The sequence below is a fragment of the Oikeobacillus pervagus genome, assembly GCF_030813365.1.
Taxonomy (GTDB): domain Bacteria; phylum Bacillota; class Bacilli; order Bacillales; family DSM-23947; genus Oikeobacillus; species Oikeobacillus pervagus.
The window spans coordinates 1-41,045 of sequence record NZ_JAUSUC010000029.1; the positions used below are offsets into that span (position 1 = coordinate 1).

Annotated in this window: 34 protein-coding genes; 24 read left to right on the plus strand and 10 right to left on the minus strand. The window is 37.1% G+C overall.

The features are described from left to right. Positions 1–190: 190 nt before the first annotated feature. Positions 191–1,759 carry a sensor domain-containing diguanylate cyclase gene (locus tag J2S13_RS11265; RefSeq protein ID WP_307257860.1) on the minus strand — a complete coding sequence of 523 codons (1,569 nt, stop codon included), beginning with the start codon at positions 1,757–1,759 and terminating at the stop codon, positions 191–193. A gap of 24 nt (positions 1,760–1,783) precedes the next feature. Further along, positions 1,784–4,288 carry an EAL domain-containing protein gene (locus J2S13_RS11270; protein WP_307257861.1) on the minus strand — a complete coding sequence of 835 codons (2,505 nt, stop codon included), beginning with the start codon at positions 4,286–4,288 and terminating at the stop codon, positions 1,784–1,786. A gap of 340 nt (positions 4,289–4,628) precedes the next feature. Here J2S13_RS11270 and ypzF point away from each other — a divergent pair, with 340 nt between their 5' ends. After that, on the plus strand, positions 4,629–4,766 hold the full coding sequence (ypzF, locus tag J2S13_RS11275) for a protein YpzF (protein WP_307257862.1): 138 nt from the start codon (positions 4,629–4,631) through the stop codon (positions 4,764–4,766). Positions 4,767–4,907: 141 nt separating this feature from the next. Here the strand turns inward: ypzF and J2S13_RS11280 are convergent, their stop codons facing one another. Further along, positions 4,908–5,591, minus strand: a complete 684-nt coding sequence (locus J2S13_RS11280) for a Dph6-related ATP pyrophosphatase (RefSeq protein ID WP_307257863.1) — start codon at positions 5,589–5,591, stop codon at positions 4,908–4,910. Positions 5,592–5,780: 189 nt separating this feature from the next. Here J2S13_RS11280 and J2S13_RS11285 point away from each other — a divergent pair, with 189 nt between their 5' ends. After that, positions 5,781–6,359: an LOG family protein gene (locus J2S13_RS11285; RefSeq protein ID WP_307257864.1), complete on the plus strand. Its 579-nt coding sequence runs from the start codon at positions 5,781–5,783 to the stop codon at positions 6,357–6,359. A 172-nt stretch (positions 6,360–6,531) separates the two neighbouring features. On the opposite strand, the gene J2S13_RS11290 is transcribed toward J2S13_RS11285, so the two are convergent. Next, positions 6,532–8,088: an ABC-F family ATP-binding cassette domain-containing protein gene (locus J2S13_RS11290; protein ID WP_307257865.1), complete on the minus strand. Its 1,557-nt coding sequence runs from the start codon at positions 8,086–8,088 to the stop codon at positions 6,532–6,534. 420 nt (positions 8,089–8,508) lie between these two features. Between J2S13_RS11290 and lepB the strand changes: the two genes are divergently transcribed. Both lepB and J2S13_RS11300 read left to right on the plus strand, forming a co-directional pair. Beyond that, complete coding sequence (gene lepB, locus J2S13_RS11295; RefSeq protein WP_307257866.1) at positions 8,509–9,036, plus strand: signal peptidase I; 528 nt, start codon at positions 8,509–8,511, stop codon at positions 9,034–9,036. A gap of 22 nt (positions 9,037–9,058) precedes the next feature. Next, positions 9,059–9,682, plus strand: coding sequence for an NAD(P)-binding protein (locus J2S13_RS11300; RefSeq protein ID WP_307257867.1), 624 nt, complete (start codon positions 9,059–9,061; stop codon positions 9,680–9,682). 68 nt (positions 9,683–9,750) lie between these two features. On the opposite strand, the gene J2S13_RS11305 is transcribed toward J2S13_RS11300, so the two are convergent. After that, on the minus strand, positions 9,751–10,425 hold the full coding sequence (locus J2S13_RS11305; protein ID WP_307257868.1) for a peroxiredoxin: 675 nt from the start codon (positions 10,423–10,425) through the stop codon (positions 9,751–9,753). Positions 10,426–10,544: 119 nt separating this feature from the next. On the opposite strand from J2S13_RS11305, the gene J2S13_RS11310 reads away from it, so the two are divergent. Continuing rightward, the gene (locus J2S13_RS11310) at positions 10,545–11,171 is read left to right on the plus strand and encodes a YgaN family protein (RefSeq protein ID WP_307257869.1); all 627 of its coding nucleotides are present in this window, start codon (positions 10,545–10,547) and stop codon (positions 11,169–11,171) included. A gap of 663 nt (positions 11,172–11,834) precedes the next feature. Here the strand turns inward: J2S13_RS11310 and J2S13_RS11315 are convergent. Together J2S13_RS11315 and J2S13_RS11320 are read right to left on the minus strand one after the other, a co-directional pair. Continuing rightward, the gene (locus J2S13_RS11315; protein ID WP_307257870.1) at positions 11,835–12,419 is read right to left on the minus strand and encodes a DedA family protein; all 585 of its coding nucleotides are present in this window, start codon (positions 12,417–12,419) and stop codon (positions 11,835–11,837) included. 153 nt (positions 12,420–12,572) lie between these two features. Then, positions 12,573–14,756, minus strand: coding sequence for a GDYXXLXY domain-containing protein (locus J2S13_RS11320; protein WP_307257871.1), 2,184 nt, complete (start codon positions 14,754–14,756; stop codon positions 12,573–12,575). A gap of 125 nt (positions 14,757–14,881) precedes the next feature. On the opposite strand from J2S13_RS11320, the gene J2S13_RS11325 reads away from it, so the two are divergent. The 5 genes from J2S13_RS11325 (at position 14,882) to metA (ending at position 20,947) form a co-directional block, all read left to right on the plus strand. Beyond that, positions 14,882–15,202 (plus strand): PadR family transcriptional regulator, encoded by a 321-nt coding sequence (locus tag J2S13_RS11325; RefSeq protein WP_307257872.1) that lies wholly within the window; start codon positions 14,882–14,884, stop codon positions 15,200–15,202. Beyond that, the gene (locus J2S13_RS11330; RefSeq protein ID WP_307257873.1) at positions 15,202–16,068 is read left to right on the plus strand and encodes a permease prefix domain 1-containing protein; all 867 of its coding nucleotides are present in this window, start codon (positions 15,202–15,204) and stop codon (positions 16,066–16,068) included. The genes J2S13_RS11325 and J2S13_RS11330 overlap by 1 nt, the downstream gene beginning before the upstream one ends. A gap of 17 nt (positions 16,069–16,085) precedes the next feature. Further along, on the plus strand, positions 16,086–17,102 hold the full coding sequence (locus tag J2S13_RS11335; protein ID WP_307257874.1) for a TolB-like translocation protein: 1,017 nt from the start codon (positions 16,086–16,088) through the stop codon (positions 17,100–17,102). A 350-nt stretch (positions 17,103–17,452) separates the two neighbouring features. Beyond that, complete coding sequence (locus J2S13_RS11340; protein WP_307257875.1) at positions 17,453–19,618, plus strand: DNA topoisomerase III; 2,166 nt, start codon at positions 17,453–17,455, stop codon at positions 19,616–19,618. Positions 19,619–20,038: 420 nt separating this feature from the next. Continuing rightward, positions 20,039–20,947 (plus strand): homoserine O-acetyltransferase MetA, encoded by a 909-nt coding sequence (metA, locus tag J2S13_RS11345; protein ID WP_307257876.1) that lies wholly within the window; start codon positions 20,039–20,041, stop codon positions 20,945–20,947. A 56-nt stretch (positions 20,948–21,003) separates the two neighbouring features. Here metA and J2S13_RS11350 read toward each other — a convergent pair whose 3' ends face one another. Beyond that, positions 21,004–21,786 carry a carbon-nitrogen family hydrolase gene (locus J2S13_RS11350; protein ID WP_307257877.1) on the minus strand — a complete coding sequence of 261 codons (783 nt, stop codon included), beginning with the start codon at positions 21,784–21,786 and terminating at the stop codon, positions 21,004–21,006. Between the two features lie 216 nt (positions 21,787–22,002). Between J2S13_RS11350 and J2S13_RS11355 the strand changes: the two genes are divergently transcribed. From J2S13_RS11355 to J2S13_RS11405, 11 genes are all read left to right on the plus strand, one after another. After that, positions 22,003–23,175, plus strand: a complete 1,173-nt coding sequence (locus J2S13_RS11355; protein WP_307257878.1) for a pyridoxal phosphate-dependent aminotransferase — start codon at positions 22,003–22,005, stop codon at positions 23,173–23,175. A gap of 174 nt (positions 23,176–23,349) precedes the next feature. Next, entirely contained in the window at positions 23,350–25,230 is a 1,881-nt protein-coding gene (locus J2S13_RS11360; protein WP_307257879.1) for a sigma-54-dependent Fis family transcriptional regulator, read from the plus strand. 345 nt (positions 25,231–25,575) lie between these two features. Continuing rightward, entirely contained in the window at positions 25,576–27,057 is a 1,482-nt protein-coding gene (locus J2S13_RS11365) for an aldehyde dehydrogenase family protein (protein ID WP_307257880.1), read from the plus strand. Between the two features lie 142 nt (positions 27,058–27,199). Further along, complete coding sequence (gene qhpC / locus J2S13_RS11370) at positions 27,200–27,520, plus strand: quinohemoprotein amine dehydrogenase subunit gamma (RefSeq protein WP_307257881.1); 321 nt, start codon at positions 27,200–27,202, stop codon at positions 27,518–27,520. Positions 27,521–27,534: 14 nt separating this feature from the next. Continuing rightward, positions 27,535–29,157 carry a quinohemoprotein amine dehydrogenase subunit alpha gene (gene peaA, locus J2S13_RS11375; RefSeq protein WP_307257882.1) on the plus strand — a complete coding sequence of 541 codons (1,623 nt, stop codon included), beginning with the start codon at positions 27,535–27,537 and terminating at the stop codon, positions 29,155–29,157. 161 nt (positions 29,158–29,318) lie between these two features. Beyond that, on the plus strand, positions 29,319–30,632 hold the full coding sequence (locus J2S13_RS11380) for a radical SAM/SPASM domain-containing protein (protein WP_307257883.1): 1,314 nt from the start codon (positions 29,319–29,321) through the stop codon (positions 30,630–30,632). After that, positions 30,632–31,702, plus strand: a complete 1,071-nt coding sequence (locus tag J2S13_RS11385) for a YncE family protein (RefSeq protein ID WP_307257885.1) — start codon at positions 30,632–30,634, stop codon at positions 31,700–31,702. The genes J2S13_RS11380 and J2S13_RS11385 overlap by 1 nt, the downstream gene beginning before the upstream one ends. Positions 31,703–31,874: 172 nt before the next feature. Next, the gene (locus J2S13_RS11390) at positions 31,875–32,807 is read left to right on the plus strand and encodes a hypothetical protein (protein ID WP_307257886.1); all 933 of its coding nucleotides are present in this window, start codon (positions 31,875–31,877) and stop codon (positions 32,805–32,807) included. A gap of 8 nt (positions 32,808–32,815) precedes the next feature. Next, a complete protein-coding gene (locus J2S13_RS11395; protein WP_307257887.1) occupies positions 32,816–33,817 on the plus strand; it encodes a peptidase U32 family protein in 1,002 nt (333 codons plus the stop codon). Between the two features lie 11 nt (positions 33,818–33,828). Then, the gene (locus J2S13_RS11400; protein WP_307257888.1) at positions 33,829–35,502 is read left to right on the plus strand and encodes an ABC transporter ATP-binding protein; all 1,674 of its coding nucleotides are present in this window, start codon (positions 33,829–33,831) and stop codon (positions 35,500–35,502) included. Beyond that, the gene (locus tag J2S13_RS11405) at positions 35,480–36,208 is read left to right on the plus strand and encodes a S8 family serine peptidase (RefSeq protein WP_307257889.1); all 729 of its coding nucleotides are present in this window, start codon (positions 35,480–35,482) and stop codon (positions 36,206–36,208) included. Before J2S13_RS11400 ends, J2S13_RS11405 begins: the two co-directional genes overlap by 23 nt. A 128-nt stretch (positions 36,209–36,336) precedes the next feature. Here the strand turns inward: J2S13_RS11405 and J2S13_RS11410 are convergent, their stop codons facing one another. Then, complete coding sequence (locus tag J2S13_RS11410; RefSeq protein ID WP_307257890.1) at positions 36,337–37,134, minus strand: AAC(3) family N-acetyltransferase; 798 nt, start codon at positions 37,132–37,134, stop codon at positions 36,337–36,339. A 169-nt stretch (positions 37,135–37,303) separates the two neighbouring features. Between J2S13_RS11410 and J2S13_RS11415 the strand changes: the two genes are divergently transcribed. From J2S13_RS11415 to pabC, 3 genes are read left to right on the plus strand one after another with little or no spacing between them, the layout of a single operon-like run. Then, the gene (locus J2S13_RS11415) at positions 37,304–38,698 is read left to right on the plus strand and encodes an anthranilate synthase component I family protein (protein ID WP_307257891.1); all 1,395 of its coding nucleotides are present in this window, start codon (positions 37,304–37,306) and stop codon (positions 38,696–38,698) included. After that, positions 38,695–39,297: an aminodeoxychorismate/anthranilate synthase component II gene (gene pabA / locus J2S13_RS11420; RefSeq protein ID WP_307257892.1), complete on the plus strand. Its 603-nt coding sequence runs from the start codon at positions 38,695–38,697 to the stop codon at positions 39,295–39,297. The genes J2S13_RS11415 and pabA overlap by 4 nt, the downstream gene beginning before the upstream one ends. Then, on the plus strand, positions 39,297–40,139 hold the full coding sequence (gene pabC / locus J2S13_RS11425) for an aminodeoxychorismate lyase (protein WP_307257893.1): 843 nt from the start codon (positions 39,297–39,299) through the stop codon (positions 40,137–40,139). Before pabA ends, pabC begins: the two co-directional genes overlap by 1 nt. 44 nt (positions 40,140–40,183) lie before the next feature. Here pabC and J2S13_RS11430 read toward each other — a convergent pair whose 3' ends face one another. Continuing rightward, positions 40,184–40,411 carry a hypothetical protein gene (locus J2S13_RS11430; protein WP_307257894.1) on the minus strand — a complete coding sequence of 76 codons (228 nt, stop codon included), beginning with the start codon at positions 40,409–40,411 and terminating at the stop codon, positions 40,184–40,186. Positions 40,412–41,045 lie beyond the last annotated feature (634 nt).

Here is a 41,045-nt window from a genome sequence, read left to right on the forward strand (position 1 = left end):
AACATTAATTCAAAGTCAACTCGAACAGTGGATCGATGGCCTTCCTAGTTATATCAAGGCTTATTTGCCGATATCACTCTGCGAAAGTTGAGTTATAAGCTATATCATGAAAAACATCTGCAGAAAATGATCTTTTTTGTCATCTTTTAATAGAAGGAGGACGATTACAAGCTGAATGATCGCAATCTTCCTATTCAACCACGACGATGCGGTTTCTTCCTTGTCGCTTCGCTTGGTATAATGCTTTGTCTGCAGCTTTAAATAAATCGGTAAAACAATCACCATCTGCTGGATATGCTGCGACTCCAGCTGATAAGGTGACAATTTTTCCAGTAGGGCTTGGGGTGATAGCCATTTTTCGCCGCACTCTTTCGGCTACGTTCAAAGCAGTATGCTTATTTGTTTCGGGAAGTAAAATGACAAATTCCTCCCCACCGTAGCGGCAACAAATATCTTGTTTACGCACTTCGGATTCCATCGTTTTTGCTAGAAATTTTAATACTTGATCCCCTGTATCATGACCGTATGTATCATTCACTTTTTTAAAAGAATCCAAATCGATAAAAATGATGGCGAATTTATTATGATTGCCAATCCAATCACTGATTAACATTCTAATTGTTCTCTGATTTGCAAGCTGTGTTAAAGGATCCGTATAAGCTTCCTTTGATAAGTGATTAATTTGTTGCTTTAAAGAATTAACACCGAGAGCAGTTGCTTTATACAACATTTCGGCTTCTTTATACCAAGGTGAAATATTCGGCATTGGTTGCTTAAAATCTCCAACACAAAGGTTTTCTGAGTATGCGGCAAGCTCTTTTAAAGGTGTAATAATCGTTTTAGCTAACCATAGTGCAAGAAAAAGAAATAATAAGAAAAATGGACTAGTGTAAAGTAACATATACTTGATTAAATGGGTGGAAGGATTCACCGTAGATTCTGTTGGTGTTTGAGAAATAATCCCCCAACCACTACTTTTAACGGGTGAGTAACCAGCAAGCATGTCCATATTTTGGGTGTTTAATACTCGCCTAGCCCCTTGTTTTCCTTTTAATACTTGTTGAACAGCCTCATTTTTTATAACAGATTCACCTATTCTCTTTAGGTTCGGGTGATAAATAATGTTCCCACTAGGGCAAACAACGAATAGATAGGAGTCATCTTGGTAAAAGTGATCCTTTAAAATGCTATCAAGTGCATCATTTTCTTCTAGTAAAATGGAACCACCAAGAAAGCCAAGATATTCTCCATTTCTCCCCCAAACTGGCGTTGAAACAAGGATGGTCAACTTTCCGGATATTCCCTTATGTGGGTCGGAAACGATTAAACTTCGCTCTTGTAATGCTTGTTTGCTCCCAGCAGTTTTGATTGTTTGATTCTTTAAATTTAATGATTGTGGGGAAGAAGTAATAATCCTCCCGTTCGGATCAGCAAAAAGGACGGAATTGAATTGTTTGCTACTATAATAGATTTCATCAATCTCATGCTGTAATTCTTCAGGATCATGACGATTTGTTACCATTTCAGCTGAATAAGCACTTAATGTAGATTTTGATTGATTAAAAAATTGTTCGGTCGTTTTGGCCACTTTTTCAGCATAGCCTTGATTGATTTCTAATGTGTTTGTAATCAATGTTTGTTGTGTTAGCTTGTATACAACAATAATACATAATCCTAAAGTCAGGAACATGGAAAGTAGGATTAATGATGTGATCCAAAAACGAATGGAGTACTTTTCCATAGTTTGTTTCGCTCTCATGATATAATAGACTTCCTTTCGAGGCTAAATGCTACAAACCTTCTTGATGGAGTCCGAACTTTTTATTAATTGCGCTAACTCCTCCGCAGGTAATGGCTTACTAATGAGAAATCCTTGAATTCCATTGCATTGAAACTGATGCAAAAATTCCATCTGGTCTTTTGTTTCAACCCCTTCAGCAATTAACTCTAATCTTAAGTGATGAGCCATGGAAATGATCGTTTCGACAATGGCTTCATTCTGAGAATCTATTTGTAAATTACGGATAAACGATTGATCAATCTTTAGTTGGTCAATCGGAAATTGATGCAAATAGCTTAATGAGCTATAGCCTGTTCCAAAGTCATCGATAGCAATTCGAACCCCTAGATTTTTTAATTTCTTCAACATGATAATGGTACGGTCCACATTCATTGTCATGCTTTCAGTTATTTCAAGTTCAAGGAATTTTGGATCCAATCCGGATGTTTTTAATGCATTAGCTACAGTGTCGATTAAATCGTCCTGAAAAAATTGTCGTAATGATAAGTTAACCGATACACGGATCAAAGGGAGGCCTTCGTTATGCCATTCTTTCATTTGTTGGCAAGCTTGTTCAAGAACCCATTTTCCAATTGGAACAATTAAGCCAGATTCTTCAGCAATTGGGATGAATTTTTCCGGTGAGATCATCCCTTTTTCAGAATGACCCCAGCGAATTAAGGCTTCTACACCAAAGATTTTCCCCGTATGACTATTCACTTGTGGCTGATAATATAGGACAAGTTCGTTTCGTTCAATTGCATGTCGTAAGTCATTCTCAAGAATAATATTTTCATATAATTCTTTTTTCATATCGGGATGAAAAACCATATAGGATTGACCATTTCGTTTCGCCTCGTGCATGGCAATATTGGCTTGTTTTAATAATTGTTCCTCATTCGCAATTTCCTTTTTGTACATAGCAATTCCAACTGAAGCATCTATATGAAATTTATATCCTTTTGCAATCATGGGATCTTGCAAACGCTTCGTTATTTTCTTCACTATTCTTACAACATACGGGATATCTGTGGCATCTGTTTGTAAAATGGCAAACTCATCTCCACCCATTCGGATGGCTAGCAAATGATGTTGTTCACAAAATACTTGCAATCTTTTGGCTACAGTTTGAAGGAACATATCTCCAATTTCATTCCCTAATGAATCGTTTACATTTTTAAAGCGATTTAAATTAAATAACATTATGGAGATATCGGGAGTATCCTCTATATCTTTCATTAATTTGATTAATCTTTCCTTTAAAAAATATCGATTCGGTAATCCGGTAAGTTCATCATGATAGGCTAAATAATTGATTTTTTTTTGAGCTTGAATTAAATCAGTCAGATCCGTAAATGAATAAATGGTGTTGAACACTTGCTGATCTTTATCGAGAATAGGTGCAGAATTAACGGATAAAGTATGTTGTTTGTTGTCGTTTCCCGTCACTGTAATGAAAACGTCATGATTTTCTCGGGTATATGAATGTACTTGAGTGATCGTATTTGATAATTTTGCCTTGCAACTTTTTTTCTTAATGATTTCGGAAAGAAGTTCACCTTTCTTTATATTTAATAACGATTTGGCTGCTCTATTCGCATAAATAAATCGTCCACTTGCATCTGTAATTGTAATTCCAGTCGGTACCATATTTACAATCGTATTCAGTCGTTCTTCACTTTCTTTAAGGGCATCTTTCGTTTCCTTTTGTTTTAAATAAGGCTCCTCGATCGTACTTACATAGATGCCTTTCATAATAAAATAATAGCTAATCACTTTGTAAATATGGCCAAGCAAATTATCGAAATCATAGACACTTTTGTATAATGTGAAAATGAGCTCGGTTATAAATGAAAATCCTAAAGCAATGATGAGAGTAAGATAGGAAGGATTTTTGTTTTTTTGGTAAAAACGATAAAGTTGTACCATGCTGCATAAAAACAAAAAACTAATCAGGTATTCAAACGTTATTTTAAGAGCAGTCGAACCTTTTCCGTCAATGACTAATACAGGTAGTTTTTCAGAATAAAACATAATACAAAAACTGGTGATGGAAACATATAAAGCAGAAACTGCAAAGATGATAGGACGAGTCTTTTGATTCACTTCACCATCCTTTTTAGAAAAAATCAGGAGTAAGCCCAATGCTAACGTTAATCTTGAAATAATCCAAAACCAAGTGGCTTTTGCTACTGAACTTTCTGTAATAAAGAAAGGCATCCCGTTATAGGATAAGATGTGGAAGCTGTCAAATATTGAAATAATCAAAAAAATCCCGGCGATTATTAAGCGATGTCGAGATAAAGTGTGAGGAAAGATCATCCACCCTTGAATGGCAATCGAAAATGCGACGGCAATGCTAAATAATTCAAGTAATGTATGATAAGACAAGAAATTTTTGGGCTCAAAAATAGTATAGATGGAATCGTGAAATAGGCGGACCCCAAATAAAAGCAAGATCCCAAAAACCAATAAAATAATGGCTTTTGATTCCTTTTTATTGAACATGTTCAAAACCCCAATACAATCATTTTAATAGATTAAAATTCTTATTCCGTTTATCCCACTCTTAATGGGAGTAAAATCTCCACTGAATGGAGTTTTACATAATGGTGTTAATTCATAACCGAGTGATTCCATGCTAGTAAAAGACATAAAGGATAAAACAAGAAAATGATGGGAATTTTTTTATGTTAAAGATAGTGCAAAAGTAGCGTTTTGTCAATATGAGTCTAAAGCTGTCAAATATCTTTCACTATTTTAATTTAGAAAAATTCGTGGCTTTTTTATCAGTTTTTGGGGAAACATAAGATGGAGAAAATGTTCTCTATATAAAGGAGGGACGATGATGGGACGTACAAAAGAGGGGAATGCGAATGCACAGAGAAACGATAATGTCAAGAAGAAAGACGGATTTCCGAAAGTCAGTACATTTGCTGAAATGCAAGCACAGAAAATGAGAGAATTGAAACAAGAGAAGGAATAGAAGAGGAGAGGTTCTAAATGCAAAGAGTATGGTCCCAAGCTATGTAAAATTCCAAACGAAAATTGGGACCGCACTCTTAGCATACATCACCTTACCCCATCTTAATAAACAGTAAAAAACCCCATTAAATAAAGTTTCACATTAGGCTTTTTCTTTTAAGGAAAAATCAGCTATTTCCAGGCGCTTTGAAGTGTCATTTGATTGAACTTCTCCAAAAGATAGGTCTATTTTCTTTTCGAAAAGCGGCCCATTATAAACAAAAGTATGATACTCTCCGTTTTCTCCCATAGGACATACATCCATTTGACGAATTTCTTGAACAAATTTTTGATCGAGCTCTCTTCCAAGCCAATCTTCGTTTAAGCAATCTGACCTTACTTTAACGATGACCGCATTGTATTGGGATTGAACGAAGGTTTGGAGAGATTGTAAGGATGCCTTTTCTGAGCCGATCCAAATGGGATAGAGAGCTTCTAGTCCTGCCGCTTTTGCGACATTTTCCCCCCATTCACGATGTCCATCTAAGTAGAGATCGCCGAAAGCGACAGATGTTAATTGATAGGTGCTTTTCAATTCTTTCAGTGATTCAATAAAGTTTTCTGTATAATGCTCGAGTGCACAATCAATCCAATGGACTGGAAGGTGAAGGGCTTCGCTTTGCAATTGAATTAATTCCTTCTTTTCTCCGTGTGCGAAGGTTCTTCCGCTATTTTTAGGAACGGTTGTGACAAGGCAAGCCACTTCAAAGCTTTCTTTAACGAGTCTATCAAGTGTGATACAACTATCTTTTCCGCCACTCCAGGACAATGCAATTCTTTTTTTCATGATTTCACCTTTTTCAACAATATTTGTCTTTTAATCATGGCAAAACTATGAGAAATTGACAACTATAAGATTTCAGATGCATTCGCCATCATTATGGAAAATAAAGGATTTTAGCTTATTAGTGTTGAAAGGAAGCAAGATCAAATACAATATAGGATGAGGAGCTTTTTTTTAAAAGGGGGGAATTGCATGAAATCGATTTGTATTTTTGCTGGCTCAAGTCTTGGGAATAAAAATGAATATAAAGCAGCAGCTATTCAAACCGGAAAGATCATGGCAGACCAAGGAATTCGCTTAATTTATGGGGGATCAAAAAAAGGGCTAATGGGGGAAGTGGCAAATGAAGTATTAATGAACGGGGGAGAGGTCATCGGGGTTATGCCGAGGGGATTATCAAATGGGGAGAACGTCCATGGGCAGTTAACAGAGTTAATAGCGGTGGATAGTATGCATGAAAGAAAGGCTAAGATGCACAATCTAGCAGATGGTTTTATCGCCTTACCAGGTGGACTTGGAACGTTCGAGGAATTATTTGAAGTATTATGTTGGTCACAAATTGGTATCCACCAAAAACCGGTAGGATTATTAAATAGTTGTGGTTATTATGATCCGGTGCTTAATATTATTCAACATAGTATTCTAGAGGGATTCGTTAATAAAATTCATCAGAAAATTATGAACACTTCTTCTGATCCTGAAGAACTGATCAAGATGATGAGCATGTACTCTCCGCCCAATATGGAGTTGAAATGGAAAACAGGAGAGTAAAAAAGAGCCGGGTACTCTCATATGATGAGAAGATGCCGGCATTTAAATCGTTATTACTAAAAACTTTATTGCAATAAGAATGGACGCATATAAAGATAGATTTGGGATTAGGGACAATCGACTATTTCCATCTTGCTGTGATGATTTTTAACCCAAGAAAAATCAAGCTAAATTAGAAAACTTTCGTTGTCCATGATTCACAATTCCATACATCTGTCACAAGGTCTTGATAAAAATCTGGTTCATGGCAAATAAGAAGAATCGAGCCTTTATAAGCTTGCAGTGCTCGTTTTAGTTCTTCTTTTGCCTCTATATCCAGATGGTTCGTTGGTTCATCTAATACGAGGAGATTTGTTTCCATATTGATTAGTTTACAAAGGCGCACTTTTGCCTTTTCTCCCCCACTTAATACTTCTACTTTACTTTCAATATGTTTCGTCGTCAGACCACATTTTGCGAGTGTAGCGCGAACTTCGTATTGAGTGAAGGAAGGGAACTCATTCCAAACTTCATCAATGCATGTGTTGTAATTTCTTTGTTTCATTTCCTGTTCAAAATAGCCAGTATGAAGATAATCCCCTCTTTGGACACTGCCGGAAATTGGTTGAATTTCCCCTAGAATACTTTTTAATAAAGTAGTTTTTCCAATCCCATTCGCTCCTACAAGCGCAATCTTTTGTCCACGTTCCATACGTAAGTTCAAGGATTTAGAGAGTGGCTCATTATAACCGATAACTAAATCCTGCGTTTCAAAAATAATTTTTCCACTCGTTCTTGCTTCTTTGAAATGGAACTCTGGTTTCGGCTTCTCAGCAGCTAATTCAATGATGTCCATTTTATCCAGTTTCTTTTGACGTGACATCGCCATATTTCTAGTGGACACTCTTGCCTTATTTCTCGCAACAAAATCCTTTAATTCGGCTATTTCTTGTTGTTGCTTTTTAAAGGCCGCCTCTAATTGCTGCTTTTTCATTTCATACACTTTCAGAAAATTATTATAGTCACCTACATAACGGTTTAATTCTTGATTTTCCATATGATAAATTAAATTAATGACACTATTTAAAAATGGAATGTCATGAGATATTAAAATAAAGGCATTTTCGTAAGCTTGTAAGTACCGTTTTAACCATTCAATATGCTGTTCATCAAGGTAATTGGTCGGTTCATCTAGTAGAAGAATATCTGGTTTTTCAAGAAGCAACTTAGCAAGTAGAATCTTTGTTCTTTGCCCCCCGCTTAAATCATGCACATCCCGGTCTAATCCAATATCATCTAGGCCAAGACCGCGGGCAATTTCCTCTATTTTTGCATCAATCAAATAGAAATCATTGTTGGTTAATAGATCCTGCATCGTTCCGGTTTCTTCTAAAAGCTGTTCAAGTTCTTCAGGGGATGCGTCTCCCATTTTCCCAAAAAGTTCATTCATTTCTGCTTCAATATCAAATAAATACTGGAAGGCGCCCTTGAGAACATCACGAATGGTCATTCCTTTCTCAAGGACGGCATGCTGGTCTAAATAACCTACACGTACTTTTTTAGACCATTCCACTTTCCCTTCATCAGGTTGAAGTTTGCCGGTAATAATGTTCATAAATGTTGACTTTCCCTCACCATTTGCTCCGATAAGTCCAATATGCTCTCCCTTTAACAGTCGGAAAGATACATCATTAAAAATTGCCCGATCTCCAAAACCGTGGCTTAAGTTTTTAACAGATAATATGCTCATGTTGTTCTCCTTTTTCTACATCATTGGTCTTTCTATTATAAAAGCTTATAAAGAAAACGAACAGAATTAAATTTTTCTGAATCTAGCTACGGCTCCTAGGGACTCGAGGTCAAGTGTCAATCTCCTCCAGAGGGGAAAAGGCGCCCTCTTTCGGAGCTAGTCACTTGCTTGTCGTCCCAGTGCAGTCGCCTTCGCTTTTATACTGTCTAGCTACGGCTCCTAGGGGCTCGAGGTCAAGTGTCAATCTCCTCCAGAGGGGAAAAGCGCCCTCTTTCGGAGCTAGTCACTTGCTTGTCGCCCCAGTGCAGTCGCCTTCGCTTTTATTCTAGAAAAAATTATCATATGGTAGTAGACATCAAATGGGGAATCATGGATAATTATACTCAAACATCTTGATATTTATGGAAAGGGGTATAATTAATGTCAAATAGTCGTAATGAGATATTTTCTTGGGTGAAGTCAATCGGGATTGCTCTTCTCATTGTTATGATTGTACGGCATTTCATTTTTGTTCCTCAAGTTGTAAAAGGGGAGTCAATGATGCCCACCTTACAAGATGGCAACAAAGTGATTGTGAGCAAAATAAGTGAAATTGAACGATTTGATCAGATTGTTTTTCATGCACCAGATAAAGAAGCAAATTACGTCAAAAGGGTTATCGGACTTCCAGGAGATCAGATTGAAATGGTGGATGATACATTATACATTAATGGAAAAGCATACAAGGAACCGTATTTGCAAGAATATAAAAAAGATCTATTACCTTATCAAAAATTTACTGGCAATTTTGATGCTGTAACGGTTCCAAATGGTCATTTATTCGTCATGGGAGATAATCGGCTAAAAAGTAAAGATAGCCGACATTTTGGGGCCATTACAGAATCGGCTGTCATCGGAAAAGTGACACTTCGTTTCTGGCCCCTAAATGAAGTGAACGTAACGAAATAGTAAACTTGAGGAAGTTGAATATATGTATCCATATTATCCGATTATGATCAATTTGCAGGAGAAGAAAGTGGTCGTCGTTGGCGGTGGCAAAGTGGCGGAACGAAAGGTGTTACATTTAATTGAATCTCATGCAGATGTGACTGTTGTTAGTCCAAATATGACAAAAACTTTAAGGGTGATGTCGGAACAACATCAGATAACTTGGTTACGAAAGTATTTTGAAGAAGATGACTTACGTGATGCTGTCCTCGTATTTGCGGCGACAAATGACAGCGAAATCAATGAAAAAGTTAGAAAAAGTGCACAGCCTCAACAATTCGTGAATGTCGTAGATCAACCGAAGAAATCGGATTTTCACGTACCGTCCATGGTACGAAAGGGACGACTAAATATTGCGATTTCAACGACGGGGGCAAGTCCTATTCTAGCCAAGATTATAAAAAAAGATCTTGAATCTAAGTATGGCGAGGAATATGAAGAGTATCTCGATTTTTTATATGAAGCACGACAACAAATTATTCTTGAAGTAAAGGATTCTGCGATGAAGAGACAGTTATTGTCCGCCATTGCCAGTCCGGAATTCCTCGAAAGTGATCAACGGAATGAAAGACTTCGACAACTTTTAAATCATGAATTAGAGAAATAATTTTTGGGAAAAGGGCTAGGTGCAGGGATCATATGCATAGCCCTTTTTTATTTCTCTATTACGGGAAATTATTTTCCAATATCTTTATAACAAAACCACCAATCAAAACATTCAATCTCCCCAGCTTGAGCCTGTTGGATGCGATCATTCATTTGCTGTTCAGTAGCTGCTGGCGGGATGATCCCCTTTTTGCCGATGAGGCTATTTTTTGGCCAGTCGGCCGGTAATGCTACTTGATGAATATCTGATGTTTGTAAGGCATAGAGGGTTCTATAGATTTCGTTTAAGTTTCTTCCAATTTCAGCAGGATAGAAGAAGATCGCCCGAATGATTCCTTGATCATCCACAATATAAACCCCACGGACAGTAGTCGTTTGTTTTTCATTCTGGATCATTCCTAACTTTTGGGCAACCCTACCTAGAGGATCCGCAATGATTGGAAAGGTGATCTGTACTCCTAAATGTTGTTGAATCCATTCCGTCCATTTTAGATGGGATTGGACTTGGTCAACCGATAGGCCTATTAATTCTGTTTGAAGTTTTTGGAAATCGGGATATAATTGTTGAAAGGCAACAAATTCGGTTGTACAGACAGGTGTAAAATCTCCTGGATGGCTAAATAAAATAAACCATTTTCCTGCATAATCAACAGGGAGAGTTTTATTTCCAAAGGTTGTTTGAACTGTCATTTCAGGAAAAGAATTGCCAATAGATGGTTTTAGTTCAAATTGCTTAGAATTCATTTTCCTTAACCTCCTGTAAATGATAACAGGATATCGTATGTTAGGCAATTGTGGGGGGTGACAACAGAATGAAAGGAAAGTTTATAAAATAAAATCTTTGGTTGAAGGGGGAATTTTTGATGGTCAAACGATTGGTTTTGTTTGTCATAATAATGCTTTGTTTATCAGCTTGTATCGGCAATTCAGGGCAAAAAGTTGGAGAGAAGCCGGCAAAAGAAACGAAGATTACAATTGAACCAATGAAACTGACAGAAAAAGAACAGCAAATGATTAGCCAGACAGGGGTCGAATTTATTGAATATTTCAAATTGAATGGAGGACTCAAAAAGGATGATGATTTAGTTTTTGCAGTTGATATGTATAAAAAGGGAGAGAAGGAGGAAGTGCTTAGTTCAGATCATGTTTTCCAACACCGATATAAAGATGAAATTACCTCTTTTGGGGTTTCTGTTTCTTCTAATTCAGATTCCAATTCAGAAATAATGACAATTTTATTAGGATTACCAGGAGGCCTTACTTCTTCTTCGATTGATTCTAAAATGATGGGTAGTACTTACGGGAGGAATTTAGCGAAAAAGATACAATTAAAGAAGAATAAGCCTGTTTTTTTGGCCTATTGGAAGGGAACAACGGAAGATTACATAACAGGGCCTGATAAAAATGATGATGGTAAGTTCCCAGCTAGGTTAAAAGATTCCGATCTAGCCATCGTATATAAAGTGACTTTAGTTGACCGCACAGAATAGAAGCAAAGGGTGAGTTCACCTTCTTTTATCCAATCTTAAAGGGGCCGATAAGTTCAACTAACATTCAGGAGGATGAATTCCCCTACTGTTAGTTGAACTTTTTCCCCTTAATGCAATTTGTGCTTCAGTTAGAACCCCATACGAGAATGCATCAACATCATTTTTATCATTTAAACTCATTGACAATTTCATTCAGCTGCTGTGACATTTTACTTATTTCATTCGAACGATTTGGCTAGATTACTTCGCTTCTTCATTTGTTAATTGCGAATTATTCTTTGTATAAAAACCCATGGTACTTTTCTCACGTGTTTATCATTAGTATAGTAAATAAATATGATTAATAATATGGGATTTGGTAAAAAGGTCCCATTCTCACTAAATTAGGAAGTGGAAAATGTGATGAAGTCTGCATCTCAGTCAAGTTTATTTCTAGTTTTGAAAGAATCAAAGAGATTTTGTTGCAATAGACTGGCTATCCATTTCTTTGGAAAGGAGGCCTAAATTAAAAGGAAATCATTTGCTTCTAATACAGGATTAGTAGAGGTAAAATTAGGGGAAAGTGGATAACTAAATAACAAGAAATGTGTCAACATGAGTAGCAAAAAGTGCCAAGTTCCCCTTTATAAACGACATATTGGGGAAACTTGGCACATATTATTTTCACCGTCTTTTTTTCCAATAAACATACCCAAAAATACAAATGGCTATAAAGAGAATAATCAGGTAGTAGCTGAATTTCGACAAATACAACTGTACATTTTCCCAATTATGACCGAGTACTTTTCCTAAATGAACAAAGGTAATGCTCCAAACAACAGCTCCAATATAAGCAAAAATGGCAAATTTCCTGTATGGATAACGATTAATGGCTGCGATATAAGCGGCGATATGTCTGATTCCAGGGATAAAATAGCACACTAATAATAAGTAAGGTCCCCATTTAGCAAAATATTTTTGCGTCAAGCTAATTCTTTTTTCCGTGATATGAAATTTTGGTCCGAATTTCTCCAAAAAAGGGAGTCCTAATTTAATACCGATCATAAAGCTGATCGTAATTCCAGCCATCGAACCAAAAATGGCGCAGAGGATCGTTGGCAAGTACGACATATTTTCCTGAGAAACTTGATATCCTGCAAAAGTGAGAAGCATTTCATCAGGAATTGGGAGCCCGACAATTCCCCCAATTAGAGCGACCGTAATGCCAATATAACCAAATGTCGATATTAAATAGACAAATTGTTCCATTCATTTCACCGTCAAAAAATATTTGAGATGTTTCTATGTCAGCAAGTGAGTGAAAAAATTTCATGCCTAATTCATAGTCTTCCCACAAACATCGATACAATCTCATCACGTACCATCATATCACAGAAAGGAAGAGCAGATGAACTCGAGCGATTAATCCACTAATGTCACTAAAATAGCATCACCGTTTTTGGCAATTTTCACTAGGGCAAATTTTTTCCCTTCCCATTTTTCCCCCGTGTTTTCTTCTATAAAGAAATGTTCAATTCCCATTGTAAGTGTTCCATAGTATCCTTTTCCATTCATAAAAAGCGATTCCTTTGGCTTTGTCTTTGTATGTGAAAAGTTTTTCGCCTCATACACAGGTATTTTTTCTCCCTGATAGGTAACGGTTTTAGTTGTTGGTTTAAGTTGAATGGTTACACGTCCTTTATAATCATTTTTTACCTGTTCGCGGTAATCATTAGCAATCGAATACCCTAATTGAACATAATCCCCTTGTAGCATGGAACGTGGATCAACAGGTTGTAAGGATAATGCGACAAGTTCCCCTTGTTGTAATTGACTTTCCTTTTGATAAGCCGTACCACCGATGAAAGCGAACTGTATGATCGCTAAGACTAGGATTCCTTTCCAATGCCAAGCGATTTTATTGGATGGAAGTGAACTCTTTTTCCCCCATAAATAGAAGATCGCAAAAAACAAGGCGCTCAACAGGAGGAATCCAATAGATTTATGGAGCAATGACCAAATGTATTCATAGTATTTCCAAGTAATATACGCAATAAAGGCTCCCCATGTAAGCCAATTCATCGAACGTGATGGAGTAACGGGACGATATAAATGGAAACAAAGATACATGATCGCCATTAAGTTGAATAAAATGCTCAAAGCTAAAGATTGCTCGTCAAAATCATAGGTTAGATAGAAAAGAAAGGCGAGTGACAGGGCATAAGACATTTTTCCGATTGGCTGTGATTTAGAAATAAGGTATATGCCACTATTCATAGTGAAAAGAACAAAAATAAAGATTTTTGCTACGATATAGGAAAAAGAATATTCCGCCACAACCATCATGAAAAAGGACAAAATAGCTCCATTTGCTGCTAGGTAAAAAATGATTCCTTCATATTTTTTATTATAAAATGCTGTGATCCCGATGAATAGGGCGGAGATCAAAGCGTAAGCCCATAATTCGGACCGCCAAAAGGCAAAAATGAATAAAAAGGCAGCACCCGTAATTTGTAACGTCGTTTTTGGAACTATGAAGCTATTTTTGTGTATGGTGCCAGCCCCTACTATTAAAGCAGCTCCGATACCTAATGTGAGCCAGACGGAGGAGTCCTCCCAGCCAAACAGCAAAGTAAAGAAGGAGACCAGTGTAGCAATTGCGATGATCGTTCCTAGAAAACTTAATACCATCGTGAAAAATTGATAAGAATAACGAGTCCATTTCTGATTAGATTTCTCGCTTTCTTTCAGTTTTTTTACACCGTAAGTACTGAAAACGAATAAAAGAATAAGTAGAAGTGAACTTGAAATAAAAAAGTAATCACCGAATAATTCCACATAGATTTCGAAAGAGTTAAAAATAATATAGGCACCGAAAGCGAGTAAATCAACAGCAAAAATAAACGGATGTTTATGCTTGATTGTAAATTGCTTTCTTAAGAAATACACCATAAAAGCCACATACAACACATGGAAGGTAAAATAGAGCAGCATAGCTCCGTCGAAATTCTTCATAACTGAAAGGATGGAGTGCTTAATTAATCGGCTCACAATCGTCCATTGAATGATAATTACCGCAAGAAAAGATAATTTTTGTAAGGAGCATTTGTTAAGAAAAATATACAAGATGGAATGAAGAATAATAAGGGCTAAATAAATCAATAATTCTTCCCAAATGGTGTACTGGATCCAAAAGCCAGTCGGGTAGATTTTTAACCAGAGGGCTAATTCAAATAGAATAAAAGACATCCAATACATCGGTTGGTAACGAGTGATAAGGGCTAAAGCAAAAGTCGGAATAAGCCAAACGAGAAAAAGTACATAAGAATCAGCATGTGAATTGTACATTTGCCCGATTAAAGCAACACTAACCCCAAAAGCAATAGCCGAAAAGATGAGCCACCATCTGCTCAAATAAGAGAACAAGTGGTGATTTCGATAAAATAATGCGGCCACATAACCTAATAGCACGAGACCTATAGCTAAGGATGTCTTTTCAATAGGAGTAAATCCTTGCCAATTTGATGCAAAAAAATAAATGATTCCCGCAATAAGGAAAATCAATCCCAATATATAAGTAATATCACTGCGTCTCTGAAGGGGCATCTTAATCAACTCCTTTTACTATTAATATAGTATATAACACGAGACAATAGGAGTATTTTTTTGACAACCCACCCTTGTAATACGATGTACATCGCATTACAATACTAAGGAAAGGGAGTGATTTCGTGAACAAAGAATTGATGAAAGGGAGCATCGATATTCTCCTTCTTTCTCTTATTTCGAAAAAAGATATGTATGGTTTTGAAATGGTCCAAAAATTGAAACAGACAAGTGATCATAATTATGTAATGAGTGAAGGGACTTTATATCCCGCCCTGAAAAGATTGGAAAAAAACGGATGGGCGACGTCTTATTGGGGGGAGGAAAGTGGTGGCCGAAGAAAATATTATCGAATAACAGAAGGGGGAAGAACAGAATTAGAAAGAAAATTGCAAGATTGGCAGAAAGTGAATCAACTTATCTATAAATGTTCGGAGGGATCATAATGGATCTAATTGATCGTTACATAAGAGATGTGTTAAAAAATGTGGAAGGAAGTATGGATGAAAAAAAAGATATGGCGGAAGAAATGAAAATACATCTAGAATTAGCAAAGGAAGAATATATAAAACAAGGTATAGAGGAGAAGGATGCGATCCTCAAGGCGTTGAAGGACTTTGGACGAGAAGAGGCCATTGGCGATGAAATGCAAATGGTCGTTGCTCCTTATACGAAAGAGCTTTTATTTTCGATCGCTTTTCTTTCAACTTTATTTGCAATAGGTGCATTTTTGCATGGGGTGGTAGTTCTTTCAGAGTTTCATCCAATGTGGCTTATGTCCATGGTTACTTTAAGTGGTTTCACCTTTTATATTGCCTTTTTTCCATCTTTTGTTTCAAAAAGAGTCGTCTTAACGAATGTTTTATTAGTGGCTTATTTTCCGCTCATTTTCATAGGGCTACTCATCATAGATACGACGGATAAATGGTATAAAGGCCTGCTAGACATTATCACTCTAGTCAATTCCATTTTCATTATTCTGTTTATTTTCCTTTCTACAATCCGTTCGTCGGGAAAAACGACAGGAACACCGGTGAGGAGGAATCAAATCATAGCCTTTCATATTGTCAACATCATCGCAGGGATATTGGTCATTCCACAAGCGTTTCTAACGGGATTTGGCATGCTCGTATTTGGAGGTTTTTCTTGGAGAGTTTTCACCTCCATTGGATATTGTATTCTTTGGGCGATCCTTTACTGGTTACAAATCCGCTTTTTATCGAAGGGAAGCAAGCTCGCCTTTTTCTGTCATCTTTTAACATGGGGAGTATCCATCCTCAGCCTTTCTCGTTGGCTAATTATTTTCTTTTAAAAGGAGCTTAGGAACGAATGACAAAGAAAAAACAATTCATCATTATCACAGAAATATTAGTGTTTATAGCTATTAGCCTTATTTGGTTTGGAATCTCAAAAAGTAAACAAACAGACGAGGCTGCTCATCTAGGTAAACAGTTCGATCTTTCGAATGGCGATCAATCGATTGTGTATGTTGTGACACAAAAAGATCAGTCTTTTTTAAAAATAGTGGATGTTAAGGGTGAAAAAACAAAGGAAATTTATGTTGAGGATCAGGCTGAGATGGTTTCACCCATTTTTTCAAACGATGGCAAAAGCGTCTATGCTGTGTTGCAGTCGAAGAATGATGAAAAGCAAGAAAGTAGAATCATTGAAGTGACGATTGAAAACGGAACGGTGCAGGAGCGATATAAAACGAAAGGAATGATTACGGAAATCGTACTATCCCCAAAAGGAGGTCAACTCTTCTTTTTAGGAGCAGATGTGTTTAAAAATTATTCACCTATCGCTTCAAAGCGACCACATGATTTTAAAATTTATGAACTATCTTTAGAAAACAATAAGGCTAAAGCATTAACCAAGAAGAATGAGTACGATATGTCCTCTTTATTCATTTCCGAAGATGGAAATACGTTGTATGTCTCCATGGTGGAGGAAATGGATAAGAAAGATTCTTTTGAGATCCATGATAAAATTTATCGTTACCCTTTAAATAATGAAGGTGAACTACAAAAATATAAAGGAATCCATTCCGATCGAGATATTTATTCATTCGCAATCTCTCCTAAAGGAAAGCAGTGGGTGTACACATCCGTTGCAAATCCAGATACAAAAGGGAACTTTGAATATGAGCTATTCTTATCTAATGGAGCGGAAGAAAAACAATTAACACGAATTGGCCGTTATGCTGGAAACCCAGTTTTTACCTCCTCAGGGGATGAAATATATTTTATCGTCGACGAACAATTCGGCACTCAGGAGGCAGATTACTCTTTATATAAAATGAATGTTTCAGAAGGTGAGTGGAAGAAGGTAGAACTCCCTATATAATGGGGAGGTTTTGTATTACATAGGGCAATACCATTCCTAGATCAAGTAAGAATCACCACTCTTTCTCATCTATTAAAGTGTGCACATAAACAGTTGTATTTGTACCGAAATGGTGTACGATGATACGATATGTATATGTTTTTTCTAATTGTTTAAGAAAAACTATAAAATTTAGACTCGTGGAAAAGTGTTATCCACGTTTAGCGAATTTCACCGTTTTCTCTCTATGATAAGTCAACATCAGCTCGAGAATGCCCCCGCTGTGTTTCCTTTATCTTAGTCGAAAACTACGAAATCCGTACGCTGATAAGCAAGGCGCTTACGCATTTAATATAGAAAGGGTTGTTAACATGAGCAAAACGTTAGTATTAGCGGAAAAGCCCTCTGTTGCCCGTGATATCGCAAGGGTTCTACATTGCGGGAAGAAAGGAAATGGCTTTTTGGAAGGGAATCGCTACATCGTGACGTGGGCGTTAGGACATTTAGTGACGTTAGCGGATCCAGAGGTCTATGATCATAAATATAAACAATGGAATTTACATGATTTACCGATTATGCCGAATTCCTTGAAGCTTGTTGTCATAAAAAAGACAGGGAAACAATTTCAAACGGTGAAAACGCAATTAAACCGTAAAGATGTGAAAGATGTGATTATTGCGACAGATGCGGGTCGTGAAGGAGAACTTGTGGCTAGATGGATTCTAGAAAAAGCAAACGTGAAGAAGCCTGTAAACCGATTATGGATTTCATCTGTTACAGATAAAGCGATAAAGGATGGCTTTAAGCGTTTAAGAGACGGGAAAGAGTATGAAAATCTTTACGCATCTGCTGTAGCAAGAGCGGAATCAGATTGGATTGTCGGAATTAATGCGACTCGTGCACTTACGAGTAAATACAATGCCTCTCTTTCATGTGGGCGTGTACAGACACCGACACTCGCAATCATTGCGAAGCGTGAAGAGGAAATCAAACAGTTTAAACCTAAAACCTTTTTTGGAATTAAAGCGATGACCGACAAGTTGAATTTTACTTGGGAAGATGCAAAAACAAAAGATATTAAGACGTTTAATGAGGAGAAAGTAACTTCCATTTTGAAGAAAATAAAGGGTTATCAAGCGGAAATTACCGAAGTGAAAAAGTCTCAGAAGAAAAGCTATCCACCACAGTTATATGATTTGACGGAATTGCAAAGAGAAGCACATAAACGATTTGGTTATTCAGCGAAGGAAACATTATCGATTATGCAGCGGTTATATGAGCAACATAAGCTTGTTACGTATCCAAGAACAGATTCGCGGTTTTTATCTAGTGATATGGTTGGTACATTAAAGGAACGGGTAGAGGCGTGTTCTGTAAAACCGTATACTGTCCATACAACAAAACTACTAAGAACAGCTCTTAAAGCGAATAAATCATTTGTAGATGATGGAAAGGTTTCTGATCATCATGCAATAATTCCAACTGAGCAATCACCGTTTCTTGATAAGCTTTCGGATAAAGAACGGAAAATTTATGATTTAATTGTGAAACGCTTTTTGGCCGTTCTTTTTCCACCATTTGAATACGAACAAACGACTGTTACAGCAAAAATTGGGGGAGAAACTTTTACGGCAAAAGGGAAAATGATTACACATCAAGGCTGGAAAGAAGTGTATAGCTATGACGAAGAAGACGCAGACGAGCAGGCCTTGCCAAAATTGAAAAAAGGTGATCACTTCGATGTGACATCTGTTATGAAAACACAAGGAGAAACAAAACCACCGGCACGTTTTAATGAAGGAACGCTTCTTTCAGCGATGGAAAATCCAGCAAAGTATATGGCTGGTGAAAGTAAAGATTTAATTAAGACTATCGGCAAGACCGGTGGACTAGGAACTGTAGCAACAAGAGCAGACATTATTGAAAAACTGTTTAGTAGCTTCCTACTTGAAAAGAAAGGAAAAGACATCTTTATTACATCTAAGGGAAAACAGTTATTAGATCTCGTTCCAGAAGATTTAAAATCACCAGCATTAACAGCGGAATGGGAGCAAAAGCTAGACGCTATTGCAAAAGGAAAATTGAAAAAACAATCCTTTATGAACGAAATCCGCGGGTATGCGAAAACGGTCATTTCTGATATTAAAAAAAGTGAAAAGAAGTTTAAACATGATAATATTACAGGATCTAAATGTCCTGATTGTGGAAAATTGCTTCTAGAAGTGAACGGTAAGAAGGGGAAAATGCTCGTTTGCCAAGATCGTGAATGTGGATACCGGAAAAACGTAGCCAAATTGACAAATGCTCGATGTCCAAATTGCCATAAAAGATTAGAATTACGTGGTGAAGGAGAAGGGCAAATCTTCGTTTGTAAATGTGGTCATAAAGAAAAATTATCGAGCTTCCAAGAACGGCGGAAAAAAGAAACCTATAATAAAGCTTCAAAACATGAAGTAAATAAATATTTAAAGAAACAGAACAAAAATGAACCGATTAATAATGCGCTAGCAGAAGCATTATCAAAGTTAAAGTTCTAAAAATAAAATTATAGTGAAGTAGCGCAATAAACCTGAGGAAATACACAAGTAAAGTGGGAAATACTCAAATAACTAGAAAGGGCTGTTAATTAGCGCAAATCCTTGCGGGAAATGGTCAAAAAAGGATGGGAAATATGCAAACCTGTGAATTTCCCCCAGTTGCGCTATCTTTACCCACATAGCCTTTTTAAAGTACTCTATTCTGGTTTTTAATAAGGGGGAATGTTTCAAAGTAAGAATTTGGAACATTCTTTTTTTATAACAGGTCAACGAGTGGACTCTTTATTATATTAATAAAATGTCCCATTTCTCTATATTTTCATTCTATTCTCACAAAATGTCTAAACGCTTCTTTGCATGATTGATAAGATTCGCTTATAATAGACTTCATTGAAAATTCTAAATAAGGGGGTAAGCCGGTTGCCGATTAATATTCCTAAGCAATTGCCTGCACGTGAAGTTTTAGAGAAAGAAAATATTTTCGTCATGGACGATGAAAGAGCAAAAAGTCAAAATATTCGTCCATTAAATATTATTATTTTGAACCTAATGCCTGAAAAAGAAAAAACAGAAGCCCAGCTTTTGCGACTTTTAGGGAATACACCATTACAGGTGAATATTTCCTTTTTGCACACAGCCACTTACGAATCTAAGAATGTTAGTAAATCTCATTTAGAACAATTTTATACGACATTTTCAGATATTAAGAATCGTCGTTATGATGGAATGATTATTACCGGGGCACCGGTGGAACTGTTACCTTTTGAACAAGTAAACTATTGGAATGAATTAAAAGAAATAATGGACTGGTCCAAAACGAATGTCACTTCTTGTTTGCATATTTGTTGGGGAGCCCAAGCTGCATTATTTTACCATTATGGGATCGATAAGTTTGAATTGCCAAGAAAATGCTCAGGGATTTTTCATCATACATTGCATGACTCAAAAGTGAAGTTAGTTCGTGGATTTGATGATGAATTCTTTGCTCCACATTCACGCTATACGGATGTAGAACAACAACAAATTGTAGAAAACGAGAATCTTAAACTATTAGCTTCATCTGAAGAAGCGGGGCCATTTCTGATGATTTCTAAAGATGAAAAACATATTATGATCACAGGTCACTTAGAATATGAAGTTCAAACCTTAGCGGAAGAATATGAACGTGATACAGAAAAAGGATTAGATGCATATATACCTAAGCATTATTTTCCAAATGATGATCCAAGCAGGAAACCATCTAATAAATGGCGTTCACATGCACATCTTTTATTTTCCAATTGGCTAAACTATTACGTTTACCAAGAAACACCGTATGAGTGGGAATAATTTGGGAACCATAAAAAACCTCCTAGACGATGATGATCAGGAGGTTTTTAAAAAAATTAATAAAATTCGCTTCTGCGATCTTCAAAAATCGGAATCATAGAACGGACTTCTTTCACTTTGTCTAAATCAATTTCTCCAATAAGGAGTTCTTCGGCTACATCTGCCTCAGCAATGACTTCTCCCCATGGGTCAATAATAAGAGAATGTCCAGCGAAAACATTGTTTGGATCTTGCCCGCTTCGATTACATGCAACTACATAACATTGATTTTCAATCGCTCGTGCGATGAGAAGCGTCCGCCAATGGGCTAAACGAGGAAGCGGCCATTCGGCAGGGACGAAAATTATTTTCGCGCCGGAAAGAACATGTTTGCGAATCCATTCTGGAAATCGAATATCATAACAAATAACCCCGCAAACGGTCTCACCATATAATTCGAATAAGCCATCATGATCCCCAGCTTGCAAGAAATGATGTTCATCCATTAATTTGAAAAGATGTAGTTTACTATATTGCTTAAGCTCACGACCATTCCGATCGACAGCTATTAATGTATTATAAACGCCATCTTTCTCTTTTTTGGCAATGGACCCCGCAATGATATCTATACCAAATTGCTTTGCCATTTTTTTCAGAAATGACAATGATTCATTGGCATCTTGATCTGCTGTTTGATCTAAATTTTCCAAATCATATCCTGTTGACCATAATTCAGGAAGGACGACAAGATTACATTGTTCTTTCGCAGCCTTCTCAATCCATTCCGAAGCTTTTAAAAAATTTCCTTGTAGATTTCCAAAGGCAATATCCATCTGTGCACAAGCAATTTTAACCTTCAAAATAAACACTCCTTGATTAAACGTATTGACACAGTTATAGCATGGAATGGGAATTTTGTGAATTTTTTAAAAAGGAAAAGCGAGGATTCCTTATTAAAAATTAGCAAAAGCTATACAATGTCCTCTGAAATGCAAAAATCAAAGGCAATGCCCCCTTGCATATCATTTGATTTTTCTGTAAAATACAAAGATTCAATTAATTAGGGGGTCCAACAGGTGAAACAGTTTGAAACATCTAAGTTATTAAAGTCTTTGCCGAAGCAGTTTTTTGCTTCTCTTGTTAAGAACGTAAATCGATATATAATGGACGGCTATGATGTTATTAATTTAGGACAAGGAAATCCCGATCAGCCCACACCTGATCATATTATCCGTGTATTACAAGAGGCAGCAAAAAATCCAATCCACCATAAATATTCTCCGTTTCGCGGGTTCCCTTTTTTAAAAGAGGCATGTGCTAAGTTTTATGAAAGAGAATATGGGGTAAAGATTGATCATGAGAAAGAAGTTGCGATTTTATTTGGAGGAAAAGCAGGATTAGTAGAGCTTCCCCAATGTTTGTTAAATGCAGGGGACATCGTTCTTGTGCCAGACCCAGGGTATCCTGATTATTGGTCAGGGGTGGCATTGGCGGGTGCAGAAATGTATACTATGCCATTAAAAGCGGAAAATAGCTTTTTGCCAGATTTTGAAGAGATTCCAAAAGAAATGGAAGAAAAAGCAAAGTTAATGTTCATTAATTACCCGAATAATCCAACAGGTGCAACGGCTAATTTATCATTTTTCGAAAAAACGGTTGATTTCGCAAATAAACATAACATATGTGTGATTCACGATTTTGCTTATGGGGCGATTGGATTTGAAGGAAAAAAACCGGTAAGTTATTTAGAAGCAGTTGGTGCAAAAGAAGTAGGTGTTGAAATCTACACCTTATCGAAAACATACAATATGGCAGGGTGGCGTGTCGGCTTTGCGGTCGGAAATCCAAGTGTGATTGAGGCGATTGAACTGCTCCAAGACCATTTATATGTTAGTTTATTCGGTGCAGTGCAGGAAGCGGCGGCTGCAGCGCTCTTGGAATCACAACAATGTGTTGAGCAATTAGTTGACATGTATGAATCCCGACGGAATGTTTTGATTAAAGGATTGCAGAAAATAGGCTGGGATGTGACAGCCCCACACGGTTCTTTTTTCGCTTGGTTAAAGGTCCCTGAAGGCTATACTTCTGAACAATTCAGTGATCTCCTTTTGGAAAAAGCACAAGTGGCTGTTGCTCCTGGAAACGGGTTTGGAAAGTATGGAGAAGGGTATGTACGAGTCGGATTGCTAACTAATGAGGAGCGGTTGCAAGAAGCGGTTCAAAGAATTGCTAAATTAAGTATGTTTTAAAACTTGGGATTCAAGTAGAAGATAAACGATGAGAAAACTTCGCTAATCTTAGCGAGTTTTTTCATTGTGGAGGAAAGGTTTGTACACTTATAATTGACGGAATATTATGAATATATTACGATTCTAACAATAGAATGTTAGTTATACATTTTTTCACTAGGAGGGTGATGATAATTGGGTAACCATCCAATTCATTTAATGAATAAGGATAGATCTAAAACAATTATTGAATCCTGGGAAAGGAGTAAGAAATATAAAGTTTCTCCAAACCTTAGCCATGTACCACTTACATTATCAGCCGATGCTATTCAAAACATTCAAGAGAAAAATTCATTATATCATTCTTTTGAAACCGTTTACAATAGGATGGAAAAAGAGTTGGATGATAAGTATGCCCTTGGACTTGCAGATCATGAAGGAAGAATGATTGGGGTAAGAATGAAAGGGAAATTATACGACCAACTAGGAAGTATCAACTTTTATCCAGGTGGGGACTGGCATGAGACAAATGCTGGAACGAATGCAATTGGCACGGCTCTAGTTACGGAGAAAACGGTTACGATTAAGTCGTCCGATCATTATTGTTCCGCATGGCAGTCATTTTCATGTGCAGGTGCCCCAATTCGTCATCCTTTAAAAGGGAATATTCTAGGTGTACTTGACTTAACTTGTAGCAGTGAGTATTTCCATAACAATAGTTCGCTTCTAACAATAGCAATGGTTGAAGGAATACAGGCAGAAATACTGTTCAACATTCATCATAAACATCAAGTGCTTAGGCGAAAGTTTGTACAAAATGTCCAAAGAATTGAACACGATTGGCTGTTATTGATCGACCTTGAAGGAGAAATAATTGAACAGAACCATTTAAAGCAACCATTTGATTATGTATGGAAGTCCTCTTTTGATTGGATAAATTATGTACTGAAATGGAAAGGGAGGGAAAATAATCGATGGCATGAGTGTCCACTCCCTTTCTTGCATGGTCATCCTCAAGGAAAAGTTCAACCAGTTTCTGAAAATCATCAAGTGATCGGATTCATTGTTCAACTCCCCAAAAAAACAACGATCCAAAAAAGAGAGAGTCTTTTCTCCTCTAGAGAAAAAAGTCAATATTTTGATGGGGTAATCGGGAAGGGAAAGGAATTTCAATCTTTACTTCAAAAGGTGGAAAAAATTGCCTCAAGTAATATTCCCGTATTACTAACCGGGGAAAGTGGGACTGGAAAGGAAGTCATTAGCCGTCATATTCATCGTTTAAGCACGAAAAAGAAGCAACCTTTTATTGCCTTTAATTGTTCCTCCCTAAATCATGAATTAGCAGCAAGTGAACTTTTTGGCTATGCCCCAGGATCGTTTACAGGTGGTTTAAAGGAAGGAAAAAAGGGACTTTTTGAAACGGCTGATGGTGGAGTGTTATTTTTGGATGAAATTGGTGATCTACCACTATCAATTCAACCGATGTTGTTAAGGGTTTTGCAGGAAAAGGAAGTGGTGAGAATTGGAGAATATAAGCCGAGGAAAATTAATGTCCGACTGATCACTGCCACAAATAAAGATTTAATGAAAATGATAGAAGAAGGGAGCTTTCGTGAGGATTTATATTATCGTTTGAGTGTAGTGAATTTAGTCATTCCCCCACTAAGAGATCGAAAAGATGACATCGAATTATTAATCAAATATTTTTTACAGCTGAACGAATCAAATGTAGATATGGCTTTCAGTCAAGAAGCAATAGAAATATTGAAACAATATCATTGGCCAGGAAATATTAGAGAACTGAAGAATGTAGTTGATTATGCCGTTTTGTTTGTTGAAAAAGGTCAAAATAGAATCGATGTAGATCATTTACCAGACTACTTGCAAAAAATACCTCCCCAATTGCCAACTAATCAAGTAGAAGAAACTGTTCATCACGAGACGAAAAATGAACGGGAATTAATTATCAAAATGTTAAAAAAGACCAATTATAATCTGACAAAAGCAGCGAAAATGATCGGTTTTTCGCGGGGGACATTATACAATCGTCTAAAAAAATATGATATTTCTTATTAACGGTTTTTAGGCAAAGTGTTCAGATGAATTGAACAATTTGTGTAATGTTTTGTACAAATTGATGAACAGAAATCGGAAAAAGGCTGTTTCCATTTGTCACAAAATTGGCACAATTATTGCATTAATAAAAGTGAAACCATTTTGAGGAGGGGAAAAAAGAGAAAATTGGGTAGGAACGATGATTATTTCTTTTATCAATTCACCTAGTAGTGTGGATGATATGAGAAAGGGAACTTAGATTTAAGGTAAAAAAATGCATCATTTATTCTCAATTCAACACGAATGACAACCCGAATGGAATGAATTTGTTCAATCTATCAATCTATTAAAGGGAGTGTTGTAAAAATGGAAAAAACATTAACTGTTTTACCGCGTGTGGCAGAATTTTTAAAGGGAACGAAAAAACTATTTATCAATGGGGAAAGTGTAGAAAGTTTAGAACAGAGGACATTTACGACAGTGAATCCTGCTACTGGAGAAGTATTAGCGAAAGTTTATGAAAGTAGAGAAGGAGATATTGATCGAGCTGTAAAAGCTGCACGTGAGGCATTTGAACACGGGTCTTGGTCGAAGATGAGCGCTGCTGAGAGAAGTCGCCTTATCTACTTATTAGCTGATAAAATGGAAGAGCATAAGGATGAGTTAGCACAACTGGATACATTAGATAGTGGGAAACCAATTCGCGAATCCTCTGCAGCAGATGTTCCTCTTGCAATTGAGCATTTTCGTTATTATGCAGGCTGGGCTACAAAGATTATGGGGCAAACGATTCCTGTCGCTGGAAACTTCCTGAACTATACACGACATGAGCCGGTTGGGGTTGTCGGTCAAATCATTCCTTGGAATTTCCCTTTATTAATGGCTACTTGGAAACTTGGTGCTGCCCTTGCGACTGGTTGTACCGTTGTGTTAAAGCCTGCGGAACAGACACCGTTATCAGCACTATATTTAGCAGAGCTTGCCCAGGAAGTAGGTTTTCCAAAAGGAGTTATTAACGTTGTACCTGGATTTGGTGACACTGCTGGTGCTCCACTTGTCAATCACCCTGAAGTAGATAAAATTGCGTTCACTGGTTCCACTGCAGTTGGAAAAACGATTATGAGGGAAGCCTCCAATACGTTAAAACGAATTTCTCTTGAATTAGGTGGGAAATCACCGAATATTGTTCTACCTGATGCAGATTTTAAGAAAGCGGTTCCAGGCGCAATGTTTGGGATTATGTTTAACCAAGGACAAGTATGTTGTGCGGGTTCGCGACTATTTGTTCAAAAGAAACAATACGATAATTTCCTTGCCGATATGGTATCCCATGCAGAGAACATCAAGCAAGGTCAAGGGATTGACCCGAATACAGAAATGGGTCCTCTCGTTTCGGATGAACAACAAAAGCGTGTCTTAACTTACATCGAAAAAGGCCAAGAAGAAGGAGCCGAAATGCTCACAGGAGGGGGGAACCCTTTTGAAAGCGGCTATTTTGTAAAACCAACTATTTTCGCTGATGTAAATGATTCAATGTCAATTGCTAGAGAAGAAATTTTCGGCCCTGTTGTGGCAGCGCTTCCATATGAAGATTTAGATGATCTAGTTGAAAGAGCAAATAAAACCAATTATGGTTTGGCTGCGGGAGTGTGGACAGAGAATTTGAAAAGTGCGCACTATTTAGCACATCGTTTGAAAGCAGGAACAGTTTGGGTGAATTGTTATAATGCGTTGGATGCTGCAAGTCCGTTTGGTGGTTACAAGCAGTCTGGATTAGGCCGTGAAATGGGTTCATACGCTCTTAATCAATATACAGAAGTGAAAAGTGTTTGGATCGACATGAAATAATTATGGCGGTCATCATTCATTCAGTTGAATGATCATAGATGAATGTTCCCCCATCTAGGTAAAGAATGCAAATGAGGCTTGGATGGGGGAGTTACTTAGATGAACTTCGGCTTTTTTAGAAAAATAGAAAGGAGATGTCCTCATGAAACATATAAAATCTCTTAATTGGAAAGGGAAAATGATTGAAAAAACGGTCGATCTTGAAAAGGAACCAGAAGTTCAAGGTTTAGCTCTACTTCCAATGGGCTGTACAAGTTTGTTTGACCCAGGATGGGAAACAGATTTTTCTGGAATGAGTTTAGATGGTGTATGTCAGCCACATTATCGTGATATTTATGGCTGTTACGGGGATTGCTGGTGGGCAGCTCAAGTGCCTGATGGATTGACTAATTACGGAAGCTGGGCAGATGAATGTCCAGTTGCAGCAAATGATTGGAGAAAATTAAAATACGTGAAACCATAAAAAGGAGTAGTGCCATGGTAAAAAAGAAAAGGTTTATTCTTCCACTATTAGCCATATGTACAGTTGTCATTAGTGCCTGTGCGGCACAGACTTCGAAAAAAGATGAGCAGGAAAAAGAGAAGTCAATGGTTACGATCAGTGAGCAAGTGGAGAAAAGTTGTATTAGTTGTCATGCGGTCGATGAAAAAGGAAAGTTAGAAAGAATCGGATATATAAGGAAAACACCAGAAGGCTGGTCCCAAACCATAGCTCGCATGGAAAGACTTCACGGATTAAGTGTTACTGAAGAAGAACGAGAACAATTAATTATGGACCTTAGCCGAGAAAGAGGATTAGCACCGGAAGAAACGGAAAAGCTTCAATATTGGCTTGCGAATAAACCTTCTTATTTAGAAGCGAATCCAGAAAATGAACACGTCGCAAACGCTTGTATTTCCTGTCATGCATCGGGGCGATTTGAAGCGCAAAGAAGGACAGAACAAGAGTGGAAAAATTTAAAAGACTTCCATTTAGTCATGTACCCATCTATTTATTTAAACCACCGTCATACAGATTGGCCTAAAGAAGCGGATAAAGCGATTGCTTATTTGGCTAAGAAATATGGTGAAGATTCAAAGGTGTGGAATGAATGGAAAAATGAAGAGTACAACGTAAATGGAAAATGGAAAGTTGTTGGATTCCAAGGAACAAAAGGCTTTTATATAGGTGAAAGTGAGTTTAAGAAAGAGGACAAGGGCTATTCTGAGAAGAAAAACATCCGTTTCTTAAATGGAGATGTAAGAGAGGAATTTAACGGGAATGTAAGAATGTATACCGGCTATATGCTTCGATCTCAGTATTTACAAGGTGAAAACAAGGTAAAAGGTACGTATAGTGTAACAAGTGATAATCAGATAAAAGGAGATTGGTCCTTAAAAGATGACCTAGGAATAACAGCTGAGGAAACGTATTACAAAGTTCAAACCGAAAAGCCAGAAGTTGTTCATTTGGAACCCTTATCATGGAAAAAGGGAGAAGTGAACGAAATTACAATGTATGGAATGAATTTAAGTCAATTGAAAAAAGAAGATTTATCGTTACCTAAAGGAGTTGAACTCGTTAGCATCACTGACCAATCAGATGAACAGTTAAGAGCGGTTATCAAAGTAGATGAAAAAGCCAAGATTGGTAAAGTAACCTTTAAAGGAGAAAATGCAATCATTCACGGGGATGCCGTAATATTTGATCAAACTGATTATATTAAAATTGAACCTGGATATGGTGTTTCTCGTATTGGTGATGAGGGTCCGATGAATAAAATGAGCACCCAATATGTCGCTTATGTATACAGCAACGGGAAAGATGGCAAAAAGGGCACGAAAGATGATCTTAATCTTGGTCCTGTCCAAGCCGACTGGTCACTTGGTACGTATCCAGAAAAAAATGCAACTCGTGATGATCGACCTTATATCGGAAATATAGACAAAAACGGATTATATACACCGAATATTGAAGGAGTGAACAAAGATCGCGCCTTCGTTCAAGAGAATGTCGGCAGTGCCACTGTAATCGCAAAGGTTGAAATCGATGGAAAATCATTCATCGCAAAATCTCACCATATTGCCACAGTGCCTGATTATGACAACAACATTCACTAAAAAAGGAGGGGATCTATATCACTAACGTAGCCTTAACCAACTATATTCAATTTAATGTTCAAGGAGAAGAATATTTATTTCATGGACTAACGGGAAACATCATCCAACTTGACGGGGAATCAGCACAATTTGTTCAATTTTTGCGAGAAAAAGGAGAACAAATGGGTGATACGACAATTATTGAAGAAGAAGCATTGAAAAATGAAACATTATTACAGAATAAATTTACTGAAATTTCAAACGAATTTAGAAAAATGGAAATTCTCTCTTATGAAACGGATTATTCAAAGCGTTTCTCATCAACACCGGGTGCGCCGGAAGAAACGGAAAAGATGCCAGTAAAAACATTAGTCTTTCATCTTGTAAATGAATGTAATCTACGTTGTACGTACTGTTATGCTGGCGATGGGGAATATGGGGTACCACAGAAATATATGACGATGGAGACAGCCGATCACGCAATCCAATTTTTAATGGAAAATAGCTTTGGAGAGGATACAGTAAATATCGTTTTATTTGGAGGTGAGCCACTATTAAACTGGAAGACTTTGAAACATGTAGTTGAAAAAGCAACAGAAGAGGGAAGAAAATGGGGAAAACAAGTTGGTTTTTCTTTAACAACAAATGGAACGAAAATGAATACAGAACAGATGACATTTCTTCATCATCATAATGTGATGGTTTCCGTTAGTATGGACGGGACGAAAGAAGCACATGATCGATATCGACCGATGGCAGGTGGTCAGGGATCATATGACCGAGTAAGTAAAAATGTGGAAAAGTTGATGGACATTCATACATCGGCTCCAATAGGAACGCGAGTAACGGTCGTTAAAGACTTTGAAAAATTGGAGAAATCTTTAAAACATTTACTGTCCAAAGGGTTTTATGAAGTAGGATTTGCTCCTGTTACAGAAACGAATATGCAGCTTGCTTTAAATGAAGATGATTTATTCGAACTGTTGCGTCAATTTGAAGAATTATCAGAGTTATTTGTGGAGCATGCTTTGAAAAATGAATATATCGGCTTTTCGAATCTTACAAATCTATTAAAAGAATTGCACACTGGAACGAATAAAGCCTATGGTTGCGGTGCCGGGCTAGGATTCTTTGCCGTTAGTCCAGACGGAGGGTTGTTCCTTTGTCACAGATTTAATGAAAATGAAGAATTTAGAATGGGAGATATCTATTTTGGTATAGACCAGAAAAAGCGCAAGCAAATGTTGGAAGATTTGCATGTGGACAACAAGTCTACTTGTAAATCCTGTTCCTTAAAACATATTTGCTCTGGTGGTTGCTATTATGAGGCGATGGAAAGACAAGGAGACTACCGAAAGCCAAATGCCCATTACTGTAACTGGATGCATGAATGGATCACGATTGGATTAAAGGCTTATGTGAAAATTTTACGACATAATCCTACTTTCCTAGATAAAATTAGCGGAACGACAAAAGAGAGGTGTATTAGTAACTGATGAGAACAAAACGGGTTCTTTGGTTGTTATTTATTATTCCCCTAGTGTTTGCTATCTGGCAGCCTAAAGCCTCAGCAACGGAAAACTATACAGAACGCGTGTTTATTTCCGGCTACGGTCAAGTAATTGCTGTCGACCCTTCTAAACCAGAAGTGATTGCTGGAATAAAAGTGAATGGGCCGGTCCGGGATATGAGCTTTACCGCAGATGGAAAAAAGGGGTTAATTCTTGCCAATGGGCGAACGAGCCTATATGTGATCGATACAGTGAATAATAAAGTGATAGATGAAATTAACTTACAGGGAAGAACGGATAAAGGATTATTAGACCGCCGTGTTTGGGGAAGTGCGATCTCACCAGATGGAAAAAAAGCGTATGCATTTGTGACGCAAGGTGAAAAAAGAAAAAATATTTTTAAAGTACATCCAAGTAAAATTATAGAAATTGATCTTGAAACGAAAGAAGAAACAAGAAGCGTTGAAGGACCTTACGGAACACATGTATTACAGTTCAAAAAAGGAGATTCCAATACCATATTTGTTTGGGGATATGAGTTATATGAATTAGATGTGAAAAATATGAAGATAAAGATGAAACAGGGATTAAAAACTCCTAAGAATGAAAAAGATGGAAGTATCAACTTCCTCATGCTATTCCCGAGGGGAGAAAATGGAACCAATTCCATCCCCATTGTGAAAACTTACCCAGATGGTCATGTGAAAGAGGGATTTATGTGGCAAAACTTAGAAACAGGAAAACTGAAAATGCTCGAATATGATCGTGAACCGATTGGGATGTTTTCAGCAGTGGTTGATGAAGATGAACGATATGCTTATACGACATTAAATAAATGGTACAAAATCGATATCCAATCTAAAAAGATAATTAAAGAAGGGGAACCACCTGTTGGGAGTATGTATGGTGTGACTTTAAGTGTCGATGGGGAGAAGCTTTACTACAGTGGAGCAGGAAATGAATTTATCGTCGCGAACAAGGACTTGAAAGTTGAAAAAATAATCACACTTCCAACAGATACTTTGGATCTTAAAGTGGTGAAAATTCAAAAATAATAAATAGAACGATAACTAGGAAAATAGATAAAGTACCACATACTAAAGATGTCCACTAAATAAAAGGGGGTAGTTATACCCCCTTTCTACAAATAGACATTGAACAATATGGGGTCATTCCCATCCCTAGTTGAAGTCGCCCCCATTTTATTCCTTGGAAGGAGAATGAACTATGAAGTTTGCGGTCGCAATCCAATCAATTCGAGATTTAAAATACGCCAAAGAACCATGGAAGAGACTTGAGACATTAAATGAAATAGAAATGGAATTACAAACAGATTTTTTCAGCGAATGGGAAGAGATGTTTGGGGAGAAGGAAACACCTGATCGGATTATTTTCGGATCTGAATTTTGTCAATATCGACTTCCTAGCAAAAAATCTGTAAAACAAGCTTTAGATTATTGCTGGGATCAACAATTAGATTTTTCTTTTGCTACCCCTTATGTACATGAACAAAAATTTCAGCAGTTATTAGAAATTTTAGAGTTTTTAAATGGAGCGGCCATGGGAAATAATCGACCAATAGAAGTGATCGTTAATGATTGGGGAGTATTTCATTATGTTCGAGAACATTTTCAAAAGTTAGATATTGTGATAGGAAGATTGCTAAATAAATCGATTCGAGACCCTCGTGTAGCTCATTATTATACAGATCCCAATGCTCCGAAAGAAGGAAAAGATTTTTATAAGAAAACGGGTTTATTATCTGAACCCTTTCAACAATTTTTATCCTCTGATAATGTGACTGGTTATGAATTTGATCAATTGATTCAAGGAAATTCTCTTTCAAAGAAAGAAGCAAAACAGATAATTGGTTTGCATTTTCCTTTTGGCTGTGTCGCAAGCGGAAGTGCTTGTATGGTGGGTTTTATGGAGACAGAAAAATCAGATAAATTTCGTGGCGACCCTGAATGCAAACAGCAATGCCAACTTTATATTTTTGAACTGAAAAATAAACGGCACCATGATATGAGAAACCGAGTGTTCCAAAAAGGGACAACTGCATTTTATAGTCATGACCGAAGTTTAGTAAAGTCTGCATTAAAAAGCTTACAGGGAATTGAAAATGCCAGAGCGGTGTATAGTTTGCGAATGCCTGTCTAAATTTGGAGGTGACGAGATTGAAGATACTTGCCCCACTTGGAGCGAAAGAAGAAGTAGAAATGTTGGCGGAAAATGGTGCAGAAGAATTTTATTGTGGGATTACACCTGGTGAATGGATGGAGAAATTCACACCAGGAGTTTGGATTAATCGCCGCAATCCGTATGCCGGTTTTCCGTCTTTTCATGATTTAAAGGAAGCTGTACATCAAGCTGAACAATACGATATTCCAATCTTTCTAACATTAAATGCACCTTATTATTTAGAATCACAATACCCGATGTTATTAGAATTAATAAAACGATGTTCTGAGGAAGTTGGAATTCGTGCATTCATCGTAAGTGACCCAGGATTAATGACGGCCATGAAAGAGGAAGTCCCAGAAGCAGCGATTCATGTAAGTAGTTTAGCGGCACCGATGAACACGGGAAGTATCGAATTATATAAACAAATGGGAGTAGAGAGAATTGTTTTACCAAGAAGTGTTCAATTAAATGAGATTCCTAGATTGAAAGAAGCAGCGGGAGATATTGAATTGGAAGTGTTCATTTTAAATGATGGCTGTGTCTATGAAGAAAGTTTTTGTATGACGACACATTCTGCAGGGGCATTCTGTTCCCAGTCTCAATGGGATTATCAATATTTTCATTCGGATGGGAATAAAGAATTGTCGGCTAAAGAGATGAGGAAATTAGATGAACAAATAAATGACTACCGAGAATTTGTTTGGTTTGTCAATGATTGCAATTGCCAAATCGCGTCAGATGGATTACCACTTGGTCCTTGTGGTTTATGTTCACTTGGTGATTTGGCTGAGATGGGGGTTGATTCATTAAAAATCGTTGGCAGAGAAGGGGCCCCATATCGAAAACTTGCTAGTGTCCAAATGGTAAAGGCTGTGATCGATCAAGTTAGAAAACAAGCCGGTAATGAAATGGTTCATCAGACAGCTAAAAAAATCCGGAATCAGCCAAAATACTGCGAATCTGGATTAATGTGCTATTACCGATAAAGGAGCATGGTATGAATATATATGCCTATATCAAACCATATCGATTCATATTTGCCTTAGTTTTTTTTATGGGAATTATTTCGACTTTTATCACAGCTATACAGCCACTAATTGGGAAGTTCTTAATTGATGACGTATTAATTGCAAAGAATCATTCATTTGCAAAGGTTCTTGGTTTAGCCATTCTAGTGATGGTTTTCGGTTACTCCATCACGTTATTTACTAGATTTCTATATTTTAGGATGAGCTTGAATTTAATGTTAGATATGCGGTCATCATTTTATCAACATTTAATTCATTTACCTGTTCTATTTTTTGCGAAAAATAGAACAGGGGATATTGTTTCTCGCATTAATGAAGATTTGACGGAGATTCAACGACTTTATACAGAAAACGTGTTACAGCTATTTACGATGAGTTTGACGTTTCTTTTTAATATCATTTTATTATGGGTATTAGATTGGAAATTAACACTAATTTCCTTATTATTTATTCCAATATTAATTGTGGGGATTCATAAATTTCGGCATCTGTTGTTTGAACAGCATATGGAATTACGAAAACAATCGGCGAAAAACCAAAGTATGATGGTTGAAACGTTCTCAGCGATTCGTTTCATTCGTACAGCACATGTAGAAGCGACAGTAGAAAAGAAATTCTATGATGAACTGAAAGAGATAAATAAGCAAAATATCAAGGTGATGTTTATTAACGCTTTTGCACAAGGAGTCCCACAAACAGTCCTTATGATTTCCACTATTTGTATGATTTGGTTTTTAGGTTCGCAAGTATTGAACGGTACGATGAGTATTGGAACGATGATCGCTTTCATGGCTTATCAGGCGAGTCTCTTTGGGACAATCCAAGGTTTTGCGCAATTATATTTGCGGTTACAAAAGGGAAGAGTATCGATTCAAAGAGTTCATGATTTTTTTCAACGGCAACCAGAAAAAGACGGATCGGAGTCAGTACCAGAGACGTTTTCATCTATACAATTTAAAAATGTTTCCTTTCTTTTTGAGCTACATCACCCCATTCTTCAACAGGTGAATTTTACGATTCGTAGAGGAGAGAAGATTGGACTCATTGGTGATAATGGAATAGGAAAAAGTACGATCGCCAATTTATTAGCAAGAGTATATGAACCAAATGAAGGCTCCATTCTCTTTGATAGTAAGAATATTCGGAATTTCACTAGAGAGAGTTGGTACCAAAGAGTTTGTCTAATTGCTCATGATCATCCGATTTGGTATGGAACTTTTTTTGACTTTCTACAATTAGGGAAAAAGAATGCCTCTTCAGAGGAAATGCTAGATGTGATTCGAATGGTGGGATTAGATAGATTCATTGCAACGAAACCAACAGGGCTTAAGACGCAAATAGGCGAAAATGGGGTCACTTTATCTGCTGGTCAAAAGCAGCGATTATTATTAGCACGTGCGTTATTGCAAGATGCTGATATTCTTATTTTGGATGAGGCTACTAGCCATCTCGATGTCCGTTCAGAATCTGAATTTTTTCAATTAATGAAGGAACACTTTCAAGACAAGACAATCATCATTATTACCCATCGTTATCAAAATTTAGAATGGCTCGATCGGTTGATTGATTTGTCAGAGAAGTCATCCACAATAGTTCAAAAAAATGTTGGAGGTATAAATAATGTATCCTTATTACATGGCTAATGAGAAATGGGGAAAGGGGAATGGACTGAAGATCGCCCATATTGACAGTGGAATTAATGAATGGCACCCACATATTGGTAAGGTTGCTGGAGGGGTTGCGTTTAAAGTAGGGAATGATGGAAAAATAGTAATAGAGCAAAATTTTGAAGATCAACTTGGTCATGGAACAGCAGTTGCAGGTGTAATTAAGGAACAAGTCCCTGAGGCAAAAATTTGGGCTGTGAAAATATTCCATGATCGGCTTTCGGCTTATATTGAAGTTCTTTGTGCAGCCATTGAATGGTGTATAGACAATCAAATGGATTTGATCAATCTGAGTCTAGGTGTTAACAAAGATGTGGAAGAGTTCCGATTCATTTGTGAGAAGGCATGCGAGGCTGGGATCATGATCATTACCGCATGTGATGAGAAAAATGGCTTATATTGGCCAGGATATTATGAATCTGTCTATGCAGTTCAAGCATCAGACCAAGTCCATAGTGAAATGTTTTATTATCATGAAAAGGAAAAAATTCAGCTGCAAACATTAGGTTTCCCAAGAAGTTTAGAAGGTCCAATGCAAAAATTTAATTTTCAGGGGCATAGCTTCGCTGCTGCTCATATGACAGGTTTTATCGCTAAAATGATGGAGAAACAAAACATTCAAAATAAAGAACAATTGGATAAATTTTTGAATACAAACGTAGTTCAAATTAGTTATGAGTAGAAACCATTTTATAGAGAAAGGGTGAATCCCGGAAGTCTACTTCGTATTTGGGATTTATCCTTCCCTATGTGTATGTTTAGCGAAATGAGATTAAGAAAGTTCATGGGGAATTGTGGAATGATCATTGTTCAATGATCATTCAAATAATCTACTGTAAAATCCACCAACTCCCTCTGGTGGATCAGTTTACAAGCAGCTTGACCGACATGGCCTGTTTGTACAGAATGATCTTTTTCAAAAGCCTTGCCGATTTTCGGGAAATTCTCTGAATCCTCTTCAATGTCTGTGAATGTTTTCCAAACTCTTTTGCCATTTTCGAAAATAGCTGAGCTTTGTTTATATTCAACATGTCCATTCGCCCGGAATTCGCTTAAATGCATGGAGGTACAGCTGTCATAATCTACCCCAATGAATAAAATACTTCCGTCAAGGCTGTATATTTTTGCAAGGGGCGATTGTTCACCAAACGGATAATCTAATGAATGATTTTCTGTTATATAGGCAGCGTGTTTCCCCCAAGCAGCAAAAGAACTTGTAGGATGATTACTTCTCAGAACACCCGGAAATTTACGGAATGTTTCTGGGATTTTCCCCATTCCAAGTGTTGGTGTGGTGGCTGGATCGTAAGCAGGCATATATTGTCTTACATCATTCCACCATTCTTCGGGAATTGGGGGGTACTGCCAGTATTTTGGATCTGTATTTTCGGTTGATTGTGTAGGCATAATAATTGTTCCTTCTTCCGTTACAATCTCCATCAATGCTTGAATAACTGCAACCTCTCCACCACAAACCCATCCAATCGAACTTAAAGAAGAATGAACGATCACAGTCATTCCTGGATGAATCCCTAAACAAGTAAAATCATTGATTAATGTTTCGATCGTATTAAGCTTTTTGGTTCTATCAATTAATGCTTTATTCATTTTTTCGTTTCCTTTCTTCGCAGGGATTATAATTAATAATATACTTCTCTTTGAAATCACATTATCCCTTTATTTAAACGTTTGTTTAACGGAAAATTACCATGGAAAACAATTTTTTCATCCTGTATGATGTGGGAAACACAATTTTTTTAAAAGAAGGGATCAAACTATGAAGATAGCATATGAAAAAATTCCTTATACATATGAGCATTTTTTCCAAGGCTTTCGCTATTTAACGAAGGATGAATCTTATTATTGCCTCCTTGAAAGTGGTAGAGGGGGCAAATTTAGCATAGCGGGAATCAAACCGTATGCGACGGCCAAAGCAATTGAAAATGGCATCGAAATCCACACGGAGGATCATAAAGAGAAAATAATGGGTGTACCATTGCGGGCTTTTGAACAATGGATGAAGCAGTTTCAAATTTCGACTGATTTGAGTTTGCCAGATTTTCAAGGTGGAGCGATTGGTTTTATTAGTTATGACTACGCTCGCCATATTGAAAAACTTCCGAATAAAGCAATAGATGATCTGGGGCTCCCTGAGTTGTATTTCTTTATTTTTAAGGAATGGTTTATTTTTGACCATGATCTAAAGCAATTATGGATAGTACAGTTACTTGAAAACGAAGAGGAAGATTGTCTAGAGTATTGGAAAAGGCATTGGACAGAAGCAATGGATCAAGATGTGAAAGAGGATCCTCTTGTAAAGAAAAAAACAGATGAAAACTTAGAAGTATCATTATCAGAAGAACAATTTAAAGATGCAGTAGAAAAAGTACGAGAATATATTGCGGCAGGGGATGTTTTTCAAGTGAATTTATCTGTCCGCCAATCAAAGCCTTTAGATATTCCGGCGATTGAAGTATATGCGGCATTACGAAAGCTCAATCCATCGCCATATATGTCTTATATTCACACCCCGGAATTCCAAGTTGTATCAGGTTCTCCGGAATTACTCGTGAAAAAAAGCGGTCAAGATGTATTCACAAGACCTATTGCGGGAACACGGTCAAGGGGAAAGACGGAGGAAGAGGACTTGAAACTTGCCTCTGAATTAATTGAAAATGAAAAAGAGCGGGCTGAACATGTGATGCTAGTAGATCTAGAACGAAATGATTTTGGACGAGTGTGTGCTTATGGAACAGTCGAAGTAAATGAATTTATGGTGATCGAGAAGTATTCCCATGTCATGCATATCGTATCAAATGTTCGGGGAAAATTAGCAGAAGGAAAAACGGGCTATGATGCGATTGAAGCTGTTTTCCCAGGGGGGACAATTACAGGTGCTCCCAAAGTACGGACAATGGAAATTATTGAAGAACTAGAACCAGTGCGCCGTGGGCTCTACACAGGTTCAATCGGGTGGATTGGATTCAATGGTGATTTAGAATTAAATATTGTCATCCGGACAATGTTAGTGAAAGATAATAAAAGCTATGTACAAGCAGGAGCAGGGGTTGTGATTGACTCCAATCCGAAGCATGAATACAAGGAGTCATTGAAAAAGGCATTTGCCTTATGGAAAGCGAAAGAAGAAGCAGAAGAAGGTGTAAGAATATGATTTTCATGATTGATAATTATGATTCGTTTACATATAATCTTGTCCAATATTTAGGAGAATTAGGTGAAACATTAGTCGTGAAACGAAATGATGAAGTCACCATTCAAGAAATTGAACAAATGAATCCAGATTTTTTGATGATCTCCCCTGGTCCTTGTACTCCGAATGAAGCGGGGATTAGTCTAGAAGCAATCCGTTATTTTGCGGGGAAAATTCCTATATTCGGGGTTTGTCTTGGTCATCAGTCTATTGCTCAAGTTTTTGGTGGAGACGTTATTCAAGCTGAAAGGCTAATGCACGGGAAAACGTCCGATATTTTTCATGATGGACAGACGATTTTTGAACAAATGGAAAATCCATTTCAAGCAACTAGATATCATTCTCTTATTGTGAAAAAAGAAACATTGCCTGATTGCCTAGAGGTTTCTGCTTGGACGAAAGAGGGAGAAATCATGGCACTTCGTCATAAAAAATATCCGATTGAAAGTGTACAATTTCATCCAGAATCGATTATGACGAAATCAGGAAAACAATTATTAAGTAGTTTTATCCGTACATATCGAAACTATCATATAACCACTGGGAATGGTGAAGAATAATGTGGATCTATTTAAATGGGGAATTGGTGGAAAAAGAAAAGGCGGTTATTTCACCTTTTGACCATGGGTATTTATATGGACTTGGGGTATTTGAGACGATTCGTACATATAATGGTCATCCATTCTTACTTGAGGAACATGTAAAGAGATTAAATGATGGAATCAAGCAGTTAGGAATTGAAAGACATTGGACAAGTGGGGAAGTAGAAGAGATCATTCGGATTCTTTCTGAAAAAAATCAACTCCTGAACTCGTATATTCGCTTCAATGTTTCAGCAGGTGTCGGTGAAATTGGTCTCCAAACTGAACCTTATGTTGAACCTACGACAATTGTTTTCCAAAAGCCTCTCACAATAACAGAAGGGTTAAAGGAAAAAGAAGGAGTCTTGTTAGAGCTCAGAAGAAATACGCCAGAAACTGCGCTTCGACTGAAATCCCATCATTATTTGAATAATATTGTGGCTAAGCGAGAAATAGGGAATGCTCCTAATAAAGAAGGAATTTTTTTAACAGAAGAAGGATTTGTGGCCGAAGGAATTGTATCTAATATCTTTTGGGTGGTAAATGACGAACTTTTCACTCCAAGTTTGTCTACAGGAATCTTAAATGGAATTACTCGGAAATTTATTTTAAAATTAGCTCGTCTTCAGCAAATGACCGTTCATGAGGGTTGTTTTTACATAGAGGAAATAAAGAACGCAGAGGAAGTTTTCCTTACCAATTCTATTCAGGAAATTGTTCCCGTTACAAAAATTGGGGAAACTATATATCCAGGTAAAAAAGGAAAGGTTGTAAAAAGATTGTATGAATTTTATAGGAACTATACAGATCATAATGGATGAATAGGAAAGGGGGATGAATAAAATCCCCCACGGAATATTACCGGCTATTCTTTCGATCTTTGTTGCTGTTGTTGCGTAATAATCGCACTCTGTACTTGACTCACAGCTGTTTGCGCTTGAGCAATTTCACTTGCCGCTTGTTTTACAGCAGCCTCAGCCAAAGCTTGGTCTGTTGAACATTTTTCAATCGCTTGATTCAATAATTGCTGGGATAATGTCACACTTGCCTTTGCTTGATTTAATGAATTCACATCAATTGTTTGTTGAGCCATTTAAAAAGTTCCCCCTTTGAAATTAACGTACAACATTATCTTTTCCAGGGCGATTGCATTTATAGTAGGAAAAAGAAACCAAACAAGTGTGGATAGAGAAGAAGTGCAAATAAACTTGGGAAATAGGCAAATACCCAGGGAAATGTTCAAATCTACAAGGAACAAGCGCAAAAAAGCCAATAAGTAGCGCAAATCCTCATGGGAAATGATCAAAAGTCAATGGGAAATAGTCAAATCGAGAAAATCCGGAAAAATAGGGACCGATCGAGCGCGAGAATAAAGAAGAAGTGCAAATAAATCAGGGAAAAGAGTAACTAGGTGAGGTGTGGACAGTGAAGAAGTGCAAATAAACTTGGGAAATAGGCAAATACCCAGGGAAATGTTCAAATCTACAAGGAACAAGCGCAAAAAAGCCAATAAGTAGTGCAAATCCTCATGGGAAATGATCAAAAGTCAGTGGGAAATAGTCAAATCGAGAAAATCCGGAAAAATAGAGACCGATCGAGCGCGAGAATAGAGAAGAAGTGCAAATAAACCCGGGGAAAAGAGTAACTAGGTGAGGTGTGGACAGTGAAGAAGTGCAAATAAACTTGGGAAATAGGCAAATACCCAGGGAAATGTTCAAATCTACAAG

What these genes read in the sequence shown, in the direction of transcription:
- J2S13_RS11280 (WP_307257863.1), bottom strand. Translation starts at nt 5,591, where the DNA reads ATGAAAAAAAGAATTGCATTGTCCTGGAGTGGCGGAAAAGATAGTTGT.
- J2S13_RS11265 (WP_307257860.1), bottom strand. Translation starts at nt 1,759, where the DNA reads ATGAGAGCGAAACAAACTATGGAAAAGTACTCCATTCGTTTTTGGATC.
- J2S13_RS11365 (WP_307257880.1), top strand. Translation starts at nt 25,576, where the DNA reads ATGGAAAAAACATTAACTGTTTTACCGCGTGTGGCAGAATTTTTAAAG.
- J2S13_RS11330 (WP_307257873.1), top strand. Translation starts at nt 15,202, where the DNA reads ATGGATCTAATTGATCGTTACATAAGAGATGTGTTAAAAAATGTGGAA.
- peaA (WP_307257882.1), top strand. Translation starts at nt 27,535, where the DNA reads ATGGTAAAAAAGAAAAGGTTTATTCTTCCACTATTAGCCATATGTACA.
- qhpC (WP_307257881.1), top strand. Translation starts at nt 27,200, where the DNA reads ATGAAACATATAAAATCTCTTAATTGGAAAGGGAAAATGATTGAAAAA.
- pabA (WP_307257892.1), top strand. Translation starts at nt 38,695, where the DNA reads ATGATTTTCATGATTGATAATTATGATTCGTTTACATATAATCTTGTC.
- J2S13_RS11315 (WP_307257870.1), bottom strand. Translation starts at nt 12,419, where the DNA reads ATGGAACAATTTGTCTATTTAATATCGACATTTGGTTATATTGGCATT.
- J2S13_RS11385 (WP_307257885.1), top strand. Translation starts at nt 30,632, where the DNA reads ATGAGAACAAAACGGGTTCTTTGGTTGTTATTTATTATTCCCCTAGTG.
- J2S13_RS11430 (WP_307257894.1), bottom strand. Translation starts at nt 40,411, where the DNA reads ATGGCTCAACAAACAATTGATGTGAATTCATTAAATCAAGCAAAGGCA.
- J2S13_RS11320 (WP_307257871.1), bottom strand. Translation starts at nt 14,756, where the DNA reads ATGCCCCTTCAGAGACGCAGTGATATTACTTATATATTGGGATTGATT.
- lepB (WP_307257866.1), top strand. Translation starts at nt 8,509, where the DNA reads ATGTCAAATAGTCGTAATGAGATATTTTCTTGGGTGAAGTCAATCGGG.
- J2S13_RS11300 (WP_307257867.1), top strand. Translation starts at nt 9,059, where the DNA reads ATGTATCCATATTATCCGATTATGATCAATTTGCAGGAGAAGAAAGTG.
- J2S13_RS11410 (WP_307257890.1), bottom strand. Translation starts at nt 37,134, where the DNA reads ATGAATAAAGCATTAATTGATAGAACCAAAAAGCTTAATACGATCGAA.
- ypzF (WP_307257862.1), top strand. Translation starts at nt 4,629, where the DNA reads ATGGGACGTACAAAAGAGGGGAATGCGAATGCACAGAGAAACGATAAT.
- J2S13_RS11405 (WP_307257889.1), top strand. Translation starts at nt 35,480, where the DNA reads ATGTATCCTTATTACATGGCTAATGAGAAATGGGGAAAGGGGAATGGA.
- J2S13_RS11380 (WP_307257883.1), top strand. Translation starts at nt 29,319, where the DNA reads ATGGGTGATACGACAATTATTGAAGAAGAAGCATTGAAAAATGAAACA.
- J2S13_RS11270 (WP_307257861.1), bottom strand. Translation starts at nt 4,288, where the DNA reads ATGTTCAATAAAAAGGAATCAAAAGCCATTATTTTATTGGTTTTTGGG.
- J2S13_RS11310 (WP_307257869.1), top strand. Translation starts at nt 10,545, where the DNA reads ATGGTCAAACGATTGGTTTTGTTTGTCATAATAATGCTTTGTTTATCA.
- J2S13_RS11285 (WP_307257864.1), top strand. Translation starts at nt 5,781, where the DNA reads ATGAAATCGATTTGTATTTTTGCTGGCTCAAGTCTTGGGAATAAAAAT.
- J2S13_RS11290 (WP_307257865.1), bottom strand. Translation starts at nt 8,088, where the DNA reads ATGAGCATATTATCTGTTAAAAACTTAAGCCACGGTTTTGGAGATCGG.
- J2S13_RS11400 (WP_307257888.1), top strand. Translation starts at nt 33,829, where the DNA reads ATGAATATATATGCCTATATCAAACCATATCGATTCATATTTGCCTTA.
- pabC (WP_307257893.1), top strand. Translation starts at nt 39,297, where the DNA reads ATGTGGATCTATTTAAATGGGGAATTGGTGGAAAAAGAAAAGGCGGTT.
- J2S13_RS11340 (WP_307257875.1), top strand. Translation starts at nt 17,453, where the DNA reads ATGAGCAAAACGTTAGTATTAGCGGAAAAGCCCTCTGTTGCCCGTGAT.
- J2S13_RS11390 (WP_307257886.1), top strand. Translation starts at nt 31,875, where the DNA reads ATGAAGTTTGCGGTCGCAATCCAATCAATTCGAGATTTAAAATACGCC.
- J2S13_RS11305 (WP_307257868.1), bottom strand. Translation starts at nt 10,425, where the DNA reads ATGAATTCTAAGCAATTTGAACTAAAACCATCTATTGGCAATTCTTTT.
- J2S13_RS11415 (WP_307257891.1), top strand. Translation starts at nt 37,304, where the DNA reads ATGAAGATAGCATATGAAAAAATTCCTTATACATATGAGCATTTTTTC.
- J2S13_RS11335 (WP_307257874.1), top strand. Translation starts at nt 16,086, where the DNA reads ATGACAAAGAAAAAACAATTCATCATTATCACAGAAATATTAGTGTTT.